The sequence below is a fragment of the Austwickia sp. TVS 96-490-7B genome, assembly GCF_019331795.1.
Lineage (GTDB): Bacteria > Actinomycetota > Actinomycetes > Actinomycetales > Dermatophilaceae > Austwickia.
Genome location: NZ_JAHPZL010000005.1, coordinates 1 through 56,769 on the forward strand (window position 1 = coordinate 1; position 56,769 = coordinate 56,769).

Annotated in this window: 50 protein-coding genes, 1 pseudogene and 3 riboswitches; of the genes and pseudogenes, 27 read left to right on the plus strand and 24 right to left on the minus strand. The window is 61.3% G+C overall.

From position 1 onward, the window contains the following. Positions 1-262: 262 nt before the first annotated feature. Complete coding sequence (locus KEM60_RS07595) at positions 263-1,111, minus strand: PAC2 family protein (RefSeq protein WP_219106939.1); 849 nt, start codon at positions 1,109-1,111, stop codon at positions 263-265. A gap of 198 nt (positions 1,112-1,309) precedes the next feature. On the opposite strand from KEM60_RS07595, the gene metH reads away from it, so the two are divergent. The 4 genes from metH (at position 1,310) to KEM60_RS07615 (ending at position 7,768) form a co-directional block, all read left to right on the plus strand. Beyond that, positions 1,310-4,864: a methionine synthase gene (metH, locus tag KEM60_RS07600; protein ID WP_219106940.1), complete on the plus strand. Its 3,555-nt coding sequence runs from the start codon at positions 1,310-1,312 to the stop codon at positions 4,862-4,864. Continuing rightward, the gene (locus tag KEM60_RS07605; RefSeq protein ID WP_219106941.1) at positions 4,861-5,568 is read left to right on the plus strand and encodes an HAD family phosphatase; all 708 of its coding nucleotides are present in this window, start codon (positions 4,861-4,863) and stop codon (positions 5,566-5,568) included. The genes metH and KEM60_RS07605 overlap by 4 nt, the downstream gene beginning before the upstream one ends. Positions 5,569-5,900: 332 nt before the next feature. Further along, positions 5,901-6,641, plus strand: coding sequence for a YiiX/YebB-like N1pC/P60 family cysteine hydrolase (locus KEM60_RS07610; protein WP_219106942.1), 741 nt, complete (start codon positions 5,901-5,903; stop codon positions 6,639-6,641). A 155-nt stretch (positions 6,642-6,796) separates the two neighbouring features. Next, positions 6,797-7,768, plus strand: coding sequence for a hypothetical protein (locus tag KEM60_RS07615; RefSeq protein WP_219106943.1), 972 nt, complete (start codon positions 6,797-6,799; stop codon positions 7,766-7,768). Positions 7,769-7,821: 53 nt separating this feature from the next. On the opposite strand, the gene KEM60_RS07620 is transcribed toward KEM60_RS07615, so the two are convergent. Together KEM60_RS07620 and KEM60_RS07625 are read right to left on the minus strand one after the other, a co-directional pair. Continuing rightward, positions 7,822-9,870 carry a 3'-5' exonuclease gene (locus KEM60_RS07620; RefSeq protein WP_219106944.1) on the minus strand — a complete coding sequence of 683 codons (2,049 nt, stop codon included), beginning with the start codon at positions 9,868-9,870 and terminating at the stop codon, positions 7,822-7,824. A gap of 167 nt (positions 9,871-10,037) precedes the next feature. Beyond that, positions 10,038-10,748, minus strand: coding sequence for a DUF4190 domain-containing protein (locus KEM60_RS07625; RefSeq protein ID WP_219106945.1), 711 nt, complete (start codon positions 10,746-10,748; stop codon positions 10,038-10,040). Positions 10,749-10,897: 149 nt separating this feature from the next. Here KEM60_RS07625 and KEM60_RS07630 point away from each other — a divergent pair, with 149 nt between their 5' ends. Then, complete coding sequence (locus tag KEM60_RS07630; RefSeq protein WP_219106946.1) at positions 10,898-11,044, plus strand: hypothetical protein; 147 nt, start codon at positions 10,898-10,900, stop codon at positions 11,042-11,044. Between the two features lie 46 nt (positions 11,045-11,090). Here KEM60_RS07630 and KEM60_RS07635 read toward each other — a convergent pair whose 3' ends face one another. Beyond that, positions 11,091-11,975, minus strand: coding sequence for a PD-(D/E)XK nuclease family protein (locus KEM60_RS07635; protein ID WP_219106980.1), 885 nt, complete (start codon positions 11,973-11,975; stop codon positions 11,091-11,093). Between the two features lie 95 nt (positions 11,976-12,070). Here KEM60_RS07635 and KEM60_RS07640 point away from each other — a divergent pair, with 95 nt between their 5' ends. The 4 genes from KEM60_RS07640 to KEM60_RS07655 are packed head-to-tail and all read left to right on the plus strand — an operon-like array spanning position 12,071 to position 16,867. Further along, the gene (locus KEM60_RS07640) at positions 12,071-13,270 is read left to right on the plus strand and encodes a site-2 protease family protein (RefSeq protein ID WP_219106947.1); all 1,200 of its coding nucleotides are present in this window, start codon (positions 12,071-12,073) and stop codon (positions 13,268-13,270) included. 11 nt (positions 13,271-13,281) lie between these two features. Beyond that, a complete protein-coding gene (locus tag KEM60_RS07645; RefSeq protein WP_219106948.1) occupies positions 13,282-14,328 on the plus strand; it encodes a tRNA (adenine-N1)-methyltransferase in 1,047 nt (348 codons plus the stop codon). Beyond that, a complete protein-coding gene (gene arc / locus KEM60_RS07650; protein WP_219106949.1) occupies positions 14,325-16,085 on the plus strand; it encodes a proteasome ATPase in 1,761 nt (586 codons plus the stop codon). Before KEM60_RS07645 ends, arc begins: the two co-directional genes overlap by 4 nt. After that, positions 16,082-16,867 carry a peptidyl-tRNA hydrolase gene (locus tag KEM60_RS07655; protein WP_255574374.1) on the plus strand — a complete coding sequence of 262 codons (786 nt, stop codon included), beginning with the start codon at positions 16,082-16,084 and terminating at the stop codon, positions 16,865-16,867. Before arc ends, KEM60_RS07655 begins: the two co-directional genes overlap by 4 nt. Here the strand turns inward: KEM60_RS07655 and KEM60_RS07660 are convergent. Next, positions 16,857-17,267, minus strand: a complete 411-nt coding sequence (locus KEM60_RS07660; RefSeq protein ID WP_219106950.1) for a DUF3054 domain-containing protein — start codon at positions 17,265-17,267, stop codon at positions 16,857-16,859. The two genes, KEM60_RS07655 and KEM60_RS07660, sit on opposite strands and share 11 nt — an antisense overlap. Then, positions 17,264-18,265 carry a ribose-phosphate pyrophosphokinase gene (locus KEM60_RS07665; RefSeq protein WP_219106951.1) on the minus strand — a complete coding sequence of 334 codons (1,002 nt, stop codon included), beginning with the start codon at positions 18,263-18,265 and terminating at the stop codon, positions 17,264-17,266. The genes KEM60_RS07660 and KEM60_RS07665 overlap by 4 nt, the downstream gene beginning before the upstream one ends. 190 nt (positions 18,266-18,455) lie before the next feature. Here KEM60_RS07665 and KEM60_RS07670 point away from each other — a divergent pair, with 190 nt between their 5' ends. Continuing rightward, on the plus strand, positions 18,456-19,010 hold the full coding sequence (locus KEM60_RS07670; RefSeq protein ID WP_219106952.1) for a TetR/AcrR family transcriptional regulator: 555 nt from the start codon (positions 18,456-18,458) through the stop codon (positions 19,008-19,010). Positions 19,011-19,058: 48 nt separating this feature from the next. Here the strand turns inward: KEM60_RS07670 and KEM60_RS07675 are convergent, their stop codons facing one another. After that, the gene (locus KEM60_RS07675; RefSeq protein ID WP_219106953.1) at positions 19,059-19,787 is read right to left on the minus strand and encodes a class I SAM-dependent methyltransferase; all 729 of its coding nucleotides are present in this window, start codon (positions 19,785-19,787) and stop codon (positions 19,059-19,061) included. Between the two features lie 43 nt (positions 19,788-19,830). Between KEM60_RS07675 and dop the strand changes: the two genes are divergently transcribed. The 12 genes from dop (at position 19,831) to KEM60_RS07735 (ending at position 32,859) form a co-directional block, all read left to right on the plus strand. After that, entirely contained in the window at positions 19,831-21,399 is a 1,569-nt protein-coding gene (gene dop / locus KEM60_RS07680) for a depupylase/deamidase Dop (RefSeq protein WP_304502109.1), read from the plus strand. Positions 21,400-21,551: 152 nt separating this feature from the next. After that, positions 21,552-21,758 (plus strand): ubiquitin-like protein Pup, encoded by a 207-nt coding sequence (locus tag KEM60_RS07685; protein ID WP_219106954.1) that lies wholly within the window; start codon positions 21,552-21,554, stop codon positions 21,756-21,758. A gap of 131 nt (positions 21,759-21,889) precedes the next feature. Then, positions 21,890-22,678, plus strand: coding sequence for a proteasome subunit beta (gene prcB / locus KEM60_RS07690; protein WP_219106983.1), 789 nt, complete (start codon positions 21,890-21,892; stop codon positions 22,676-22,678). Beyond that, positions 22,675-23,397, plus strand: coding sequence for a proteasome subunit alpha (gene prcA, locus KEM60_RS07695; RefSeq protein WP_219106955.1), 723 nt, complete (start codon positions 22,675-22,677; stop codon positions 23,395-23,397). The genes prcB and prcA overlap by 4 nt, the downstream gene beginning before the upstream one ends. A 30-nt stretch (positions 23,398-23,427) precedes the next feature. After that, positions 23,428-24,804 carry a Pup--protein ligase gene (pafA, locus tag KEM60_RS07700; protein WP_219106956.1) on the plus strand — a complete coding sequence of 459 codons (1,377 nt, stop codon included), beginning with the start codon at positions 23,428-23,430 and terminating at the stop codon, positions 24,802-24,804. A gap of 259 nt (positions 24,805-25,063) precedes the next feature. Further along, entirely contained in the window at positions 25,064-25,939 is an 876-nt protein-coding gene (locus KEM60_RS07705; RefSeq protein WP_219106957.1) for an FKBP-type peptidyl-prolyl cis-trans isomerase, read from the plus strand. 165 nt (positions 25,940-26,104) lie between these two features. Continuing rightward, entirely contained in the window at positions 26,105-26,488 is a 384-nt protein-coding gene (locus tag KEM60_RS07710; RefSeq protein WP_219106958.1) for an FKBP-type peptidyl-prolyl cis-trans isomerase, read from the plus strand. 70 nt (positions 26,489-26,558) lie between these two features. Then, complete coding sequence (locus KEM60_RS07715) at positions 26,559-27,590, plus strand: YafY family protein (RefSeq protein ID WP_219106959.1); 1,032 nt, start codon at positions 26,559-26,561, stop codon at positions 27,588-27,590. Beyond that, positions 27,587-28,621, plus strand: coding sequence for a YafY family protein (locus KEM60_RS07720; protein ID WP_219106960.1), 1,035 nt, complete (start codon positions 27,587-27,589; stop codon positions 28,619-28,621). Before KEM60_RS07715 ends, KEM60_RS07720 begins: the two co-directional genes overlap by 4 nt. A gap of 63 nt (positions 28,622-28,684) precedes the next feature. Continuing rightward, positions 28,685-29,143, plus strand: a complete 459-nt coding sequence (tatA, locus tag KEM60_RS07725) for a Sec-independent protein translocase subunit TatA (RefSeq protein WP_219106961.1) — start codon at positions 28,685-28,687, stop codon at positions 29,141-29,143. Positions 29,144-29,155: 12 nt separating this feature from the next. Further along, positions 29,156-29,959, plus strand: coding sequence for a twin-arginine translocase subunit TatC (gene tatC / locus KEM60_RS07730; protein ID WP_255574377.1), 804 nt, complete (start codon positions 29,156-29,158; stop codon positions 29,957-29,959). An 89-nt stretch (positions 29,960-30,048) separates the two neighbouring features. Further along, the gene (locus KEM60_RS07735; protein ID WP_219106962.1) at positions 30,049-32,859 is read left to right on the plus strand and encodes an RNA helicase; all 2,811 of its coding nucleotides are present in this window, start codon (positions 30,049-30,051) and stop codon (positions 32,857-32,859) included. 66 nt (positions 32,860-32,925) lie between these two features. Here KEM60_RS07735 and KEM60_RS16520 read toward each other — a convergent pair whose 3' ends face one another. From KEM60_RS16520 to KEM60_RS07760, 6 genes and pseudogenes are all read right to left on the minus strand, one after another. Next, positions 32,926-33,372, minus strand: a complete 447-nt coding sequence (locus KEM60_RS16520; protein WP_370626325.1) for a 5'-3' exonuclease H3TH domain-containing protein — start codon at positions 33,370-33,372, stop codon at positions 32,926-32,928. After that, positions 33,349-33,771 (minus strand): annotated as a pseudogene (locus KEM60_RS16525) (flap endonuclease); the annotation flags it as partial. The pseudogene KEM60_RS16525 and the gene KEM60_RS16520, both read right to left, overlap by 24 nt. 53 nt (positions 33,772-33,824) lie before the next feature. Continuing rightward, on the minus strand, positions 33,825-35,000 hold the full coding sequence (locus KEM60_RS07745; RefSeq protein ID WP_219106964.1) for a hypothetical protein: 1,176 nt from the start codon (positions 34,998-35,000) through the stop codon (positions 33,825-33,827). Positions 35,001-35,082: 82 nt separating this feature from the next. After that, positions 35,083-36,177 carry a hypothetical protein gene (locus KEM60_RS07750; protein ID WP_219106965.1) on the minus strand — a complete coding sequence of 365 codons (1,095 nt, stop codon included), beginning with the start codon at positions 36,175-36,177 and terminating at the stop codon, positions 35,083-35,085. A gap of 368 nt (positions 36,178-36,545) precedes the next feature. Next, positions 36,546-37,256 carry an HAD family hydrolase gene (locus tag KEM60_RS07755; RefSeq protein WP_219106966.1) on the minus strand — a complete coding sequence of 237 codons (711 nt, stop codon included), beginning with the start codon at positions 37,254-37,256 and terminating at the stop codon, positions 36,546-36,548. Further along, complete coding sequence (locus KEM60_RS07760) at positions 37,249-37,827, minus strand: TIGR03086 family metal-binding protein (protein WP_219106967.1); 579 nt, start codon at positions 37,825-37,827, stop codon at positions 37,249-37,251. The genes KEM60_RS07755 and KEM60_RS07760 overlap by 8 nt, the downstream gene beginning before the upstream one ends. A gap of 99 nt (positions 37,828-37,926) precedes the next feature. Then, positions 37,927-38,030, plus strand: a riboswitch (cobalamin riboswitch). Between the two features lie 78 nt (positions 38,031-38,108). Between KEM60_RS07760 and KEM60_RS07765 the strand changes: the two genes are divergently transcribed. Continuing rightward, a complete protein-coding gene (locus KEM60_RS07765; RefSeq protein WP_219106968.1) occupies positions 38,109-39,779 on the plus strand; it encodes a putative transporter in 1,671 nt (556 codons plus the stop codon). A 96-nt stretch (positions 39,780-39,875) separates the two neighbouring features. Here the strand turns inward: KEM60_RS07765 and KEM60_RS07770 are convergent, their stop codons facing one another. From KEM60_RS07770 to KEM60_RS07820, 11 genes are all read right to left on the minus strand, one after another. Further along, complete coding sequence (locus KEM60_RS07770) at positions 39,876-40,979, minus strand: ribonucleotide-diphosphate reductase subunit beta (RefSeq protein ID WP_255574378.1); 1,104 nt, start codon at positions 40,977-40,979, stop codon at positions 39,876-39,878. Continuing rightward, entirely contained in the window at positions 40,976-43,357 is a 2,382-nt protein-coding gene (locus tag KEM60_RS07775) for a ribonucleoside-diphosphate reductase subunit alpha (RefSeq protein ID WP_219106969.1), read from the minus strand. The genes KEM60_RS07770 and KEM60_RS07775 overlap by 4 nt, the downstream gene beginning before the upstream one ends. Before the next feature lie 159 nt (positions 43,358-43,516). Next, a riboswitch (cobalamin riboswitch) is annotated at positions 43,517-43,723 on the minus strand. Positions 43,724-43,795: 72 nt separating this feature from the next. After that, entirely contained in the window at positions 43,796-45,121 is a 1,326-nt protein-coding gene (locus KEM60_RS07780) for a threonine/serine exporter ThrE family protein (protein ID WP_219106970.1), read from the minus strand. Between the two features lie 131 nt (positions 45,122-45,252). Continuing rightward, positions 45,253-45,319, minus strand: a riboswitch (cobalamin riboswitch). Between the two features lie 199 nt (positions 45,320-45,518). Beyond that, positions 45,519-45,893 (minus strand): metal-sulfur cluster assembly factor, encoded by a 375-nt coding sequence (locus KEM60_RS07785; protein ID WP_255574379.1) that lies wholly within the window; start codon positions 45,891-45,893, stop codon positions 45,519-45,521. Then, positions 45,893-46,378 carry a Fe-S cluster assembly sulfur transfer protein SufU gene (sufU, locus tag KEM60_RS07790; RefSeq protein ID WP_219106971.1) on the minus strand — a complete coding sequence of 162 codons (486 nt, stop codon included), beginning with the start codon at positions 46,376-46,378 and terminating at the stop codon, positions 45,893-45,895. The genes KEM60_RS07785 and sufU overlap by 1 nt, the downstream gene beginning before the upstream one ends. 1 nt (position 46,379) lies before the next feature. Next, positions 46,380-47,684 carry a SufS family cysteine desulfurase gene (locus tag KEM60_RS07795; RefSeq protein WP_219106972.1) on the minus strand — a complete coding sequence of 435 codons (1,305 nt, stop codon included), beginning with the start codon at positions 47,682-47,684 and terminating at the stop codon, positions 46,380-46,382. Beyond that, positions 47,684-48,454 (minus strand): Fe-S cluster assembly ATPase SufC, encoded by a 771-nt coding sequence (sufC, locus tag KEM60_RS07800; protein WP_219106973.1) that lies wholly within the window; start codon positions 48,452-48,454, stop codon positions 47,684-47,686. Before sufC ends, KEM60_RS07795 begins: the two co-directional genes overlap by 1 nt. 42 nt (positions 48,455-48,496) lie before the next feature. After that, positions 48,497-48,829, minus strand: coding sequence for a non-heme iron oxygenase ferredoxin subunit (locus KEM60_RS07805; protein WP_219106974.1), 333 nt, complete (start codon positions 48,827-48,829; stop codon positions 48,497-48,499). Further along, a complete protein-coding gene (sufD, locus tag KEM60_RS07810) occupies positions 48,826-50,058 on the minus strand; it encodes a Fe-S cluster assembly protein SufD (protein WP_219106975.1) in 1,233 nt (410 codons plus the stop codon). The genes KEM60_RS07805 and sufD overlap by 4 nt, the downstream gene beginning before the upstream one ends. Beyond that, positions 50,058-51,473 carry a Fe-S cluster assembly protein SufB gene (sufB, locus tag KEM60_RS07815; protein WP_219106976.1) on the minus strand — a complete coding sequence of 472 codons (1,416 nt, stop codon included), beginning with the start codon at positions 51,471-51,473 and terminating at the stop codon, positions 50,058-50,060. Before sufB ends, sufD begins: the two co-directional genes overlap by 1 nt. Then, on the minus strand, positions 51,470-52,396 hold the full coding sequence (locus KEM60_RS07820) for a metalloregulator ArsR/SmtB family transcription factor (protein WP_255574380.1): 927 nt from the start codon (positions 52,394-52,396) through the stop codon (positions 51,470-51,472). The genes sufB and KEM60_RS07820 overlap by 4 nt, the downstream gene beginning before the upstream one ends. A gap of 137 nt (positions 52,397-52,533) precedes the next feature. Here KEM60_RS07820 and KEM60_RS07825 point away from each other — a divergent pair, with 137 nt between their 5' ends. The 4 genes from KEM60_RS07825 (at position 52,534) to KEM60_RS07840 (ending at position 56,713) form a co-directional block, all read left to right on the plus strand. Beyond that, positions 52,534-53,232 carry an ABC transporter ATP-binding protein gene (locus tag KEM60_RS07825; protein ID WP_370626326.1) on the plus strand — a complete coding sequence of 233 codons (699 nt, stop codon included), beginning with the start codon at positions 52,534-52,536 and terminating at the stop codon, positions 53,230-53,232. After that, positions 53,229-54,065: an ABC transporter permease gene (locus KEM60_RS07830; protein ID WP_219106977.1), complete on the plus strand. Its 837-nt coding sequence runs from the start codon at positions 53,229-53,231 to the stop codon at positions 54,063-54,065. The genes KEM60_RS07825 and KEM60_RS07830 overlap by 4 nt, the downstream gene beginning before the upstream one ends. Before the next feature lie 300 nt (positions 54,066-54,365). Next, on the plus strand, positions 54,366-55,103 hold the full coding sequence (locus KEM60_RS07835; RefSeq protein WP_219106978.1) for a vWA domain-containing protein: 738 nt from the start codon (positions 54,366-54,368) through the stop codon (positions 55,101-55,103). Then, positions 55,100-56,713, plus strand: coding sequence for a substrate-binding domain-containing protein (locus KEM60_RS07840; RefSeq protein WP_219106979.1), 1,614 nt, complete (start codon positions 55,100-55,102; stop codon positions 56,711-56,713). Before KEM60_RS07835 ends, KEM60_RS07840 begins: the two co-directional genes overlap by 4 nt. Positions 56,714-56,769: the final 56 nt, after the last annotated feature.

Genomic DNA, 56,769 nt, shown 5'->3' on the forward strand with positions numbered 1-56,769 from the left:
CGGTCCTGGCGTTGCGGATCACTGACGTTCCTGCACAGATCGTTCTGATCTTCAAAGCGGCCTTCGGTATGGAACCGGCGATCAAGCCGGACGCCGCATCTTTATTGCGATTGGTTCAAGGGTGTTGTTCACAAATGTTTCTGGACAATCCCAGGTTACCTGCTGAGTAGAAACAGCTTGAATTATGTGATGCTGAAGGAGGTATTGTTGTCCTGTTTTTGTGGTCGGTTTATTTTTGTCCGTTTTATGATGACGGGGAGTATCAGGGTCGGTCGTCGCCGTGTCCTCGCAGATACCGTTCGAACTCGCGAGCGATGGCGTCGCCCGACGCGTCAGGCGACTCTGCAGCGTCGGTCGTCTCCTCTAGCGCCCGGACATACTCTCCGATCTCCCGATCACTGTCTGCGAGTTCGTCTACGCCGCGTTCCCAAGTACGAGCGCGATCAGCGAGGTCGCCTCGGGGTATGGGGCATCCGATGAGTCGCTCCACAATGCCGATCATGGCGAGGGTGGCTTTGGGACTGAAGACGCCTGCGGCGTAATGCGGCACCGAGACCCACGCCGAGACGGCTGGTAGGTCGCGGCGGGTCGCGGACTCGGCGAGGACTCCGACGATGCCGGTTGGTCCTTCGTAGGTGCTGCGTTCGGCGTCGTATCGCTCTCGTATGGCGGCATTCTCGCTGGTCAACATGACCGGCAACGGCCTGGTGTGCGGTACTTCGGCGAGGAGTGCACCCATACAGACGAGTAATTCTGCGTCTGCTTCATCCGTGAGATCGAGAATTTCGGTGCAGAAGGAGCGCCAGCGCATGGATGGTTCGATGCCGTCGATCAAGAGGAGGTCACGAGGTAAGTCGGGATTTTGGACTAGCAGGATCGATGTGGTCGGCCAGGTGATGTCGCGTGATGATCCGCGCACTGCTACCCGGGGCCGGTTGACCTGCAGGTCGTAGTAATCCTCTGGGTCTGTAGAGGCGATGGGGCGGGCGCCCCAGGTCTCGGCTAGGTGTGAAAGTAGTCCAGACGCTGCTTGTCCGGCGTCGTTCCAGCCCTCGAAGGCGGCCACGACCACTGGTGCGCGCAGCGGGGGCAGGTCTTCAAGAGTGATCATCGCTCCAGCCTAAGGGCACTGACGGTGACGTGGGACGGTTCGGTGGCTCGCGCCCCGGACACGCCGCTGCTGTGCCTCGATCCGTCGTTAGCATAGAAAGATTCCTGTGAAACCGCAGGTGGACATGGTCGTGATGGCCGTCTTCGGGCGGCGAGACTGCCGTGGACCCGCCGTTCGACCCTGTGAGGTGTGTCGACCGTGAGCAGCCGCTCCTCTTCTTTCCGTGCGTTGTTGGGCCATCAGGTCATCGTCCTTGACGGTGGGATGGGCACCATGCTGCAGGCACAGGACCCTTCACTTGTCGATTTCCAGGACTATGAGGGTTGCAACGAGATCCTCAACGTGACCCGGCCTGACATGGTCCGGTCCGTGCATGATGCCTACTTTGCTGTGGGGTGTGACGCGGTCGAGACCAACACGTTTGGAGCGAACCTGGCAAACCTGGGGGAGTACGGCATCCCCGATCGCATCTTTGACCTTGCCCACGCTGGGGCGATAGTCGCCCGAGAAGCTGCCGACGCCTGGTCCACCGAGTCGCATCCGCGGTTTGTGGTCGGATCGATCGGGCCGGGCACCAAGCTGCCCAGTCTGGGGCATGCCCGTTACGCCGATCTGCGTGACGCGTATCAGCGGTGCGCTGACGGACTCATCACCGGTGGCGCTGACGCGCTGCTCGTCGAGACCTGCCAGGACTTGTTGCAGGCCAAAGCCGCGATTGTCGGTGCGCGACGGGCCCGCGAACATTACGGCGTCGACGTACCCATCATGGTGCAGGTCACTGTCGAGACCACTGGCACCATGCTGATGGGCAGCGAAATCGGTGCCGCCTTGACAGCTCTGGTCCCGCTGGGAATTGACGCGATCGGCCTGAACTGTGCCACTGGCCCTGCTGAGATGAGTGAGCATCTGCGTCACCTTGCCGCGAACTCACCGGTCCCGATCAGTGTGTTGCCGAACGCTGGCCTTCCGGAGCTCACCAAGGACGGCGCCTATTACCCGTTGACCCCAGCCGAATTGGCTTCTGCTCACGACCGGTTCGTCCAGGAGTACGGCGTCGCTGTCGTGGGGGGCTGCTGTGGCACCACCCCGGACCATCTGCGAGCCGTGGTCGACCAGGTCCGCGGTCGCCCCGTCCCTCCTCGAGCGGCCGTGGATGAACCGAGCGTCGCCAGCCTTTACACTGCCGTCCCGTTACGTCAGGACACGACGTACTTGTCGATCGGGGAACGTACTAACGCCAACGGTTCCAAGGCATTTCGTGAGGCACTGCTCGACGGCAGGCTCGATGACTGCCTCGACATCGCCCGCGACCAGACTCGTGACGGCGCCCACCTTCTTGACGTGTGCGTCGACTACGTCGGCCGGGACGGCACCGCCGACATGAGCGAACTGGCTTATCGACTGGCCACCACATCGACTCTGCCGCTGGTCCTGGACTCCACCGAACCCGCTGTGATCCGCGCTGGCCTCGAACGTCTGGGGGGCCGCGCCGTCATCAACTCAGTGAACTTCGAGGATGGCGACGGCCCGGACAGCCGGTTCACCCGGATGATGCAACTCGTCGAGGAACATGGCGCTGCCGTGGTTGCCCTCACCATCGACGAAACCGGCCAAGCCCGCACCGCGGACCACAAGGTTGCCGTCGCCACCCGACTCGTTGACACTCTCACTGGCAAGTGGGGCCTAAGCGTCGGTGACATTATCGTCGACTGTCTCACCTTCCCCATCGCCACCGGCCAGGAAGAAACCCGCCGCGACGCCATCGAGACAATGGACGCCATTAAGCAGATCACCAGTCAATATCCTGGGATCGGCACCACCCTGGGCGTATCCAATGTCAGTTTTGGCCTCAAACCTCCTGCTCGCGTCGTCCTCAACTCGGTCTTCCTCGACGAATGCGTCCAGGCCGGGCTGACCTCTGCGATCGTGAATTCGGCAAAAATCCTTCCGGTCGCCCGGATTCCTGAGGAACAACGCCGCGTCGCGCTCGACCTGATCCACGACCGACGTGAGTACGACGCCGACGGCGTCCTCACCTACGACCCGCTCGCCCGGATGCTTGAGCTTTTCGAAGGCGTCGACTCCACCACCATCAAACAGACCAGAGCCGCAGCCCTAGCTGCCTTACCACTCGATGAACGCCTCGCACGCCGTATCGTCGATGGCGAACGCCAAGGACTCGAAGCTGATCTCGACCAGGCCCTCGCTGAAGGGCAAGATCCGCTGGACATCATCAATGACCATCTTCTCGCCGGCATGAAAACTGTCGGCGAACTCTTCGGCAGCGGCCAAATGCAGCTCCCCTTCGTCCTCCAATCCGCCGAAACGATGAAGACCGCGGTCGCCCACCTCGAACCCGCTATCCACGCCGCCATCCCCGACGGCCAGACCCGACGTGCTAAAGCCAAAATCCTCCTGGCCACCGTCAAAGGAGACGTTCACGACATCGGCAAAAACCTCGTCGAGATCATCCTCTCCAACAACGGTTACGACGTCGTCAACCTCGGCATTAAACAACCCATCAATGACATCATCGCCGCCGCAGAACACCACGACGTCGATGCCATTGGCATGTCCGGACTTCTCGTGAAGTCGACCGTCATCATGAAAGACAACCTCGAAGAACTCAACACCCGCGGCCTCGCCACCCGCTGGCCAGTCCTCCTTGGCGGCGCCGCCCTCACCCGCGCGTACGTCGAAGGAGACCTCGCCGACATATACGCCGGAGAAGTGCGCTACGCCCGTGACGCCTTCGAAGGCTTGCGACTCATGGACGCCATCGCTGCCGCCCGCACCGGCCAAGCCTCTTCCCTCGCCGACGCCCTCCCAGCACGCCGCCCCCGCCGTACGACGGCCACCATCGCGCACACCACCAACACTGACTCCACCGACACCACCCGATCCGCCATCGCCCGAGACATCGACGTACCCACCCCACCTTTCTGGGGCACCCGCGTCAGCAAAGGCATCGCCCTCGCCGACTACGCCACCTACCTCGACGAACGCGCCACCTTCCTCGGTCAGTGGGGACTCAAACCTGGGCGAGGAGGAGGTGACGGCCACGCTTCTGCCAGTTACGACGAACTCGTCGCCACTGAAGGTCAACCCCGACTGCGCATGTGGTTTGACCGAATCGCCGCCGAAAAAATCATGGAACCCGCAGTGGTCCACGGATACTTTCCTTGTTACAGCGACGGCAACGATCTCGTCGTCCTCGACCCCACAGACACCGGACAATCCGCGACCCCCATCGCCCGATTCACCTTCCCGCGCCAACGACGAGACCGCCGCTGGTGCCTCGCGGATTTCTTCCGAGACCGGGAACAGATCGACATCCACGGCCCCGACGTCCTCGCTCTGCAACTCGTCACCATGGGGCCTCGTGTCTCCACGGTCACCACCGACCTCTACTCGCGTAACGCCTACCGGGACTACCTCGAACTCCACGGCCTATCAGTCCAACTCACCGAAGCGCTCGCTGAGATGTGGCATGCCAGGATCCGCACCGAACTCCGTCTCGAAACCCCAGGGCAGGTCACTCCCAGCGACGCCATCGCCGTGCGATTCCGCGGCTGCCGTTACAGCTTCGGCTACCCGGCCTGCCCGAACCTCGACGACCGTGCCACTCTGGTGCAGTTACTCGATCCCACGCGGATCGGCGTCACCCTGTCCGAAGAACTCCAACTGCACCCCGAACAGTCCACGGACGCACTCATCGTCCACCACCCGGAAGCGACGTACTTCAAGGTATGAACCACATCGAACCATTCACCGCTACCGCACCCCTCCCCACAGCGGTGCTCTGGGACCTCGACGGCACCCTGATGGACACCGAACCGCTGTGGTTCGCCCAGGAATGTCAACTCGTCGAAGAATACGGCGGCACCTGGACCCATGACGACGCACTCGCGTTGGTCGGCAACCAGCTGTTGGTGTCAGCGAGATACATCCGGGGGCACTCACCGGTGACCCTCGAAGAGGAACACATTGTCCAACGGATGCAGAAAGGTGTCGTCGATGCCTTACGGGAACATGTGCCATGGCGGCCAGGCGCGGTGGAACTCCTCACTGAATTATCTGCTGCCGGAGTGCCTCAAGCCTTAGTCACCATGTCGTGGAAACCAGTTCTAGAGATCGTGCTCACGGCACTTCCAGGCGATATATTCAGCGCGATGGTCACAGGCGATAGCGTGATCCATGGCAAGCCTCATCCGGAGCCTTACTTGACCGGTTTGTCTTTGCTGGGAATTGACCACGCCGACGCTGGGTCGTGTGTGGCTGTGGAAGACTCCGAATCCGGATCAGCCTCCGCAGTCGCTGCAGGCATCCCCACCCTGGTGACTCCCTGCGTCAAAGACGTCCCTGCAGGCCCTGGCCTGGTCCTGCTCTCAGATTTATCCGAGGTACGGGCAGCTGACCTGCACCGACTCGCCCTGCAAGCAGGTACGACCAGCTGACATAGCACCAGCTGACATTCCAGCAGCGGCATCATCACCAAAAAACAGCATAATGTTCACATCATTCCCCATGATGCGAGCCAACGCTGAGTCACTCCTCCATCATTCCTGAATTTTTGGGGTGAAATTACTAAAGCGGGGGTGCGCAACTGGGCATTTCGCCATTTCGGGACTAAAGGCATATCTGTCGGGTCGGACTATTCACCCGAACGGCGCAGAATCAGGTGTTACGGTGCAGCCCTCGAGGCAACGGCGTCTTTAGCGGCCCACCATGGGTGCGATATGGCTACGCCCTGCCCCGGGGTCGTCATGTCATCTACTAAGGACACCCAATGCGATTCAAGCAGACATCGTTCCTTGCAGTCACGATTGCTGTGTCATGTGTTTTTCCGGTCACTGCGCACGCTGTTCCAGCTACCACAATCCCTGAAGAACCTACGCCCCCAGCATGGGCGATGGAAATGACACCAGAAAAAGCCGAAACTTTCGAGCCGACTGCGGCACAAACCGCAGAAATGCAAGAGTATGACCGAAAGCTCGTGGCGCATGTCATGGCTACTATCGAGGAAGATTTCAAAAAAAGAGACCAAGGTCCTCAGCCTAGCGCCAACGAAAAACCCACAGTAGGGCAATTTTTTGTCAGCCTTCAGATCAACTCTGGGTCCTCGGCTATTGGAGTAGGGCATGCGGCGATCATCTCAACTAACCCAAGTCAGACAATGGAAGCATACCCGAAAAAATATAGTCCCATCGGAAAAGAAGGCGTGCAGAAGCTATCAACGGCAGAATGGAAAAAACGAAAAAAATCGATGCGGGCAAGGCCAAATGACGGCGCTACACCTTCGAACTACTTTAAAGCAGGGAAATACGCAGAAAGCAAAGAAGGGAAACCGTATAACTGGAAATTCCATAGCAAGTGGCGGAATGATGCTTTTTATTGCAGCCAGTTGGTTTGGCGATCTTGGAAAGAGCAAAAAGTAGAACTACTTGGTGCCGTGCAATCAAAGATGGGGGCTGTGTCTCCTGCCATGTTGCTTAATGGCAATAAAGCCAAGATTCTTCAGCGTTACTAAGCAGGGAACCTGACATGAGAAGAGGTGTGCGTTCCCTCATTCGGGGCTCTTTGGTGGTGCCCATAATCATATGTTTTCTGCCGGGCTGCTCTCGTCAAGAACACACAATCGGCGCAGAAGTTTCCCTTCCACGGCAGGGAGCGTACACCCTACTTATGGCTGATGGTTTTGAAGAGGATGGGACAGTTTTTGATATTTCAGAAAAGGGAGATGTGCTGTCTTACCGTTCTGTTCAGTTACAGGGACTTGGTATCAAGTCATTATCTGCTGGTAGATTTGATCTGACGGGAGATCGTGCTGAGGGACAGTGGACGGTCACTCGTGACGGCAGGTTAAGCGGAGTTCGCACTGAAGGAAATGCCAGCGCACTTCTTCGGAGTGGCGATGGCCTGATTTATCGGGCTCAGAATAGGGGCTTCGGTAAAAATGGATATATTTCACGGCTCCAACGAGTAAATGATCAAGCAAAGCCGATAGCTGAGGTTGATCTTAAGTCTCACATCACGGGGATGACCGAGTTTGGTGATCGCATCATTGCGTCAGGTGATAGCGATCATTATCAGGGTCAGCTTTTTGTGATAGATCGGCCAACGATGCGCATCGTATCACAATGGACTTATCCCCAGATGATGACAATGCAGAGGTGCTATCCGGACCCTAATCCCAACTTCGCATTATGTATTGAGCATCATGTCGAGGATAATGAAAAAGAGACCGGGAATAGGCACTTATCGAGAATTGATCTCACCACGGGTCAGCGGGATGAGTTGGGAGTCTCTGAGCATAAAATCGTTGAAGTTTTTCATGATGGCGGGAAGCGCAGGGTCGTCACTATTGAGGGCATCGGCGACATTCGTGACAGGAAATGGGAACCAGAGTTAAAAATAGGTAACCCTGACTTCCGGGTAGAATACATCATCCGAAATGGCGAAATTGCTGATATACATATAGGGCCCCCAATCAATGTGATGATTGGTGACAAGGCTGACCGAGGCGCGATCGTGCGGGTTAATCTGAGGACGATGAAAGAGATCCGCAGGACGCCTTTGCATCTTCCTGAGCGGCCTTGGTCGGGTGTTGTTGTGCTACCTCGCGAGTTTTTTGAAGGACATCATGTTATTGGATAACTCCTTGGCCAGCTTTGAAGATGTGTCGAGGGTCTCTGAGGAGGTAGCTCTCCTCAGAGCTTACGGTCGGGGAGTTCTGATGTGCGCCATGTGTGGCGCACATCAGCATCCCGATCTTGGCGCTGACGTTCCATCTGGCGAAGCTCTGCACGTAAAAGCTCTTCGTGATCAAGACGCTCTTGTTCATGTCTAGTAATGATGTCATTGAGCAGCACAGCTGCAGTGTTGACATCAATGATGCTGATGCCGTATTTGCGGGCGCTGAGATGTGATCTACTTTGACCATTGCAGTTATCTGCAGCCACCCATTGCACAGTTTTGGTGATCACCTTCACCGTGGGCGCGCCATAAGTTTCTGCAGTAGTGCGGAGTTTGATGATGGCATCGCTGCTGCCAAGAAATCCAAATCGCATGCCCTTCAGGGGGAGTCCTGTGAGATCAACGTTAGGATTTGGCTCTCCGAAGCGACGATTTAAATCTTCGACGATATCTGTCAATCCTAAATGCGAAGCCGTTCTGCGCATTTCATTAATCCGTGATGTGTGTATATCTTTTTCCTGGTAGTCAGGGAAAGTTGATTTCCAGGCGGTGAGGTGAACTGTCCGCAACTGAGTTCCAGTTAACCCGGTGCGTGACACAGCAGATGCCAAAAGTATCGTTTCGGTGCGCGTGAGCCGTTCGTCTTTTAAGCAATCAGAGAGGAGTTCGCTGTATGAGACAACGGCTTGAGGGTCGCCGACACGCGGAGTGGGACTGTGAGGGAGAGCTTTGATGATGCCAGCGAGTGAAGTTTCTCCAGGTTGGAAAGCGCGCGGAGTGATACGGCATCGCTGTTCGACACTTATCCCGGAAGAGGGTAGCGGTGTCGGGATGCTGATCCACAACGTGTCAGGGCAGCTAGTGATCAACCACATCAACACGTCTTTCGTGGCTCGGGCATCTCCGAGTGCATGATGGGAATCTCCTCGCCAGGTCCCAGTCGCGCTGCGATGCATTGCCGACAATGTGAAAGCGCTGCCCTCGAGGTGACGTCGTGCTTCAAGGAAGGTGCATAGCCCCACGAGCTGAGGCAACGGTATGTTGGCGCGTTGACATTCGCTAGCGATGAAGTCACCAACATGGTCAAAGTTGTGTGCGACAACGATGCTGCCCTGGAGGAAGCTGACGACTTCTCGCCAGACGTCGTCTGGAAGGGGCGCCTCCACCAGGTCCACATCTTGGATCTGGTGCATTTCTCTGGCTTCGGTTGTCGAGCCGGGACATCTGATCAAGGTCGAAAATTCATCTAAGACTGTCCCGTCACCAGAGAATTTAACAGCACCGACCTCGCAGACCCGGTGCTGGGATGGATCAGGACCAGTGGTTTCCACGTCAATGCAAGTGAAAACCTGACAGTCAGCCCGTTGGCCCGTTGCCTTACGAGTAAGAATCGCTTTTATAGAATTTTTGATATAGGGCAGCGAGGGCTCCTGTGCTGGCTCAGGATGAGGAAGGATGTCTTGGACCTGTGAAAATGTCGCCACTCCTGAAGCTGGAATCACCTCAGGAGTCAGCGACAGCAATGGAAGGTTCTCGGAATCATGCAGTGTTGAGTCGTGGGCAGGGGCGTGGGAGGCCAGTGAGGATCTCACCGTGTTGATATGAGGTGATCTCAGCAGAAGACGAGTTCCTTGCCACCATCCCAGGCCCCCTAGGGCCAGGCATGAAATTCCTGGAATATATGTGGAGTGAATGGTGAGAAATATTCCGACCAGAACTGCTACTGTCGCTACAGCCTCCATGCCGATCGCCGTGATCTGCTGGCGCCGTTGATGCTTATTAAACGAGGATATTTCAGGTGTGAAAATGCTATTGCCACTTTGGGAAGTGGTGGTGCTGCTGCGCTGGAGGCGCATCGCTTTTGCGGTTGCCTTTTGTTGGAGCTTACGCTGCTTGGCCAGCGTGACTTCATGTTGCCGATGTTGGTGGGACAGGATTTTGGCTGCTGTCTGTGCAGCTCGAGGTGATGATGGTCGATGTGGGCCGTAGGGGCATCCTTGCATAGCCTTGCGTGATCGATGCTTGATGTCACAACCGAGATGAGTAAATGTGGTGTCGCCCATACGGCCCTCAATTCAACTTTTTATATCACTGAATGGTGCGCTATTCCTGCCATTGCCAGGCGTGTAAAAGAATCTGCAAAATAATGGTGCTCCCAGCGAGGCTTATCCCGCTTCGCCTTTTAAGCATCACGTCGATTGAGCACTATGGTGGGTCGGCAATGTTCCTGTTAGTGGAGGCTCCAGGAAATCCCTGCTACTTCGATAGATTGTGCTTTTTGCTCCCGGGGGATCGAGAACATAACCCATCCGCTGACGCTCTCGCCGGGCGGGATATCGGTCTTAAGTGGCATCGCCTGCCCATCACGGTATGGATTATATGAAGGTGTATAACGCTTTCCGGAGTCACTGGTAAGATAAGCAATAAGCCAGGGTGCTCTTGTGTAATTTTTTTCGCCAATATTTTCTATATTCATTTTTATGGCTACATATTTCATCTCGGGCTGGATTGGCTGAATCTCAGATTCGGCATTTACGTCATCTGCTACTTCAAGGATGGTGAGCTGACCCTCAGAGTCCAGTAATTTATGCTTTTGCGATTCCCTGATTTTTGCAGAACTGGTAGGGGTTCCCCATGGTTGGTGAGTGGCTTGCGGTGGCGGTGGTATTGATTTCTGGGCCTGCCATATGAAGTTTCCGGTAATCGCCGTGATAGTGACGGCGAGTACCATGCTCAAAATGTTGAGGATGATCCCGGCCAAAGCGGATCCGCGGTTGGTGGCAACTCTCTGAGTGACTCGAGAAAGTCCTATAATTCCCAGGATCAAGCCAACCAGCGCAAATGGCAACACCAAGATTCCCAGTAGGGGAATGAGTGAGCCAATCAGGGACAAGATGCCCAAGACGAGGGCGGCCGTGCCCAGTCCGTTCTTCGGTGACACCCCCCACAGCGGGTATGACGGCCCTTGCGGTGGCTGCTGGTAATAGTAAGGAGATGACATTGCTTGTGCTTCTTTGCTTTTCGTGGGAACAAGGGGAGCTGGGTGGGCTCTGACTGGTGTATCCGTGTCATGGGACCCGAGGTGTCATCATGCCTGATACCGGGGAAGTGCGTGTCTTCGATCTTCACTTATTGCTGCCGCTGTTGAGTGAATACCCAGCTTTCGCAGGGCGCTACGTCGTACCAGGACGCTGCGGTGAGGGTTTCGTGTCGGACATCTGCCGGTCAGCGAACTGATGCCCGGAGTCCCGGGGTGCCGTCCCTGTCGCCGAGACGCGGCACGTCACGATCTCGCTGGTTGGGCTCCTCCGCCGATCAGCATCGCTGCTGCCTCTGGCAGCGGTGGGGGAGTGCCACCCCATGACGGGCACAGCGACCGATGGTCGCACCAGTGACACAGTTTGCTCGGTGATGATCGGAAATCTCCGGTGATCGCGGCTCGCTCGATGGCAGACCACAACGCTTTGATCTTGCGTTCCACCGCTAGCAGATCGGCTTCCTCTGGCTCATATCGCACGATTTCCCCGCTGCCCAGATAGACCAACTGCAGCAACGTGGGGATGCGTCCGCGCAACCGCCATAACACCAGGGCATAGAATTTCATCTGGAACAAGGCTTTGCCCTGGAACACTTCACTTGGCGCCCGACCGGTCTTGTAGTCCACCACGCGCATCCGCCCATCCGGGGCGACGTCGAGACGGTCAACATAGCCGCGCAAGGTCAACCCGTCTAGGTCAGATTCGACGTACAGTTCTCGCTCCGCAGGCTCCAAACGGGTGGGATCTTCCAAGGTGAACCACCGCTGCACCAGCCGCTCAGCTGCATCGAACCATGCTCGTAACGCCTCTGCCTCATCGGCTGTCTCTGACGACCCGCCATCGTTCGCTAGGACTGATCCCGCCGGTGTCTGCGCCGTGACCAACGCTGCCAGCTCCGGGCGCTCTGTTACCAACCGATCCCACTCGGCTGGCACCAACGACACTGCTTCCTCCAGAGTCCGACAAGGCGCCGGAAGGTCGAACAACCGCTCCAACACAGCATGAACCAACGTGCCACGAGCAGCTGCTGCTGACGCCGGCTCAGGGAGCTTGTCAACGACCCGGAACCGGTACAACAACGGGCACTGCATGAAGTCACTGGCACGACTGGGAGAAAGAGCAGGAGCCATGTCGTCAACTCTAGGACGACCCACCGACAACTCTTCCACCAGCACAGACACCCTGACATCCCTGACCGGACTCACGCTGCCGTAGCCTCAAGAGCATGCCCACCGGCCCCACAGCCCCACCCCAGCCGACGCCCGGTGACCCTGAAACGCCAGCACCAGGGATCAGGATCGGAACCCTCGCAGGTATTCCCCTCTACCTCACTACCAGCTGGTTCCTCATCGCTGCGCTCATTGTCCTGGCCTTCGGCCCTGACATCGCCCGCAGTGCCCCACAGGTCTCCACTGCAGTGGCCTACCTCGTCGCCCTGGGATACGCGATCCTCCTGGCGTTGAGCGTGCTCTGCCACGAAATCGCCCATGCTCTCGTGGCCAGAGCCAGCGGATACGCCGTCGATGCCGTCGTCATCAACCTCTGGGGCGGACACACCGCCTTCACCACCGGCGCACTCACACCAGGACGTAGCGCTCTGATCAGTGTCAGCGGCCCAGCCGCGAACGCCGCCCTCGCCGTACTCGGCTGGCTCCTGCAACCCGCCGCCCCCACCGGACTCACCGCGCTCCTTCTCTACGCCTGGACCGCATCCAATGCGTTCGTCGCAGTGTTCAACCTCCTCCCCGGCCTGCCCCTCGACGGCGGACACCTCCTCGAAGCGGCCGTATGGAAAATCACCGGACGCCGAAGCACCGCACTGACTATCGCGGGCTGGGGCGGACGGATCCTCACCATCGCCGCCGTTCTCTGGTTCATCGGACTGCCTCTCACCCAAGGCCAACGCGCCAACCTCTGGAACGTCGCCTGGCTCGCTTTCATTGGCGCCTTCCTCTGGGTCGGCGCAGGAGGCGCACTGAGCACCGCCCGCTCACTACGAATCCTCGAAGCGCTCCGCCTTCACCAACTCCGTCGCCCCATCGCTCCCATCCCACAACACAGCGCGATCAGCGACATCCCCGACCTCATCCGCGCCCACAGCATCGCACCAGCCAGCACAGCTATCCCCGTCGTCACTGACACTGATCACCACCCGATCGGACTGCTCGACCCCGTCGGATACGCACAGATCCCCACCGATCACGCCGCCCACCTCCCCGCCAGCACACTCCTCCTCACCCCACCCGCCTCCTGGACCGCCCCCGATAATCACCACCCCGACGCCGGAATCCTCCCCTACGTCGACGCCCTCATGGCCACCCCCTACGGCGTCATCGTCCTCACCGATCCGGAAGGCCACCCCACCGGCGCGCTGACCTCCACCGACGTCGCCAGAGCGGCAGGCGCCGAAGACACAGACACCTAGACTGGTGCCCCATGAGCGACCTTGCCCCAACCACCCCGCCAACCGACACCCCCACCGGTGCCACCCGGCGTCGTGGACCCTTCGCCGCCGGCGACCGCGTGCAACTCACCGACCCCAAAGGCCGAATGCACACGATCACCCTGCAACCAGGCGGCCAATTCTTCACCCACCGAGGCAGCCTCGCCCACGACGACATCATCGGCCACCCCGACGGATCAACCGCCACCAACACCACCGGCGTCGAATACCTCGTCCTGCGCCCCCTGCTCTCCGACTACGTCATGTCCATGCCGCGTGGCGCCGCCGTCGTCTACCCCAAAGACGCCGGCCAAATCATCACCATGGCCGACATTTTCCCCGGCGCCCGCGTCATCGAAGCTGGCGTCGGCTCCGGCGCACTCACCATGTCCCTGCTGCGCGCCGTCGGTGACGGCGGACACCTGCACAGCATCGAACGCCGCGCCGAATTCGCCGACATCGCCCGCAACAACATCGAAGCCTTCTTCGGCCAACCCCACCCCGCCTGGACCCTGACCGTCGGTGACCTCGTCGAAACCCTGCCCCACGTCGCCACACCAGGCACCATCGACCGCGTCGTCCTCGACATGCTCGCCCCCTGGGAATGCCTCGACGTCGTCGCCGACGCACTAGCCCCCGGCGGCGTCCTCATCTGCTACGTCGCCACCGCCACCCAACTATCCCGCGTCGCCGAAACCGCCCGAGCCCACGGCGGATACACCGAACCCGCCGCCTGGGAATCCATGGTCCGCGGCTGGCACCTCGAAGGCCTCGCCGTCCGCCCCGAACACCGCATGCACGGACACACCGGATTCCTCATCACCACCCGCCGCCTCGCCCCCGGAGTCACCCCACCCCTACGCAAACGACGCCCCGCCAAAGGTGCCTACGGCGAAGACAACACCCCCGACTGGACCCCCGAAGCCATCGGCGAACGCCCCATCTCCGACAAAAAACTCCGCAAACTCGCCCGCACCGCCCGCGACATCGCCGACAACAACACCACCCCACCACAGCCTCAGGAGGATGACCAGGCATGACCGAACCCGCCGGGATCGACCGGGGCCCCTTCCCCACCGAACACTCGGCACCGACGGGGCCACAAGCCACCATCGCCCGCCTCCAACAGACCGTGACCCGCCTCACCGCCACCAACACCCAACTCACCCACACCCTCACCACCACTCGCAACCACCTCGTCGAACTCAAAAACCAGGTCGCCGCACTCGCCACACCCCCCTCGACCTACGGCCACCTACTCCACCGATACGACGACGGCACCGTCGACATCATCCACAACAGCCGCAAAATGCGTGTCACCGTCAGCCCCGACGTCAACACCCACGACCTCCACCCCGGCACCGAAGTCCGCGTCAACGACGCACTAGCCGTCATCGGCGCCACCACAACCACCACCACCGGCACCGTCGTCACCATCCACGAAACCCTCCCCGACAACCGCATCGTCATCACCATCAACGACGCCGAACAACGCGTCGTCCACCGTGCCCACACCCTCGCCCACACTCCACTACGCCAGGGCGACACCGTGCTCTACGACACCCGCAGCGGATTCATCCACGAACTCATCCCCCGCGCCGACGTCGAAGACCTCCTCCTCGAAGAAGTCCCCGACATCACCTACACCGACATCGGCGGCCTCCACGACCAGATCGAACAGATCCGCGACGCCATCGAACTGCCCTACCTGCACCCAGAACTCTTCCGCGAACACCAACTCCGTCCCCCCAAAGGCGTCCTCCTCTACGGACCCCCCGGATGCGGCAAAACCCTCATCGCCAAAGCCGTCGCCGCCTCCCTGGCCAGACACAGCGCCGCCGCCCGCGGCGACACCACCCCCACCAGCTACTTCCTCAACGTCAAAGGACCAGAACTCCTCAACAAATACGTCGGAGAAAGTGAACGCCAGATCCGACTCGCCTTCACCCGAGCCCGCGAACACGCCACCAGCGGAGCCCCCGTCATCGTCTTCTTCGACGAAATGGACAGCCTCTTCCGCACCCGAGGCTCCGGACGCTCCAGCGACGTCGAAACCACCATCGTCCCTCAGCTCCTCGCCGAGATCGACGGCGTCGAAACCCTCGACAACGTCATCATCATCGGAGCCTCCAACCGCGAAGACATGATCGACCCCGCCATCCTGCGCCCCGGCCGACTCGACGCCAAGATCCACATCGCTCGTCCCGACGCCACCGCAGCCCGCGACATCTTCACCAAATACCTCACCGCCGACCTCCCCCTCAACGACACCGAACTCGCCGCCCACCACGGCGACCGCGACGCTACCACCGCCGCACTCATCGACCACACCGTCACCACGATGTACGCCGACCACCCCCGCAACCACTTCCTCCACGTCACCTACGCCTCCGGACGCACCGAAACCCTCCACCACGCAGATTTCGCCTCAGGCGCGATGATCCACAACATCGTCGACCGCGCCAAACGCGCCGCCATCAAACACATCATCGCCGGCGGCCCCCGCGGACTGTCCTCCCGACTCCTCACCGAAGCAGTCACCGCAGAATTCACCGAAAACGGATCACTACCCAACACCGCCGACCCCGACGAATGGATGCGCCTGTCCGGCCGCAAAGGCGAACGAGTCACACACCTCACCCCACTCCACGGACACCAACCCGGCCAACCCACACCACCACCCGCACTCGCGGATGTCGCGGATGTCGCGGAGAGATCATCGTCAACGACGGTCCCCACTGCCGCGAGAACGGCACGACCGGTGGTGTCGGTGCCAACGACAGGAGACTATCTGTGAGCCCCGAGTTGACGCCTGCTGGCGCCGACACTCCCTCCGACGTACTCGCAGGTGAGGAGCACGAATCCGCTGCTGCGATGCTCCCGGACGTGAACACACCTGGACCGTGGGCCATGCAGTTGGCCGTGCGATACGACAAACAAGCCCTGCCCTGCCAGGTCGCCGTGTGTGAAGCCGCAGCGCAAGCAGTGGTGACCCTCCTAGCTGATGCACGTTCCCGGCAGGACGGCGCCTGGGCGCCGGCGGTACGACGGTGGCGAGACGGACGAATCCGCAAACTGGTCCGCCGAGCTCGTGGGCAACGATGGGACCGGGTCCAAGAAGTCCCCGGGGTGACCGTCGAGCATCGAGGGGCGTCAGTGCGGGCTTGTGTGCCGATGCCAGCCCGACCACTGCCACCGCTATTGGACGCATTACAGGTTTCCGGGACGAGTTTTCCCGCCACCACTGACACCGATTCAATCGCACACCGTGATCACTCACCGGCAGTGGTGGTCATCGCCCTCACTCCGCTGGCGGAACTCACCACCGGTAAAGCTGCCGCCCAATGTGGCCATGCAGCTCAACTGGTCTGGGAACATCTTGTCCGCGCCGGTGCCTCCGCGACGTTACGGGCCTGGCACGACGACCAGTGGCGAGTCGAGGTCCGCGACGACCTCACCGCGACCCAATGGCGTGACCTAGCCACCGCCCCAATCCAGGTCGTTGACGCCGGCTACACCGAGGTAGACGGGCCCACCGAAACCACTCGAGCCTGGTGGACACCAGCAGTCACCGACTGAACCGGTGCACCAGGTAAGCGCCCAACGCCCGCCAACCCACCACGGTGACGCCAATAAAGCCCGCTGCAAAAAGGACAAACATCAGCTTGACGTCAAGACCCGCAGCGAGTCGCACCGCCATACCGGCACCCACGGTGACCAGCCACACCACGATCCCGCCAGGAACCCCACCGGGACGGGGACCACCGTGCCAGAGCAGATACGCCCATCCCAAACAGGTCGCCGCGACAAAAGGACTGGTTGTGAGCAGCATCCCGCCCGGATTCAACGACTCACCATGGGCAAGCCGAGCGGTCACCGCGAACACGGTGACCGCGAACACGTCCACGATCAGCGCCCCCCAGGGCACCACCGGCTCTCGCTCCGACAGGTCACGACCCGACTCGTCGGACACACTCACAGCGCGGACTCCTCAGCTTCGTACAACGGCAGTTGACGAGCAGGTGAGGCGTACGCCGGATCGACGCCGTCGAACAGGCTGCTGACCGATTCCCCGACGTGGATCCGGGCGATGGCCTCAGCGAACAACCGAGACACCGACCGCACCTGCAACTCCGGAAAACCTTCCGGCCTGGGCACCGTATCAGTGGTCACGACCTCACTGATCAGCGGATGGGCCCGTAGCCGAGACACCGCCGCCCCAGCAAACAACCCGTGAGTACACGCCACCGAAGCGTGCGGACAGCCAGCCTCGACCAACCGATCCATCAGCTCAATGATCGAACCACCCGTAGCGATTTCGTCATCCAACACGATCGCCCGCCGACCAGTCACATCCCCCACGATCGCGTCAATGACCACTGTCTCGTCATCAACACGACGCTTACTCCCCGCCGCCACCGGCAGACCCAACAGCCTGGCCAGCAACGTCGCCTGCTTCGCATTACCCAGATCCGGTGAGACCACGACATGCCCCGCAAGGTCACGGTCACGAAAATGATCAGCCAACACCCCAATAGCAGTCAGATGATCCACCGGACACGAAAAGAACCCATGGACCTGAGGGGCATGCAACGCCATGGTCAACACCCGGTTCACCCCCGCCGTCACAAGCATGTCCGCCACCAGACGCCCGCCCAACGAGATCCGAGAAGCATCCTTCTTATCCGAACGGGCATATGCGTAATGGGGGATCACCGCCGTGATCTGAGCAGCTGACGCCCCCCGCGCCGCATCGATCATCAGCAGCAACTCCACCAGATGCTCCTGCGTAGGCGGCACCAACGGCTGCACGATGTACACATCCCGTTGCCGACAGTTCTCCAACAACTGCGCTTGCAAACAGTCATTGCTGAACCTGGTGATGTCCACCCCTGACAACGGGACACCCAGATGTTCACAGATATGCTGCGCCAGCGGCTCATGCGCCGAACCTGAGAAGACGATCACGTCACGCACGGAAAGGTCCTTCAGCGAGGCGGGAAAGACATACGGCCAGCATATCGACCAGCGCCGCCACCCCACCGCCATGACGCGCAACACATCACCAGGATCTGACGCCCCGTCCACCTCAACCTCAGACGAACCATCACCCCTGTTCCAGCAGTTCGGCCCGACACGCGGTACGGTCGAACCGAGAGGAGGCACCATGCCCACCACCACCCACGAGCGGATCCGAGACAGCGCCGGTCGGCTTTTCCATGAACTCGGCTACACCGGAGTGACCATCCGAGGAGTTGCCGACGACGCCGGAGTCTCACCTGCCCTGGTGATGAAGCTATTCGGCTCCAAAGCCGCCCTGTACGCCACCTGCGCACCCCAGGTCGGTCAACCCTCGACCGAAAACGTCCCCTTTGAGGAACTCGGGGTCTATCTCGTCAACCGGATCGTCGCGCGCATCCGCACCGGCGAGCAAGACCCCTGGGCCCAAGGAGTGTTCCTCACCTGGCAATCCCCGGACCCCGACGTCGAACGACGACTCTTCGCCGATCAGGTCCTCAGCCACGTACGAGCACACCTCCCCGACACCGACGAAGCCCGCCTTCGCGCAGACATCGTCGGCTGTCACCTGGTGGGACTATCCCTCGGACTACGCACCCTCAACCTGCGCGGCGACGTCGACACCGCCGCCCAGGAACAATTCATCGACCGCTACTCCGCCCTCATCCAAGCAGTCCTCGACGGACGAGACCCAGGCAACTAACCAGCACAACAACACCCCTCCCGGGCAGCTCGGCCCCACCCCACAGGATCACCCCTGACGGTGCCACCCGAGCTGCCCGGACCAATTCCGCCACCGAGACCACAACCCCGGCTCCACCACCGACTCCTCACTACGCCGATGCACCGACACGACGTACGTCGACGACGCAGCGAACTCCTCGCCAGACCACCCACCACACCGCTGCTCCTCCACCAACCCAGCCGCAGCACACGCCGCCCGATACTCCTCCCACGACGTCACCGGCAGCCCCTCAGGCAAATCCGAAGGATCAATCCCAAAACCCGCCACCACCCACCCACCACGCTTCGTCACCGCACTCACCTGAGACATCACCGCAGACAACGTCCCCTCCGCCAGATACGGCACCACATTCCCCGCCAACACCACCACATCAAAACCCCCACCAACCAACGCCTGCGGCATATCCAGACACGCCAGATCCGAGAGCCAAAACGGCACCGAAGGCACCGCCTCCGCCGCCACCCGCAACATCGACAGATCCGCATCCACCCCCACCACCGGATGACCCCAACCAGCTAAAACAGCCGCCACCCGCCCCGTCCCACACCCGGCATCCAACACCCGACCCACCGGCGCCAACTCATGCACCCACCGCGCCTCAGCATCCGGATCACGCCCCGCACGCCGAGCCTGCTCAGCAGCCACCGCAATACGCTCCGCATAAGCAGGACCAGCCTCACCACCCATCGCCGCAGACCACCGGGTCAAGATAGGTTCAGGCGTCGCACCAATCATGGCCGCCACTCTAAACGCCCCCCACATGCGTAGGCTGCCCGACATGAGCGTGCAGCGAATCATGGGCACCGAGACCGAATACGGCATCAGCGTCCCCGGACAACCCCACGCCAACCCCATCACCACATCCGGCCAAGTCATCCAGGCCTACGCCCTCGCACACGGCCACCACCACCTCACCCACCACTGGGACTACACCGACGAAACACCCCTCGCCGACGCCCGCGGATGGCACCACGACCGCACCACCGCCCACCCCAGCCAACTCACCCACGAATGGGCCGACGACCCCACCGTCACCAACATCGTCCTCACCAACGGCGCTCGCTTGTACGTCGATCACGCTCACCCTGAATACAGCGCACCCGAAGTGACGACCCCCCGTGATGCGCTGATCTGGGATCGTGCCGGTGAGCTCATCATGGCGGAAGCATGCCGGTATCTTGACGAATCGTCTGCCGACCATATCGATGACGGCTCCCGCCGCACGCCACCTGTCACTTTGTACAAGAACAACACCGACGGCAAAGGTGCCTCATACGGCTATCACGAAAACTATCTCGTCAGCCGGGCTACTCCTTTTGACCGGATCGTCACCGATCTCACGCCTTTCCTCGTCGCTCGCCCCCTGATCTGTGGTGCGGGCCGGGTCGGTATCGGGCAGCGATCGGAAACCCCGGGCTATCAAATCTCTGCACGGGCCGATTTCTTCGAAACCAGGGTCGGACTTGAAACCACGTTTCGGCGGCCTCTGATCAACACTCGCGATGAACCGCACGCCACCCCGGGGCGCTACCGCCGACTGCATCTCATCAACGGTGATGCCACCTTTGCCGATGTTGCTGGTCTCCTCAAGACCGGCACCACCAGCCTCGTTCTGGGACTGATTGAGGCTGGCGGGCTTCCGGCGTACGGACTCGACCCCGATGACATCACCCCTGCCGATCCGGTGGCCGCTCATCACGCTCTGTCTCACGACCCCACGCTGCAGACGAGTTTCACCACCATGACCGGCCGCACGCTCACCGGTCTTCACCTGCAGTGGACCTATCTGCACCTAGTTCACAGTCACCTAGCTCGCACTGGCGGCACGGACATTGACGCTGATACGGCTGAGGTTCTGCTCCATTGGGAGGATCTCCTCACGCGCCTCGAACGCGACCCCCTGAGCGCTGCAGCCCAACTCGATTGGGTCGCCAAGTGGGCGCTCCTCCAGGGGTACCGTGACCGTGACGGTGTGAGTTGGTCTGATCCTCAACTGGCCGCTATCGACCTTCAATGGTCCGATATCCGCCCTGGCAAAGGCATCGCTCGTCGCCTCGAAAGCCGCGGTCATCTTGAACGCCTCACCACCGCGGACGACGTACAAGCAGCGGTGACGTCACCGCCCACTGACACTCGGGCCTGGTTCCGTGGGGAGTGCCTCCGTCGTTACGGTCCGCACATTATGGCCGCGTCGTGGGACAGCATCGTGGTGGATCTGCCCGGTCGGGAGGCCTTGCATCGCATCCCGATGCTTGAACCTCGCCGGGGGACCCGCGCGCAGACCGAAGCCCTGCTCGATCGCTGCCCCGATGTTGCCACTCTGCTTGACGAGCTGACCCGCAGCTGATCGACCTGCCGACCTGGAGTGCACCGTCTTTGGAATGACGCAGCAAGCAATCAGGATTCGGTGATTGTGACAGCTGGTACCACGATTAGGCTGGTGAGCAGCCCCGGTGCGCCGGTGGTGCGTGGCGCGGTGTCGACGAGGAGGACGATGTGATGGCTGGGCAGGAGCAGATACGCCCGTCGCAGGGCCAGCTGACGGCGGAGGGGCCAGGTGGTCCGGAGGGTACGTCGGCGCAGATCGCGGCTCGTAAAGCGTCATTAGATGCGGACATCGATGCGGTGTTGGCTGATATTGATGAGGTGCTAGAGGCGAACGCGGAGGAGTTTGTCCGTGGGTTCGTGCAGAAGGGCGGTCAGTGACAGTGTGGGAACTGGGCGCAGCGTCCGGTGGAGCTGCTGATCGGGCTGGTGGGTCAGGTAGGCGTGCTGGCTCCGGGTGGGGGAGCGCGGGATTCGACCCCAGGGTCTTGTCGGCGTCGACATCGTCGTTCATGGAGTTGGTCGGGCAGTGCGCGCCGGAGTTGTTGCCATCCTGGGGTGGCGGGTCGATCCCGGCTGGTCCAGGGGGTCTTTCGGTGTCGGTGCCGCACGGTACGACGATCGTGGCGGTGCGGCACGCCGATGGGGTGGTGATGGCCGGTGACCGTCGGGCGACGGCAGGAAATTTGATTGCCAACCGGACCATCGACAAGGTCTTCGTCGCGGATGCGACGTCGCTGGTGGGGATCGCCGGGGTGGCGGGGATGGCTACGGAGCTGGTCGCCCTGTTCCAGGTGGAGTTGGAGCATTACGAGAAGATCGAAGGTGCGCCGCTGTCGTTGGAGGGGCGGGCGAATCGGTTACGCACGATGATTCGGGGCAATTTGAGCTTGGCGTTGCAGGGGTTGCCGGTGGTGCCCTTGTTTGCCGGTTTCGATGGGCATCAGGGGCGGATCTTCTCCTACGACGTGGCGGGTGGGTGTTATGAGGAGCATGATCACGCCGGGGTGGGATCTGGGTCGTTGTTTGCGCGGGGGGCGTTGAAAAAATTGTGGCGCCCAGATCTGGGGGCGCGGGAGGCGTTACGGATCGCGGTGGAAGCGTTGTATGACGCGGCCGATGACGACACGGGTACGGGTGGACCGGACCTCGCGCGCCGGATTTGGCCGACGTGCGGGGTGGCGGATGCCTCCGGGGCTCGGATGGTCGGTGATGAGGAGATCGCCGAATTGGTGACGGAGTTGGTCGATGACCGACGTGGCGATCCTGGCGGTTCTCGTCGTGGAGGTGAGTGGCGGTGAATATGGGTTTTTATGTGTCGCCGGAGCAGTTAACGAAGGACCGGGCCGAGTTTGCTCGGAAGGGTATTGCGCGAGGGCGGTCTGTGGTGGTGGCCAGCTGTGCGGAGGGAGTGCTTTTCATCGCCGAGAATCCGAGTCCGAGTTTGCATAAAGTCGCGGAAATCCACGACCGGATCGGTTTCGCGGGGGTGGGCAAGTATCACGAATTCGAGACTTTGCGGGTCGCGGGAATCCGGTACGCCGATATGCGAGGTTATGCCTATGACCGGGCTGATGTGACGGCGCGGGCATTGGCGGGAGCATATGCTCAGACGCTGGGGGCGACGTTCACTCAGGATTCGAAGCCATTCGAGGTGGAGATCCTGGTGGCTCAGGTGGGTTCGTCGCCGTCATCCGATGAGATCTACCGGGTGTCCTATGACGGGTCGGTCTCTGACGAGCCGGGTTGTGCGGTGGCTGGGGGAGCGGCGGAGCATGTTGCGGCCCGGCTGCGCAGTGACCTGGTGTCAGGTGCTCCGTTAACAGAGGTCGTGGCGGCGGCTGCAGCGGCATTACGCCGGGAGGATGTCCCACCGGCGCGCTTGGAGGCCGCCTTATTGGATCGGTCTCGGCCTCGACGGACCTTTCGACGGTTGGGGGAGGCGGACCTGCCTGATCTGCGACCTCGAAGTACGAATCCCCAAACTCAGCACCCGGATCACACCCGCCGGGATGGGTGAGGTTCGGCTGAGTCGGCAGGAGGAGGCGGGATGGACCGGCGGATCATGGGGATCGAGACGGAATACGGGGTGACCTGCGCCTTAGCGTCCGGGAAGGCGCTGACACCGGACGAGGTGGCCCGCTACTTGTTTGCCGATGTTGTGGCTCAGAACCGGTCAAGCAATGTCTTCCTGCCCAATGGTGGGCGGTTGTATCTGGATGTGGGGAATCATCCGGAGTATGCGACAGCGGAGTGTGACTCCTTGCCTGATCTGTTGGCGCAAGAACGCGCGGGCACCGCGGTCATGCAGGATCTGGTCGATCAAGCGCAGCGACGGATGTCTGAGGACGGCGTATCTGGTCAGGTGTTCTTGTTGAAAAATAACGTCGACTCGGTGGGAAACGCTTTTGGGTGTCACGAGAATTATTTAGTGTCGCGCGCGACAGACCTGACGGTGTTGACGAACGTGTTGGTGCCGTTCTTAGTGACTCGACAGATCATCTGTGGAGCGGGTCGGATTGTGCCGCGTCGGGATGGGTCGGCATTTTTTGCGGTGTCGCAGCGGGCGGAGTTGACCTGGGAGGGCGCGTCGAGTGCGACCACTCGAAGCCGTCCGATGATCAACACTCGGGACGAGCCACACGCGGAGGCGGCGCGATTCCGCCGGTTGCATGTCATCGTGGGTGATTCGTCCATGGCTGAATCAAGCACGATGGTGAAGGTCGCCGCGATGGATCTGGTGCTGCGGGCGTTGGAAGCGGGGGCGTCGGTGCCATCGTTGATGCCTGCTCAGATCTCTGGGGCGATTCGGGCGGTGTCGACAGATCTGTCTGGGCGGGGGATGTACCGCACGGTGGAAGGCCGTTCGGTCACGGCGCTAGAGGTGCAACGGATCTACCACGCGATGGTGGCGGATCATCTGGCCGCGTGTGGTCCGGCCCGACCCTGGGACCACGAAGCGGTGACCTTATGGGGAGACATTGTGTCTGCCTTGGAGCAAGACGAGCCGTTGCGGGTCGCGGCCCATGTCGACTGGATCGCTAAATGGGCATTGTTGTCGCGGCAGGCGGAGCGCTATGACCTGACATGGGAAGACGCCCGGTTGCGACAGCTTGATGTGCTTTATCACGACATCAACCCGGCACGGGGTCTCGCGGCGAAGTTGGAAGCGTCGGGGGTGTTGCAGCGGTGGACGTCCGCGGAGCAGGTCACAGATGCCGTACGCCGTCCGCCGCAGACAACTCGAGCTGCGTTGCGAGGGGCATTTTTGTCTGCAGCGCACCATTTCCGACGTGAGGTGACGGCTGACTGGACGCATCTTCGGTGGGAGGGCGGATCAGAACGCAGTGTGGTCTGTCAGGACCCATTTGCGTCGTCAGATTCGCGCGTGGATGAGCTGATTCAGCTGATGGAGCGAGTCCGGTGATCTGATCTACCCGGGCTGTGACAGCCCTTGGCGGCTGAAAATGGGCGTGCTGCAGCTGGAGTGGTGATGGTGCCGAGGACTATGAGGGGTCCTGGGCGGGGTTAGTCTGGACCGACATCCGCTCCGCGAAGAAAGTCGGCCTCTCGTGCGTTCTCTGTCGCTGCGCCTTGCCAGCCTCGTCGTCCTGCCTGCTGTGTTGCTCACGGGGTGCGCAGATAACCCATCGGACACGTTGCCCGCGGCGTCATCGTCCTCCGGTGTGTCTGACAACGTTGACTCGCTGTCCCTCACTCCCGGGAAGGACGACAAGACTCCACCGACGTTGAACATCGCGCAGAAGCCGTTCAAGGTCGCCAAGCCAGTGTCGAAGGAAATCAAGAACGGCACGGGCGAGGCGATCGGCGACCACGCGGTGCTGGAGGCGAAACATGTCATCTTCTCCGGCAAGGACGGCGCGGTGATCAACTCGTCGTACGGAGACACCCCGTCCACGTTGCGGGTGGGGGATGCGGACACGCCGCCATTCTTCACTGACGCGGTCAAGGGCAAAAAAATCGGCTGCCAGGTGATGGTCGCGGTCCCGGCGAAAGATACCTTGAGCGAGCAGCAGCTCCCCAAGGGGTTGACGTTGGATGACACGGTGGTCTTTGTGATTGACGTGGTGGGGAGCCGTCCGTACCTAGAGAAAGCCGAAGGTACGCCGGTGCCGCCGAAGGCTGGGTTGCCGACGGCCGAGGTGCCAGACGACATGAAACAGCCTGCCAAGATTTCGGTGCCTTCGCCGACACCGATCAAGGAGACGGTGACCCAGCCGCTGATCGCGGGTAAGGGCAAGAAAATTGAGAAGGGTCAGCACATCCGGATCCGCTACACCGGGGTGACCTGGCGGGAGCCGGGCAAGCCGTTCGACTACTCAGGTAAGGCTGGTCCGGGCTATGCGGAATTCCCGATCGGTGCCGGTCAGCTGATCAAGGCGTGGGACGAAGGCATTGTCGGTCAGACCGTGGGGTCACGGCTGCTGCTGGTGGTGCAGCCTGCTGACGGGTATGGCGCGAAGGGCGGAGCCAACGGCGCCATCAAGGGCGACGACGTGTTGATCTTCGTGGTGGATGTCTTGGACGCAGGGAAAAACTGATCCTTACGCTAGGTCGGGGCTGGCTTTCTTCGGTGGGAGGAGCCAGCCCCGTCGTTCTGTGAGCGCCCAGCGGGCAGCTGCGGTTCTGGCGGTGTCGTCGCCAGGCTGAGGTGCTGGGTAGGCTCTGGGTGTTGACCGTTGAATTGACGAAGGATGTTGCGCGACATGACCGAGTTCAACCGTGTGAAGCCCGAGATCGACTTCCCGGGGGACACCCCGCCGGCGGAGCTGGTCATTGAGGACCTGGTGGTCGGTGAGGGTGCGGTCGCCGAAACGGGCCACGAGGTTGAGGCCCACTACGTGGGGGTGGCCTGGAGCACCGGGGAGGAGTTTGACGCGTCGTGGAATCGTGGGCAGACGTTGTCCTTCCCGCTGGGGACGGGCATGGTCATCCGGGGCTGGGACCAGGGAATCGCCGGGATGCGGGTAGGCGGACGCCGCAAGCTCATCATCCCGCCGCACTTGGCATACGGCGATCGTGGCGCGGGTGCGGTGATCCAACCGGGGGAGACCTTGATCTTCGTGGTGGATCTGGTCGACGTGCACTGACGGTGTCGGTGGGGGGCTGGTCGAACTGGGGGCGGTGCGTGGACGCTGCGGTGTGTGGGGCGCCGCGATCATGAGGACTTCACCTCAGGTCGCGGCGAAGACCGAACGCCTGTTAAACCTGGTCATCTGCTTATTGTCGACGCGTCGGCCGTTGACGCGGGGGCAGATCCGGGCTGCTGTGGCGGCGTATGCGCAGACGCCTTCGGAAGAGTCGTTCGAGCGGATGTTCGAGCGAGACAAGGAGGAACTGCGCGAGTTGGGAGTGCCGTTGGTGACGGTGCAGCTCGATCAGTTCTTCGATGACGAACCGGCGTACCGCATTGACCGTGGTCAGTATGCGTTGCCCGAATTGCATCTAGCGCCGGACGAATGGGCAGTGTTGTCGTTGGCGAGCCGGGCCTGGTCGGAGGCCTCTTTGGGTGGTGCGGCTGCGGCGGCACTGCGAAAACTCGCCGCGGACGGTGTCGAGGTGGATGAGTCCGTCCTGTCGGGGGTGGAGACTCAGGTGCGCACCGTGGAGCCAGCATTCGAGGCGGTGACGGCAGCGGTGGTGGACTGTTGCCCGATCCGGTTTGCGTATCGCACTCGGGGCGCGGGCGAGCCGCAGGTCCGCCGCATCCAGCCGTGGTCGTTGACCAGTAGGTTCGGTCATTGGTATGTCGCTGGTTTTGACGTGGACCGGCAGGCGCCGCGGGTGTTTCGGCTGAGTCGGGTTGTCGGGGCTGTACGCCGGGATGGCAAGCCGGGGAGTTATGTCATCCCTGCCGATCATGATGCGCCGTCCATGATTCGCCGGCATGATCAGGACGCTCGGGTAGTGGCCACAGCGTGGGTGCGTCCAGGAGCAGGTCATGCATGGCGTCGGCGGGCAGTCTCTGGCGCGAGCTGCGAGGCTGCGCCTGACGGGTGGGATGTGTTGCGAGTGTCGGGCCCCTCGGTGAATCAGCTTGCTGACGAAGCGGCGTCATATGGGCCAGTGGTGCGAGTCGTTGACCCACCTGAGTTGGTGGAAGCGACAGTACGTCGACTGTCGGCGGTGGTGGCAGCGCACCGATCAGCGTCACCTGCGGGCCCACAGCCGTCACCGGAGGCACAGCCATGACCATCGGAGAAGGACCAGCAGGACGAAGCACCTCAGCTCGATCGCGGCAAGAATCAGCGTCAGATCGGCTAGCACGTTTGTTGACGATGGTGCCGTGGCTGCTCAACCGTCCGGGCATCGCGATCGAGGATGCCGCTGCTCAGTTGCAGGTGTCGCCGGAGCAGGTGGAATCGGATCTGGAATTGCTCTTCCTCTGCGGGATGCCCGGAGGAATGCCTGACGATCTCATCGAGGCGGATTGGCACGACGGACGGATCTACCTGGGAAACGCCGACACTATTGCCCGCCCGTTGCGTCTGGGCCGGGAGGAAGCGTTGGCGTTGATCGTGGCGCTGCGGACGTTGGCGCAGATCCCCGGCCTGGCTGAGCGGGATGCATTGGATCGCACGCTGGCGAAGTTGGAGGAGGCGGCATCGATGGATGCTGCGGCCAGTGTGGACGCGGCGCGGCATCGGATCCGGGTGCAGATCGGTGCGGAAGAGCAACAGGACACGATGGACCGGCTCCGTGAGGCCTTGGCCCGTCGACGCCGGGTGCATGTGCGCTATCTGGTGGCGGCCAGGGACGAGTCCACGGAGCGGGATGTCGATCCGATGCGTCTGACCAGTGTTGACGGCCGATGGTATCTGGAGGGGTGGTGTCACCGCTCGGAGGCAGTGCGGTTGTTTCGGGTCGACAGGGTCGAGTCGGTGGAGATCCTCGACGTCGATGGGACGCCGCCGGTGCAGGCCCAGGGGCGGGACTTGGGTAGTGGGGCGTTCCAGGCAGGTGCGAATGACGTGGTGGTGACGATGGAGTTGTCACCGTCTGCGGCGTGGGTGGCGGAATGGTGTCCCCATGTGGGGCATGTGGTCCACGATCAGGGTTCGACGTTGCTGGTGCCGACCTCCGATATGGGGTGGTTACGTCGGTTGGTGTGGCAGTTAGGCGGTCAGGCGCAGGTCACGGCGCCGCAGTGGGTCGCTGATCAGGTGCTCGCTGGGGCTGAGGAAGCCCTCGCGGGTTACCGGGAGCAGATCGACATACACTGAGCCGACAGTTCCGTCGAGGCACGTGAGATTCTGACAACATTCCGGTCGAAAGGACCAGTATCGATGTGGCGCAACGCTCTCGAACCGTGGCACATCATCATTGTTGCCCTGGTGATCGTGATCGTGTTCGGCTGGAACAAGCTGCCGGACATGGCGCGCAGTTTGGGCCGCTCGTTGCGAATCCTCAAGGCTGAGGTTGACGAGATGCGACGCGACGACGCCCCGAGTGCGGCTAGCCAGGACACCGTGTCGGGTGCGACGGTGCCACCGTCAGCGGCTACCACACCTGCTGCCGGGGCGACTGCGACGTCCGCCGCAGGTCAGCCAGCGAAGGACACGGGGTCTTCGGCCCCCGCGGCGCCGGAGACCCCGGAGCAGCGCACCGCGCGACTTCGTGCTGAGGTTGCGGCTTCCTTGGATGCTGAGGAGGAGCGGGCCAGGATCGAGGCGGAGATGCGAGCGCAGCGAGCGGCGAAGGCTGCCGGGGCAGAGTCGAAGCCCCGCACCGACCCCACCCTCTGATCCTGATCACCGGTGGCTTTCTTACGCCGACCCCGGCAGGCTCGACGCGACCCTGAGGGACGGATGTCCCTGATTGAGCATCTGATCGAATTGCGCAACCGAGTGGTAGTCGCAGCTGTCGCTATCGCCGTGGGCGTGATTCCGGGCTGGATGCTCTACGAGCCGATGTTCGCGCTGCTCGTACGGCCGTTGAAGGACCGTGGTGGTCATGTTAACTATGCGGGATTGACCGACCCGTTTGCGGTGCATCTGCAGATGGCGTTGTCACTGGCCATCATCTTGACTGCCCCGGTGTGGGTGTGGCAGATATGGGCCTTCATCGTTCCTGGATTAACCCGTCGGGAAAAACGCACCGCGATGGCGTTCATCGGTGTCGCGGTGCCGTTGTTTCTGGGTGGTTGTGCACTGGCGTTGTGGACGTTGCCGATGGCCGTGGATGTCTTGGTGTCGTTTACTCCAGCTGCGGGTGACAACATCATTGGCGCACCAGAGTATTTCACCTTCTTGACGAGGTATATTCTGGCGTTTGGTTTTGCATTCCTAATGCCAGTTTTTTTGGTCGCTTTGAATGTGATTGGGATTTTACCGGCTCGAGTGATGCTGTCTGGGTGGCGGTGGGCCGTGATCGGCAACTTTGTTTTTGCCGCGATGATGACGCCAACTCCGGACCCCTGGACGATGTTCATCCTGGCGTTGCCGATGTGCGCCCTGTTTTACGGGGCTTACGGGGTGGCCTGGCTGTTGGATCGTAGACGTGATCGACGTCGTCCGTCGTGGACTCGTGACGTTCCGGACGATCAAGCAAGCTCGTTGTGATGTCTGGGGTGTTGCGGCAGGAGCGGTAATCTGGCCTGTCCGTCGGTCGGCGTGTGGGGGAGGAGCTGTGCCTGCCGTAACCTGGGCGCATGTCTAGCCCTGCAGAACGTTATGCCCGGTCACGGCGCCGCTCACGTCATCCTCAGGTGACTGAGTTTGCTGCGGGACTGGATTTTCAGCTGGATGAGTTCCAGGAGCGGGCGTGTCAGGCGGTGGAAGACGGTCGGGGTGTCTTGGTGGCTGCGCCTACCGGGTCGGGCAAAACGGTGGTGGGGGAGTTCGCTGTCCATCTGGGGTTATCAACGGGACGTCGAGCTTTCTACACGACTCCGATCAAGGCCTTGTCTAATCAGAAATATCACGATTTATGCCGCCGGCATGGCAACGCTCAGGTGGGCCTGTTAACCGGCGACAGCGTGATCAACGGTTCCGCGCCGGTGGTGGTGATGACCACCGAGGTGCTGCGCAACATGATGTACGACGAAAGCCCAACCCTGGATGACTTGGGGTTTGTGGTGATGGATGAAGTTCATTATCTGGCCGATCGATTCCGCGGAGCGGTGTGGGAGGAAGTCATCATCCATCTGCCCCAGCAGGTGCAAGTGGTGTCCTTGTCAGCAACAGTGAGCAATGCCGAGGAGTTCGGTGCCTGGTTGGGGCAGGTCCGTGGAGACACCGAAGTGGTGGTCGAGGAGTTTCGGCCAGTGCCCTTGTGGCAGCACATGATGGTGGGGCGAGAGATCTGTGACTTGTTCGTTGAGGGGGAGGATTCCTTAGCTCCGGGGCATCGAGCGATGTCCGTATCATCGCGGATCAATCCGGAATTGTTGGAGAGCATTGAGCGTCGTCGTCGAGGTAGCCGGGACCGATTGCCGCGTCGACGAGGGGAGGCACGCGGACGGCGTACGGCGGAAACCGCAGGTCGGGAACGTCCGATGGAGCGGCGGGTGTCTCGTGCGGAGGTCGTAACCCGCCTAGAACGAGACGGCTTATTACCAGCGATCACGTTTATTTTTAGCCGGGCAGGTTGTGACGCCGCGGTGCAGCAGCTGTTGGCGTGGGGCACGACCTTAATCGATGAGAAGGAGGCCCGCGCTATCTCCGATTTGGTCCATGAGCGGGTGTCCTCGTTATCCGCAGCCGATTTGGGAGTGTTGGGTTTTGCCGATTTTTTGGAGGGGCTGACTCGAGGATTTGCCGCTCACCACGCCGGGATGCTGCCGACATTTCGAGAGTTGGTAGAAGAGCTCTTCACGCAAGGTCGGATCAAAATGATTTTTGCGACCGAAACCTTGGCGTTGGGGATTAATATGCCCGCTCGAACCGTCGTACTGGAAAAGTTGGTCAAATTCAACGGTGAAGGTCACGCGGACATCACTCCTGCTGAATATACGCAGCTCACTGGCAGGGCTGGCCGTCGAGGAGTGGACGTCGAGGGGCATGCCGTCGTCCTCTGGAACCCGCAGGTCGATCCAGTGTCTGTGGGAGGGCTAGCGTCGACCCGCACGTATCCGCTGCGCAGCAGCTTCCGTCCCAATCCCAACATGGCGGCAAATTTAGTGGCGACATTTGGGCGAGAGCGCGCCCGCGCTGTATTGGAGACCAGTTTTGCCCAGTTCCAGGCGGATCGTTCTGTGGTGGGAATCATGCAGACCATTCGTCGGCATGAGGAGGCATTAGCGGGATATGCGGAGTCGATGACTTGCCATCTGGGGGACTTTGCTGAATATGCAGCGTTGCGCCGGGACCTGTCTCAGGCCGAAAAGGAAGCGGCGCGAGTGCGGGCATCGGGTCGTCGGGCGCGGGTGGCCGCGTGGCTGGGCAAACGCACTCCTGGGGAGGTGCTGTTGCTGCCCACGCGATCCCACGGTCGACAGGTGGGTCGGGCTGTGGTGCTGACTCCGGCGACCTCCGGCTCGCAACCGGTGCTTTCGGTGCTGACCGAGGAAGCTCGGGTGCGGCGGATCGCTCCGAATGATCTGGAGGATGTGGCAGCGATAGCGGGAAAAGTGCGCATTCCACAGCAATTCCATGTCCGGGTGGTCAAGGACCGACGTGATCTGGCAGCAACGATGCGAGCCACAGTGCCGATCGACGCGCCCGCTTCGGAGCCGGCGGCAGCGGGGCTGGATTCTGAGGAATGTTGCGGTGGCTCAGCCGTGGACGTGGAGCAACGGATCACCGAGCTACGACGTCGGATGCGTGCACACCCTTGTCATGGATGTCCTGACCGTGAACATCACGCCCGATGGGGGGAGCGGTGGACGTCTTTGCAGAAGGAGACCGCAACGTTACGGCGGCGGGTGGAAGGTCGCACCAGTTCGGTGGCGCGGGTTTTTGATCGGCACTGTGATGTGCTCGCTGAGTTGGGTTATCTCGATGCTGATGGGATGGCGGTGACTGCAGCGGGAGAGCAGTTACGTCGGATCTTCTGTGAGCGTGATGTGCTCGTCGCGCAGTGTTTACGCCATCCGGGCTGGGCAAGGCTGACCCCTGCTGAACTCGCGGCGACGGTGTCTGCGTTGGTGCACGAGCCCAGGCGAGATGATTCCGAGCCGTTCCCGCAGCTGCCGACAGCAGCGGTGGAAGCTGCAATCACGGCGATGGATCGGGCGTGGTCGGACCTGGAGGATCGGGCAGTGGCCCACGGGGTGACGCCGGTGGCTCGCCCCGATGCAGGGATTGCGATGATGATCTATCGCTGGGCCAGTGGCGGGTCCTTGGAGTCTGTGCTGCGAGACAGTGATCTTGCGGCGGGTGACTTTGTCCGCCGGTGCAAGCAGCTGGTGGATCTGTTGGGGCAGATCGTGGATGTTGCGTCACCGACAGTGGCGGTGACGGCGCGGTCCGCGGTGACCGCGGTGATGCGTGGTGTCGTGGCGGCAGACAGGTTGGACTGAGCTGGCTGCGGGCGTCACCTAGCTGCCGTTGAGCGGATCAACACTGGCCAGGTGGATCAGCACTGGTCAAGTGATGTGCAGTGCGTCGAGAAGGCGGGTGAACTGACGGGTGAGTTGATATTGCACTGCGAGCTGCGAGATCAGACGTGCATCGGCGACCGTGCGGGGGAGAGATCCGTGCGGCGGGTCGCCGTCAGGGTCAGGAACTGGACAGTCACGGACCACATCGACCACTGTCGGGGCGACGGCCAGATAGTCGCGGGCTTTGCTGAGTCGAGCGAGCCGGGCGCCTTTGAGGCGGATGTCGACATCATCGATGGCTTGGATCACGCCGTCGAGATCACCGAAGGTGCGTAACAGGCTCGCCGCGCTCTTAGCGCCGATCCCCACCACCCCGGGCAGCCCGTCGGAGGGGTCTCCGCGCAGGACGGCGAGGTCAGCGTATCGGGCGCCGTCAGGGACGTCGTACTGGTCAAGCAGGTAGGCCTGGTCTACGTGGTCAGGATCACGGATTCCCCCGCGGGCGGTGTATATCACCCGGACGGGCACCTGGTCATCGACGAGCTGAAACAGGTCGCGGTCGCCTGTGACGACGTCGATGGAGGTGCCAGGGCAGCGGTGGACGGTAGTGGCGACGAGGGTGCCGATGACGTCGTCTGCTTCGTACCCCGAACTTCCGATACGGCAGATCCCTACTGCGTCGAGAGCTGCAGCAATGAGAGGGACCTGGACTGCCAGAGCAGCGGGGGTGTCTTCATCGGTGTCGCTGCCGGGGGCGAGTCGGTGGCTTTTGTAGCTGGGGACGGCGGCGACGCGGAAGGCGGGTCTCCAGTCGTTGTCCCAGCAGGTGACGAGGTGGGTGGGCTGGTAGGTGGTGAGAAGGGTGGCAAGCATGTCCAGGAATCCGCGGAGGGCGTTGGTGGGGGGATCAAGCCGGACGCCGCACTACTGCCCAGTTGACTAGGTCAGCTTGAGGGAGACAATAACACTGCCTGAGTCAAGCCGCTAGGTAAGAGCAGGGTCGCGGCGATCTCTTGTGAGGTATTGATCCCAGCGACAGTCTGAAGTTTCGCCCCCGGCGGCATATCCGCCACTACAAGGGGACGAATCTCACCACCCCGCAGTATTCCAGGCCCCCAGATCGAGTTGACCAGTGCCTTGTTGCCATTAAGGAGTTTCACTGGGGTGATAGCACTAGTACTACTGAGGATGGTCGGCCTGCGCTGTGCATCCCAGGCAATGGTGTGTGTGCCGATAGCCCCAATGATCCGTCGACCGTCCGGAGACACCTTGATCGTCGCCGGGGTTTTACGAGCTGAAGGAGCGGTCACTCCTGCAGGAAGAGGTAACATTTCTGGTAATGAACTTCCTCCAGAGGCAACAAAAGGTTTTTGGAGGATATCAGTGGTCGCCAGTTGGCCAGCATCTGCATGCGGAAGAATCACACCGGCCACAGTGCCTTGTTCTGCTAAATCTGTGCCATAAACTTCACTGCTGGGATCTGAGGGACTGATCCTACGGGAGGCGCCGTCCAGTGAGGTGACATAGGTGGAGTAGACATGCTTCTTCGTGTCAAGATCTACATGAAGAAGGTGGCCATCTTCAGTGCCATGAAAAAGTGAATATTGAACCTCTTGAGGTGATGCTGACAGGATCGTTCGAGGCAGCACTTTCTCCGATTCCCAGTGCACCACCATGTTCTTATTTTTACTGGAATCTGTTTTATGAATACAGTTCACGACCCCTAGCACAGACCCATCTCGACCAGCGGAGATGGGCCGCCATCGTGTAGCCCAAAAATATGGATAGCAGTCCTCGGAGATCCACGGGAATGCCACAGCTCCACTGCCCTGATCAATCAGGTTGATTGCAGACTTATCATACTCTGGGAACTCAGCATCTTCTTTTTTCTCTATAATTCCGACAAGTAGGCGACTATATTCTGTGATACCACTTCCAATAGTCGACTGATGTAAAATTTGTCCATTTCTATATGCAGGAGCTAGCTGGACGATCTCGTATGAGACATCCTGTCCGCGCGCTACCTGCTGGTGTGCGCCACGCTCTGCTGGTGTCGCTTCATCCGGCTGGGCGTGGGTAGCCCCCATAGGGAGAACGCTGATCAGCATGACAACCATCACCGACAGAGGCCAGCGTGACCGAGAATATGACATGGCAACCTCCTAGATCGACAGAACTTCCGTGACACTGGGACATGATTTCTTAGTGAGATGGCGCCAACAAGACGGCTCGACGTCGGCCTTCCCCAGTGCGGATTGTGGCTGCTATCTGCAAAGAACTATTGACATGGGAGACACTGACAAGCTGTGACCCTTGCGGCAAATCTTTGACTGATAGCGGATGCGCAATATTTCGGTCAAGTATGGCTGGACCCCACGCGGACGTAACGAGCGCTTGGTGTGCACTGAGAATCTTAACCGGGACAATGTGGGCATCGTCACTGAGAATCACCGGGTGTCGTTGGGAGTCCCAGGCGACAGTGCGCGGACCGTAGGAGCCAATGATCCATCTTCCATCCGGAGAAACCTGTAGAATATTTGGAGATTCAATGTCATTTGAGGTGGCCGTTCCTGGCGGTAGGGAGAGGGGGGTTGCAATAGCACTCCCTTTTTCTGCCACGAAAGGAAGTTGGGTCATGCCCGGCTCAGGGAATCGATGAAACCTTGCTGGTTCCTGCCGGATAAAATTACCCACTACTGTGCCATCATCGCCAATATCAATCCCATATACTTCTTGGTCAGAATTGACTGCATGAATCTCTTGCTGATGATGACCATCCTTCACCACTATTGTTTTAAAATGAGGCTCTTCGTAAGCAGAATTCATAATCTGACCGTCGTTGTTAATATCTAAGGTTGCAAATGACGTCTCCAGGGATGAAGCCAGGGGGACATTCCTGGGCATTTCTTTTGGCGTACCCCATCTCATGACTGTGTTACTCGAAAAAAGAGCACTTCCACCATCCCGACACACTGTGGAAGCACGTATCGACCCATCGCGCAAAATCCCCAATGCTTTCCAGGAGAAGAATGCAACCTCAGGGTTGCAATCGATAGACATGATGGGAAGCATCGTGACCCCGGTAGACTGATTGGCAAGATAGACCTTACTGTCATCCGGAAGGGGTGGCGTCACTGTGTCGTCGCCAGAATAAGGACCACGACTATCAGCCATCAACGTGCCATTGTCTGCGACAAAACGTCCGAAAGAGTCACTCCGGGATGGCAGCGTGGGTTCGGTGAGCGGAACCAACCGGTAAGTAGCCTCCTCGCCACGGGTCACATTGGTGTTGGTCACCCGTTGTGGCGGGCGTATCCCAGGATCAACCGGCTGGGCAAGAACTGACCCAGCTGGTAATACCCCGACAAAGAGGACAGTGAGAACAGACGAGTGACGACAGGCACGGTGTCGAAACATGAGGCGCTCCGTGGTCAGGGTGGGTCCGCCTCCCCGACAGCGTCGTCAGATGCTTGGGCGTCCACCGGTGCTCGCACCCTACCGGTGGTGTAAACCATCGACCACGGTCACTGAGACGAACGGTCATCACCTCAGATACAACACAGAAAATTGCAGGTCAGAGGCCCATAGTGGATGTCACCTGATATCGGACATGTCGCCAAAACTTCCCAGATTCTGCTGGTGAAACCGCTCATGCCAGATCATCACTAACCAGCGTGACCTGAGTCCATATCACCGTCCAATACGCCGGAGATCTCGCGAAGGTCAGTCAGTACGGGGACGCCAAGCTTGTCGGCAACCTCGGCGTGCAGGTGCCCCTCAGCGACCACAGCTACCCTGGCCCCGACTGTGGTTGCTACGTCGACGTCATGAGCGGTATCACCGACGAAAAGCACCTGTTGAGGGGCAAGACCCTGCTTGGAAAGCGTCGTCATCCAGCGGCGAGCCACGTCTTCTTTACTGTGTGCGTAAATATCACTGATCCCCAAAATAGCGGTGCAATATTGCGCTACAGCAAAAGGGGCGACTTGAGCGACGAGCAAATCCTGCCTGCTGGCTGACAGGATTGTCTGAGACAAACCTCGTCGGCGTATCTCCATGAGCGCTTCGATAGCGCCTGCACGAAGCGGCACTCCCGCCACCCGAGAATGATATTCCTCGATGAATCGATGTGCCGCTACCTCAAATAAACCCGTCTCCTCTCCCAGCCCGATCCGTTCGTAATACGTGCGGATCGGAAAAGTGAAGGTACGGCGGTAGGTGGGCAAATCAGGAATCACTGGCAGCCCGAATTCAGTAAGCACGACATTGATGGTCAACCATGAGATTTCGACATCAGCGAAGAGCGTGCCATTCCAGTCCCAGACAACATGTTGGATCGACGTGGCCGAGTCGCCTGGCCGGTTGTGGTCAGCCACGTCGGAACGGGCGACGACCCGTGAGAGAAAGCAACATGCCGAGGCGGTGATCGCCGGCGTAGGGCACGGGTGGCGCGAATAGTGAGCTCGTCTGGCCAGCAGCGACACGCGGTCGCTCGTAGGCGATCCCCGCCTCGACCGCGTCAGCGACTGGCTCATAGTTCACACCAGCACCGGCAGCTAAATCCCAGCCGTGCACAGTTAAGTCAAGCAGCATCTGGTGGGCGTAGTCGCGTACTGGCAGCAATCCCCCACGAGTATGGACTTGCCCGTCCGGATCTGCCTGCGCCCACGCCATCAACGAGAACGTCATCGCCCGCTTCCACGCACCAGGCAGGTCCGTACCAAGAACATCACCGTCGTACTGCTGCCCCACCTGCTCCAGGGTCTCCCCTCGGAGCAGGTGGGGTGCCCACAGATGCTCAGCGACGAGATGGTTCAGGACATCGCCGACCCGCCAGCCCTGACAAGGCGACGGCGCATACCAGTCATGATCGGTGACAGACTCCACGACAGCCGTGACAGCGCGCGCCGCTTCAGGTAGCAGCGTCAGGACGTGCGGAAGAGACATGCGGGCGCCTCCCAGGCAGGGATGGATCACATCGGTGACCACCAGATATTGGTGATGCCCGACGATAACAACTATTCAGTGCGTCGTAACAACTGTGACATAATGACCGGCGGCAAGAGCCTCCAGGAATCTGGTGAAAATCCAGAACGGTCCCGCCACTGTGAAACCAAGTCAGGAACTGTGCTCTTGTAACCCTGCTATATCGGGCGTGGATACCCGTGAGGAGATAACGCATTGGCTTCATCATGCCCCGCGACTGTACCGACCCCAGGTGGTACGGCGTGACTTGGTTGACAGATCTGATCACCGGACAAGGTACGGCGCATGCCATATTTGTCCTCGCCTTGGTCATCACTATCGGATTAGCACTCAGCAGCTGGAAAATCGCTGGACTGACGTTCGGTAGCGCTTGGATCTTATTTGTCGGGATCTTCCTAGCGCACTGCGGACTAGTCATCGACGGGCACACCTTGTATTTCGTGCGCGAACTAGGCTTAGCACTGTTCGTCTTTTCGATCGGACTGCAAGTCGGACCCAGTTTTCTGTCCGCGCTACGCAAGGGTGGCCTGATCCTGAACCTCCTGGCCACCGGAATGGTGGCACTTGGCGTTGCTGTCACTGTTGCTGTGTATTACGCCACAGATATCAGTGGCCCCACTCTGGTCGGAATTATGTCCGGAGCCGTCACCAACACCCCCGGCCTGGGAGCTGCGCAAGAAACCTACCGTGACATGACCGGTCGAGGCGACCCGACGATTGCCTCAGGGTATGCCGTTGCTTATCCCCTGGCAGTGGTCGGGATCATTCTGTCGATGATCGTGCTTCGGGCCGTCCTGAACGTGGACCTCCGCAGCGCTGAAAGAGAACTGAACGAACTCATTGGCGGAAGCGATAACGACGCGCGCAAATTCACCATTAAAGTGACTAACGCCGAAATCATTGGAAAATCAGTCACCGCAGTTACTAAGATGCTGCCGACCCACTTTGTCATTTCTCGGGTTAAGCGCGCTGGCAGCGACCTCATCGAACTTGTGGAACCCAGCACCACTTTTGCTGACGGTGATGAACTCCTCGTCATCGCGCAGCGTGCTGATCGTGATCTGCTCACTGCTGTTTTAGGACACCGGGTCGATGTCCCGGCAGAGCAGTGGCTCGAAGGTCCAGCCATCTACGAAGCACGCCAGATGGTCTTGTCCACACCCAAACTCAACGGCGTTGCGGTCAGTAAACTCAACCTGCGCTCAGTGCATGGTGTCACCATCACTAGGGTGCACCGCGGCGGCACTGACCTCGTCGCGTCTCCCCGCCTTCAACTGGTCCTCGGTGACCGACTAACTGTGGTAGGGACGGCCGAAAACCTCTCACGGGTAGAGAAACTCTGTGGCAACTCCGCGAGAAGTCTGGACGCACCCAACCTCTTTGTCCTGTTTAGCGGTTTAGTGCTGGGGGTGCTTCTCGGGAGTATCCCGTTGACGATCCCCGGCGTGCCGGTGCCAGTGAAACTTGGCCTCGCAGGGGGCCCTCTTGTCGTAGCTTTGCTCTTGGGTCGCTTCGGCCCACAGCTCCGGCTGGTCACTTACAGCACGGTCAGCGCCAACTTGATGCTCCGTGAGCTTGGAATGGCCTTGTTCCTGGCAGGGGTTGGCCTCAGCGCTGGACCGACATTTGTCGCGACGGTGATGCAAGGCGGCTATCTGTGGGTGCTGTGGGGACTCTTGATTACGGTGGTGCCAGTGTTGATTATCGGTGCCATCGGAGCCACTCTGACCGGGGTCAATTTCCTCGTCATGATTGGCGTTCTTGCCGGGGCAAGCACCGACCCGCCTGCGTTGGCTTATGCCCAGTCGTTGTCCACCTCGGACGGCCCCGCCATCGGTTATGCCAGTGTGTACCCGTTGACGATGTTTCTCCGGGTTGTTGCGGCGCAGGTTTTAGTGATTCTTCTGGTGTGAATCCTTACCAGCCGTCGGGGCGGGTGTGGCGGACATGTTTCGCAGCACCCGCCCCGCCTGGTAGACAGGCTGACCGGTCAGGTTGTTGTGTGTGGTTTAGAAATCCTCATCGAAGGATACTGACCCAGTCACGCCAACCTGGTACGCCGATACCCGACGTTCAAAGAAGTTCGACAGCTCCTGCACATCTTGAAGTTCCATGAATGCTAGCGGATTACGGCTTCCGTATTTCGGCTGTTGCCCTAACTGGGTGAGGCGACGATCGGCAACGCTCTCCAGGTAGAGCCGCATGTCTTGGAGCGATAAACCCGCCACTCCCCCGCTGAGCAAGTCTTCGGCAAATTGCACTTCACATTCAACAGCTTCGGAGATCATCTCCCGAACTTGCGCATTGAATTCGTCATCAAAAAGGTCAGGTTCTTCCAGTCGGATCGTATCGATCACGTCAAATGCAAACGCCATATGGCAGGACTCGTCTCGGAACACCCAGTTTGTTCCGGACGCCAACCCGTTGAGTAGTCCTTTAGATCGCAAGAAATACACATAGGCGAACGCGCCGTAAAAAAAGAGACCTTCGATGCAGGCAGCGAAACAGACGAGGTTGAGGAGAAATGCCCGGCGATCCTCCCTGGTGCGTAAGGCATCCAGGGTAAACACTGAGTCGATCCACCGAAAACAGAATTCAGCCTTACGACGGATCGAGGGAATCTTCTCGACTGCAGCGAACGCTTCTAAGCGTTCATCCTCATCAGGGACGTAGGTATCCAGCAGGGTCAAATAAAACTGGACATGCACAGCCTCTTCGAACAATTGTCGACTCAGATATAACCGCCCCTCAGGACAGTTCACGTGTTGATAAAGATTCAGCACGAGGTTGTTGGCGACAATAGTATCTCCAGTGGCAAAGAACGCGACTAGTCGATTCACCAGATGTCGTTCTGCGGAACTCAGGCGCGCCAGATCTGCCAGGTCGGAATGGAGGTCGACTTCCTCAACTGTCCAGGTGTTCTTGATCGCATCCCGGTAAGAGTCATAGAAGTGCGGATAACGCATCGGTCTCAGGGTGAGGTTCATACCAGGGTCGAGCAGTGCGCTGGTGGCATGGTGATCAGTGGCCGTGCTGAGCGGCCGATGATCACCATGGCCAAGCCGGTCGTCGTTGTCGGTGCGGATCTCAATATCGCGGTCAAGGGTTGTCACTGGCAGGCCTCACAGACGGTCGGGTTTTCCAGGGAACAAGCGACAGCTTCGGTGATCGGTACCGTCGCTTGCTGAATGCGGGTCGCGGGTCGCGAGCGCAGGTAGTAGGTGGTTTTGAGGCCGGCTTTCCAGGCGTATCGGTACATGGAGGAGAGTTTGCCGATGGTGGGGGCGGCCATGAAGAGGTTCAGTGATTGGGATTGGTCGATGTATGGTCCGCGGGCGGCGGCGAGGTCGATGAGGTCTTTTTGGGCGAGTTCCCAGGCGGTGCGGTAGAGCTGTCGGATGTCTTCGGGGATTTCGGTGATGGCTTGGATGGATCCTTCGTGGCGTTTGAGGGTTTCTCTGATGGCGTCGGTCCAGAGGCCTCGTTGTTTGAGTTCGCGGACGAGGTAGGTGTTGATTTGGAGGAATTCTCCAGAGAGGGTTTCTCTTTTGAAGAGGTTGGAGACTTGGGGTTCGATGCATTCGTAGCAGCCGGCGATGGCGGCGATGGTGGCGGTGGGGGCGACGGCGATGAGGAGGGAGTTGCGTAGACCGTGGGTGGCGATGGCGGTGCGGACGGTGTTCCAACGGTCGTGTTGGGTGGGGGTGGTGTTCCACAGGTCGGGTTGGAGGATGCCGTGGGCGGCGCGGGTGTGGGGGTAGGCGGGGTGGGGTCCGTGGGTGGCGGCGAGTTCGGTGGAGCGTTCGAGTGCGGAGAGGTAGATCTCTTCGAAGAGGCGGGTGGAGATCTCGCGGGCTTGGGGTGAGTCGAAGGGCAGCTTGAGGTGGAAGAAGACGTCTTGGAGTCCCATGACTCCTAGGCCGATGGGTCGCCAGGGTGGGTTGCTGGCGGCGGCTTGGGGTGTGGGGTAGAAATTGCGGTCGATGACGCGGTCGAGGAAGGTGACGGCGGTGCGAACGGTTTGGCGGAGTTTGGTCCAGTCGATGGTGCCGGAGAGGGGGTCGACGTGGTGGGCCAGGTTGATGGAGCCGAGGTTGCAGACGGCGGTTTCGGTGTCGTTGTTGACTTCGATGATTTCGGTGCAGAGGTTGGAGAGGTGGACGACGTTGCCTGGTTGGAGGGTTTGGTTGCAGGTGCGGTTGGCGGCGTCTTTGAAGGTGATCCAGCCGTTGCCGGTTTGGGCGAGGGTGCGCATCATCGTGCCGTAGAGTTCGCGGGCTTTGATTTGGCGGACGTATCGTCCTTGGGCTTCGAGGTCGCGGTAGGCCCGGTCGAAGTCTTCGCCCCAGAGGTCGGGGAGTTCGGCGCCGTCGGTGGGGTCGATGAGGGACCACATGTCGTCGGTTTCGACGCGTCGCATGAATTCGTCGGGGACCCAGTTGGCGATGTTGAGGTTGTGGGTGCGTCGGGCGTCTTCGCCGGTGTTGTGGCGGAGTTCGAGGAATTCTTCGATGTCGGGGTGCCAGGTTTCGAGGTAGACGCAGGCGGCTCCTTTGCGGCGTCCGCCTTGGTTGACGGCGGCGACGGAGGCGTCGAGGGTGCGTAGCCAGGGGACGATGCCGTTGGATCGGCCGTTGGTGCCGCGGATGAGGGCACCGCGGGAGCGGATTCTGCTCCAGGAGACGCCTATTCCACCGGCGAATTTGGAGAGTTTTGCGATTTGGGCGTAGCGGTCGTAGATGGATTCGAGGTCGTCGCGGGGGGAGTCGACGAGGTAGCAGGAGGACATTTGGGTGTGGGCGGTGCCGGAGTTGAAGAGGGTAGGTGAGCTGGGGAGGTAGTCCAGGGCGGTCATCAGGGTGGCTAGCTCGATGGCTTCGTCGAGGGTGTGCGCTAGTCCGGTGGCGACACGCATGAGCCAGTACTGGGGAGTTTCGAGGGGGAGGCGGGTGTGAGGGTGTCGTAGGAGGTAGCGGTCGTAGACCGTTTGCATGCCGACGTATTCGAAGCGGAGGGTGGCGTCGGGGTCAATGGCCGAGTCGAGAGCGGTGGCGTGGGCGGCGACGAAGGCGGCGGTGTCGTCGCCGATGAGTCCGTGGTGGTGTCCGATGCGGATGGACTCGGAGAAGGTGGTGATGTGTTGTCCGGTCACTTCTTCGTCGATGACGTGGCCGAGGAGGCGGGCGGCGAGACGGGAGTAGCCGGGGTCGAGGGCGGTGAGTTGTGCGGCGTTGGCGATGGCGAGGCGGTCGAGTTCGTCGGTGGTGGCGCCGTCGTAGAGGCCGCTGATGGTGCTGGTGGCGACGCGCATCGGGTCGACGTCGGGGAGGTCGGTGCACCAGCGTTCGATGGCGGTGACGATTTTGGTGACGTCGACGGGTTCGAGGGTTCCGGCTCTGGTGCGTACCCGCATGCGGGGTGGGTGGGTGAGTGCGGGTGGGCAGGCTTCGGGGGTGGTGTTGGGGTGGACCCGTGGTGTGGTGGCGGTCATGGGCTCTCTCCTCGCGAGCTGTGACGGGACGCGGTGTGTCCGAGGGAGGAGAGGTGGTCAGGCACGCATGACGAGGCGTCGGCCGGGCGGATTGGCACGGTCGTGGTCCGTTCTGTGTGTCTGCCGACCCCTCCCTCGGGGGCCGCGACGTGACCACACGCGTCGCGTGTGGTTGCTGGCAGGTCTTCGGACTCTGGGGCTCTCCGGTGGTGCCGGAATCTACTGGCCGTCGCTTCCCGGACTGCGTGTCCAGTGCGTGTGACGGTGGTCGTTCCCCATGACCGCTGCGGGGCAGTTCTGGATTCGCACCAGATTCCCTCTTTCCCCGGCTCCTTTCGGATCCGGACCAGCTCGAGCACTATATCTGTACGGCGAGCCGATGTGTGAAACCAGATGTTGTGTCGGGGAGTCGTTGTGGTGACTGGTCGGGTTGGCCGCTCAGGCGTAGGCCCAGTCGTGGTCGGTGAGGAACCGGGCTACAGCCAGTCCTGCGGCGACGGCGATCAGCAAGAGTGTCGCGGTGGTCGCTTCGGTGAGGAAGCTGTCGATGGTTCCTGCGTTGAGGTGGTACATCCCTCGGTACATGGTGGTCCCGGGGATCATGATGATCGCTGCGGGGACAGACACGGTGATGCGGGGTATATGGGCGCGGACCGAGATCAGCGCGGCGAGTAACCCGATGGCTAGTCCTGCGACAAAACATGCAGTTTGTGCGGGGACATGAAGGGTCAGGCAACCCAGTCGGATCAGGTTGGCTACGGCTCCGATCAGCGCGGACAGTAAGACCATCCGCAGGGCTGCGTCAAAGAGCATCGCAAATGCTGCGACGGCCACGAAGGACGCGACAGTCCAGATGAGGATCCCTAACCAGGGGGTCATCTCCCGGGGACGTGGTGGCAGAGGCGCGGCACCGGCGAGGGAGGACAGCATCCAGACGGTGCCGGTGGAGGTGCCAATCACCGCTATGGCATACACCAGTCGGATGGAACCAGCGACGACGTCGAGATGCGCGATGTCCAATAGTGCGGTGAACAGTGGAAATCCAGGAATGAGATAGAGCACCGCAGCGACGTATCCCGCGTCGTGGGCGGTGTGACTCATTCCGACGAGTGGAGCTGCTCCAGTCACCAATAGCAGGTAGAGCAGGCATGATGTCGCTGAGCAGAGTGCCACCACGGCCAGCGGGGCGACCCGGTGGTGACCTAGCAGGCTACGCAGGTATTGCCCCAGCCCGGCAGCGACGATCACTGCCATCGCGTCCCAGGGTCCAAAACCGTTGAGTACGGCGAATGCTGCGCATCCCACTCCGGCGGCAGCGGCGCGGGAGGAAAAACTCCATCGCCGTGGACTGCTGGTGATAGCCGTCAACGCGGCATGGATGTCATCGGGGTTCGCGCCGGACGGTAACCGGTGGGTCAGACGTTCTAGCGCGGCGATCCGTCCGGCGTCGACGCCGAGACTGGTGATTTCTCGGACGACGGTTCGAAACTCTCCGCCGCGGCGGGCGGTCACTGTGATGGTTGTCATGGTGACCGCGGCATCGAGGGCGTCAATATCAAGGAGACTAGCGACCTGATGCATGGCTCTGGTGACCCGGTAGGATCCGGTTCCGGCGGCGGCCAGCATCGTTCCGAGGCGAAGGACAGCCTGAAGGTCAGCGCCTAAGTTTCGCTGCTGGGGTGCGAGTCCAGCTGGCGGGGCGTTGTCGAGATGCTGGGGCGGATGGTCGTGGTGCGCGGCGTACTGCAGTGGTGTTCCCGTCATGGCCTCATCTCCCGTGAGGATGCCGCAAGCCGGGACGTCGAGCGCCGATCACACGGCGATGTGCTCGATCGGGTGGGGAAGCGCCGACGCCCTCGTCCGGGGCTGGGTGTCCTGTCATGTCACGCAGTCGACCGGGCTCGTCCCCTCTAGCCTTGTGGGGGCATCACCGTTGCGGGACAGCGCCGGGATCTCACCGGCTTCGCTGGCGTCACAAGGTCGAGCTGTCAGCTCGGCGCCGTCATTCTGCCACTGGGGCTGCCCGGGCGAGACACCAGCCCTGGGCTGGGTAGCTCAACGGGGTGCGTTCTCCTGGCCTGCGCTGCGCAGGCTGGGGCCATTCCCCTCATCGGTGTCGTCGGGGCCATCACCACGGCCTCGACGACACCGGCCGTCAAGCTCAGATGTTGAAGCCGAGAGCGCGCAGCTGCTCCCGACCGTCCGGGGTGATCTTGTCTGGACCCCATGGCGGCATCCACACCCAGTTAATGCGATGGCTCGCCACCAGCCCCTCCAGAGCCTGTGCGGTTTGGTCTTCGATGACATCGGTCAACGGGCAAGCCGCTGACGTCAACGTCATATCGATCACCGCGTGGGTCCCACCGTCAAGGTGCACCCCATAAATCAGCCCCAGGTCGACGACGTTGATCCCCAATTCCGGGTCGACAACATCTCGCAATGCCTCTTCGACATCGGCCACGTTAGCCGGGATCGGGACGGCTCCGGTGGGTGCCGCCGAGCCCGGCAGCTGTTCGTCCTGGACAGACTCGCTCATCAGTGGGTCTCCTTCGTCACATCATCGGTCAAGAGGGTCAGGTCTGCCCCAGAACGAGCCAGGGCATCAGTCAACGCGGTCCATCCGAGCAGTGCGCATTTGACTCGCGCCGGATATTGGGCGACCCCAGCCAATGCCACTCCGTCCCCGATGACCTCTTCATCTCCAGCGTCCTGACCGCGGGAGGTAAGCATCGCGCGCATCGCGGCGTACGTCTGCATTGTTTCGGCGAGGGAGTGTCCGATGCATTCCTGCGCAAGGATTGACGTGGACGCCATCGAAATGGAGCACCCCAGCGCGTCATAACTGATGTCAGTGACGATCGCATCGGGTCCTTTCGCGGCGTCATCAAGGTGCACCCGCAAGGTGATTTCATCGCCACATGTCGTGTTGACGTGATGCACCTCAGCGCCGTAAGGCTCCCGCAGCCCTGCATGCTGGGGATGTTTGCTGTGGTCGAGGATAAGTTCCTGGTAGAGGTCCATGTCATGTCTCCAGGCGGAAAATGGTCGGGATCGTGTCGAGAGCAGAGACCAGAGCATCGATTTCCGCTGGGGTGGTGTAGGGCCCAAAACTCGCCCGAGTAGAAGCCACCACCCTCAAGGCCCGGTGCAGCGGTGCCGCACAGTGATGCCCTACTCGCACCTCCACTCCCGCGTCGTCAAGCACCTGCCCCACGTCATGGGGGTGGACACCATCGACGGTCCAGGCGACCGCCCCAGAGCGATGATGACCTTGGCTCGGTCCGAGAACCCGCAACCACGAACGCTCGGCGAGCGCGTCGAGCAGTTGGGCGGCGAGGGCCTGCATGTGTGCGTCGAGGCGGTCCATCCCGAGGGCGTCGAGATAGTCGCAGGCCGCAGCGAGGCCAATGGCTTGCGCAGCGGCGGGCACTCCTGGTTCGAAGCGTTCCGGCGGGGGAAGGTAGGTGGAGCCTTCCATCCGGACGACTTCGATCATTGATCCGCCAGTGAGATACGGCGGCATCGCTCGCAGGAGGTTATAGCGTCCCCAGAGCACGCCTAGTCCGAGGGGTCCGAGCATTTTGTGTCCGGAAAACGCGAGGAAGTCAACGCCGAGGTCGGTGACGTCCAGGGCTCGGTGTGGGGCGGATTGGCAGGCATCAAGCACCGTGAGTGCCCCGACCTGTCGGGCCCGAGCCACCAGGGTGGCGATCGGGTTGAGGGTACCCAGCACGTTGGAGACGTGAGTGAACGCGAAGACCTTAGTGCGTTCGTCGACGATGGTGTCCAGGTGGGTGAGGTCGAGGCGCCCGTCAGGGGTTAGTGGAAGCCAGCGCAGGGTTGCGCCGGTACGGCGGGCTAGTTCTTGCCAAGGGACCAGATTGGCGTGGTGCTCCATTTCGGTGACGCAAATGTTGTCGCCGGGGCCGATGCGTAGTCGGTCCGCGACGGTGGGGTCCACGTCGTCGAGAGCGCCGGGTGTGGTGGCATTGCTCAGGGCGTATGCCACCAGGTTCAGGGATTCGGTGGCGCTTTTGGTGAAGACCACTTCCTGGCTTGGTGCGCCGATGAACGCGCCGATCCTGGATCTGGCGTGCTCGTAGGCTTCAGTGCCTTCTTCGGAGAGTTGGTGTGCGCCGCGGTGGACGGCGGAGTTTAGCTGTTCGTAGAAGGCTCGTTCGGCGTCCATGACCTGGCGAGGTTTGTGCGAGGTGGCCCCGGAGTCGAGATACACCAGGGGACGGTCACCTCGCAGGCGCCGCGACAGGATGGGGAAGTCGGCGCGGATCCGGGCCAGCTCGGCGTCGGTGAACGGCCCGCCGGACATCAGGCTTTGGCCGCGTTCTGCAGGGCGACGTACCGGTCGTAGCCGTGTTCTTCGAGGTGTTCGGCCAGTTCGGGGCCGCCTTCTTCGACGATGCGGCCGGCTGCGAAGACGTGGACGAAGTCAGGTTTGATGTAGCGCAGGATGCGGGTGTAGTGGGTGATGAGCAGGATGCCTAGATCATTGGCTTCTTTAGCGCGAACTACTCCTTCGGAGACGACGCGCAGTGCGTCGACGTCAAGGCCGGAGTCGGTTTCGTCGAGGATCGCCATCTTCGGTGCGAGCAGTTCGAGCTGGAGGACTTCGTGGCGTTTCTTTTCGCCGCCGGAGAAGCCAGCGTTAACGTCGCGTTCGGCGAAGGCGGGGTCCATTTTCAAGGCGTCCATGGCGGACCGTACTTCTTTGACCCAGGTGCGCAGTTTGGGTGCTTGGCCATCGACGGCGGTTTTGGCGGTGCGCAGGAAGTTCGACACTGATACCCCGGGGACTTCCACGGGGTATTGCATCGCCAAGAAGAGACCGGCGCGGGCGCGTTCGTCGACGCTCATCGCGAGGACGTCGTCACCGTCCAGGGTGACGGTGCCGCTGGTGATGGTGTATTTGGGGTGGCCGGCGATCGAGTAGGCCAGGGTGGATTTTCCAGAGCCGTTGGGTCCCATGATGGCGTGAGTTTCACCGGAACGAATGGTCAGGTCGACCCCGCGCAGGATTTCTTTCGCGCCGGATTCGGTGTCCACGCTGACGTGCAGGTCGCGGATCTCCAGGGTGGCCATGGTGTTTCTCCTCGGAACGTGGGGCGTGCGCGGTGGCGACGCTTAGGCGTGGGGGGTGGCGGGGATGTCGACGAGGACGTCGTCACCGTCGATGTGGACGGGGTAGACCAGGATCGCCGCAGTGGCCGGTGGGGTCAGTGGGGCGCCGGTGCGCAGGTCGAACCGGGCTCCGTGAAGCCAACATTCGATGCAGTTGCCGTCGACTTCTCCTTCAGAGAGGGCGACGCTGCCGTGGCTGCATTCGTCTTCAATGGCGTGGACGGTGCCCTCATCGTCCCGGACCACTGCCAGGGGGGCGTCCATGTCATCAAGGACAACCCTGATGGCACCGACTGTGGGGAGTTCAGACAGGGCACAGACCCGCTGGAAGGTCACTGGTCACTCTCCTGCGGTGCCGGGACTGGCCCCATGGAGGCGGCAAGTTCGTCGTCGACGACAGCCATCAGGTGTTCGCTGATCTCCTGGATGCCGATTTTGTTGACAATGTCGGCGAAGAAAGCGCGTACGACGAGACGACGAGCCTCGTCCTGAGGGATCCCGCGAGCCATCAGATAGAACAGTTGTTCGTCGTCGAAGCGCCCAGTGGCGCTGGCGTGACCGGCTCCGACGATGTCACCGGTTTCGATTTCCAGGTTGGGGACGGAGTCGGCGCGGGCACCGTCGGTCAGGACGAGGTTGCGGTTCAGCTCGTAGGTGTCGGTGCCATGGGCGGTGGCGCGGATGAGGACGTCACCGACCCAGACGGTGTGTGCGGATGCGCCTTGCAGCGCTCCCTTATAGACGACATTGCTGCGGCAGTTCGGGGTGTCATGGTCTACGAACAGTCGGTGTTCGAGGTGTTGACCTGCGTCAGCGAAGTACACGCCGAGACCTTCGAAGGACCCTCCTGGCGCGGCATATCGGGTGTTGGTGCTTTGCCGAACGAGGTGACCGCCAAGGGTGGCAGTGATGTGTCGCACGTCAGCATCCCGCCCGACGTACACGTCATGCTCGCTGAGGTGGATGGCGTCGTCCTGCCACTCGTGGACGGTGACCACTGTCAGATGGGCACCGTCCTCGGCGACGATCTCGACGCGATCCGCGAGGGTCGCAGCTCCACTGAAGCGCAACACCACGGCTGCCTGGCTGTGCCGCTCTGCCAGCACCACGAGATGGGCGGCAACGGGAGCGTCCTGTCCGAGACCGACCTGGTCAATAACGATCGGTTCAGTCAGGTGGGCGTCAGCGGTGATGCGCACCACGGTGACCTGTGCTGCAGAGGCATCAGCCAGCACCGCGCCACGATCGCCGGGACGTCCAGCAGAGGCGAGCGCGCGGGCTTCATCTCTGGTGACGGTGCTGACGTGCACGTTTTGGTCGGTGCGGCTGGTCAGCGTCAGTCCGGCGGCATCGAAGTCAGGGGCATTGAGGAGCCCCTGCAAGCGGTCCAGTGGGGTGTAGCGCCATTCTTCTTCGCGGCCGTGCGGCACGGGGAAATCCGCCGGGTCGAAGGAGGTGCGCCGTTCTCCGCGGGATTGTTCCGGGACAGTGCTTGGCGGGGTGTCGGGTGTGGACACCTGCGCAGCGTTCGGCGTGGCGGGTGCGGGGGCGGTCTCGATCGACATCAGCCGACGGCTCCTTCCATCTGCAGTTCGATGAGCCGGTTCAGCTCGAGGGCGTATTCCATGGGGAGTTCACGGGCGATCGGTTCGACGAAGCCGCGCACAATCATGGCCATGGCTTCCTCCTCGCTCATGCCGCGAGACATCAGGTAGAAGAGTTGGTCGTCGCTGACCTTGGAGACGGTGGCTTCGTGTCCCATCTGTACGTCGTCTTCTCGGACGTCGACGTACGGGTAGGTGTCGGAGCGGGAGATGTTGTCGACGAGAAGAGCGTCGCAGCGCACGGTGCTTTTCGCGCCGTGGGCCCCGTCCATGATGTGGATGAGGCCGCGGTAGCTGGTCCGTCCCCCACCACGCGCCACGGATTTGGAGACGATGGAGGAGGACGTGTGTGGCGCAGCGTGCACCATCTTCGCGCCGGCGTCTTGGTGCTGCCCCTCCCCCGCGAACGCGATGGACAGGGTTTCGCCGCGGGCGTGCTCACCCATGAGGAACACGGCTGGGTATTTCATCGTGACTTTGGAGCCGATGTTGCCGTCGACCCATTCCATGGTGGCTCCGGCTTCGCACATCGCCCGTTTGGTGACGAGGTTGAAAACGTTGTTCGACCAGTTTTGGATGGTCGTGTAGCGCACTCGGGCGCCTTTTTTGACGATAATCTCCACGACGGCGGAGTGCAGCGAGTCGGATTTGTAGATCGGGGCAGTGCACCCTTCGACGTAGTGCACGTAGGAGTCTTCGTCAGCGATGATCAGGGTCCGCTCAAATTGGCCCATGTTCTCGGTGTTGATCCGGAAGTAGGCCTGCAAAGGGATGTCTACGTGGACCCCCTTGGGCACGTAAATGAAGGATCCACCTGACCAGACGGCGGTGTTCAGCGCGGCGAACTTATTGTCGCCGGGGGGGATCACCGAGCCGAAGTACTCCTTGAAGATATCTTCGTGTTCGCGGAGACCGGTGTCGGTGTCGACAAAGATCACGCCCTTCGCTTCCAGGTCTTCCCGGATCTGGTGGTAGACCACCTCAGATTCGTACTGGGCTGCGACGCCAGCGACGAGCCGTTGTTTTTCGGCTTCCGGGATGCCCAGCTTGTCGTACGTCGCTTTGATGTCCTCGGGTAGCTCTTCCCATGTGGTGGCCTGTTTTTCCGTGGACTTCACGAAGTACTTGATGTTTTGAAAGTCGATGCCGGACAGATCGCTGCCCCAGTGTGGCATCGGTTTCTTATCGAACAAACGCAGCGACTTCAGCCGCAGCTTGGTCATCCACTCAGGTTCGTTCTTGCGGGTGGAAATGTCGGTGACGACGTCGACGTTGAGGCCACGTCGCGCCGAGGCTCCCGCCACGTCTGAGTCGGCCCACCCGTACTCATAGCGGCCGATGTCCTTTAGTCCCGGGTTGAGCGCGTCGATGCTCATCGGGGGCTCCTCTCGGTGGGGTGGTGCTCAGTGGTCGGGGTGGTGTGTGGGTGTGGGTCGTCCGGCGGCCCAGCTGGCAGGTCGGCCTGGGGACCGTCCCGGCCGTTCAGATCGTCTTGGCAGGTCGTGCCGACCCGTCCGGGGATGTATGTCGTACAGGCGTGGGCGCCGGAAGCCAACGTCGATAACCGCTGGACATGGACGCCTAGCAGGCGCGCAAAGGCCTGCGTTTCGGCCTCGCAGAATTCGGGAAACTCTTCGGCGATCTCTTGCACCGGGCAGTGTCCCTGACAGATTTGCAAGCCGATGCTGGACAGGTGACTGTGCATGCCGTCGGCGGTGGTCTTGCCGACTGGGAGGACTGGGATCATCGGACCGACCGGGCGCGCTGTCGCAGCGAAACCGTCGGCGTCCAAAGCGTGGGCGAGCGCTCGAGCGCGAGCGAGGACATCCGGACCTGCGGCGGCAACGACATGGCCGTAGCGGGATTCGAGCTGCGAGATACGTTGCCGGGCAAACGCAGTCACCGCGTGGGGACCAGCCTGTTCAGCAAGGTAACGCAATGCGGCAGTGGCGACTTGACCGTACTCAGTGGCGAGTCCAGTACGCACAGTCCCAGCGACATAGGCTCGAGCCGGTCGCCCTCGGCTCTTTTTGCGACCAAGCTGCCGACTTCCCGTAGCGTCAACTCCTGCGGGAGCGAGCCGGATCTGGCCATCGATCTCCAAGGCATCGAGGTGTCGACGTACTGCAGTGGGGGTGAGTCCGAACTCTTCAGCGAGTGTCGCTGCGGTGATCGGCCCACGTTCGACGACGGCGCGAAGGACCAGGTCCCGGGTGCGGGAGTCGTGGCCCTTGAGCCGGATGCGGGTTGCTCTCCCGTCCGCGACGGGAGTCCCGTCGTGAGCGTCGGCGGAAAACACAACACAAACCTTACCTAATTCGTGGGAGTGGTCGCGCCGCCCCCACCAGGTCCGCCGCGCCGCCACATCGAACAGGTCTGGGGCTCCAGGAAACCCGATACACCTCAAACCAGGCCTAGACTGCGCTAGTGCCTGCCGTGATCGTCGATGACGTGCGCCGTTCCTACGGGGCCGTGACAGCCCTGGACGGCATGACCTGGTCCGCTCGCGCCGGTGAGGTGACTGTCGTCCTCGGCCCCAACGGCGCGGGGAAGACCACCGTGATGGAATGCCTCGAAGGCCTGCAACGGCCTGACTCTGGCATGGTCCGTGTGCTCGACACCGACCCTTGGCAAGCCAGCGCAGACCACCGCGCTCGAGTAGGGGTGATGCTGCAAGACGGTGGGCTACCCAACGGGGCCCGGCCGATGGCAGTCCTGCACCACCTTGCACTGTTCCACGCCGATCCCATCGACGTCGTCGCGATCGCCCGAAAACTCGGTATCGACGGCTTCGCCGGCCGGACAGTCCGACGCCTCTCCGGAGGCCAACGGCAGCGAGTTGCCTTCGCCGCAGCCCTCGTTGGCCGACCCGAGGTGCTTTTCCTTGACGAGCCCACTGCGGGCCTGGACCCGCATGCCCGCCTAGACGTCTACGAGATCATTCGCGCCGAACGCGACCGTGGCGCAGGGATTGTCGTCACTACGCATTCCTTCGAGGAAGCCGAGGAGCTGGCCGATCATGTGGTGATCGTTCGTGACGGCACCGTCGCGATGGCGGGACGACTCGACCAGATCCGTGGCACGGGCCGACTCGCGGATGCCTATTTCACCCTGACCGGAAGTACCCCTCGATGAGCAAACCTTCATCCGCGTCGGCAGACACTGCCGACGTATCCACCGCCTCGCGTCCGCCACGCGACAGTCACCATGACAGCAATGGCACCGCACGTGCTGCCCGCCCATGGGTACGGGTGGCAGCAGCTGCTCGCTTTGATGCATTAATCATCCTGCGTAACGGCGAACAACTTCTGGTCTCGCTGCTGCTCCCAGCGCTGGCGCTGATTGGCCTCACCCTCTCCCCCTTCCCCAGCCTCGGCCCAGGGCCCCGGGTGGATGTCGCCGTCCCGGGGGCATTGGCGCTCGCATTGTTGTCCTCGGCGTTTACTGGGCAGGCGATCGGGCTCGGGTTCGACCGCCGGTACGGCGTTTTGCGGTTGTGGGGCACCACCCCGCTCGGCCGGGATGGATTCTTATATGCCCGGGTCCTGGCAGTGTTGTTAGTGCAGGGCGCGCAAGTGTGCGTGGTCGGCGTGGTGGGCGTCGTCATGGGGTGGCGCCCGTCATGGGAGGCGATTCCCGGGGTGCTGCTCTTCTGGATCGCCGGTACGGCGGCATTTGTGGCGTTGGCATTCGTGTTTGCTGGAACACTGCGCGCCGAGGCGGTGCTGGCTACGGCCAACCTGTTGTGGGTGGTGATGGCCGGAGCTGGTGGGGTACTCTCCCCGACGCATCGGTATCCGGCTCCATGGGGTGATCTCTTGGGATGGCTGCCGCCAGGGGCCCTCGGCGAAGGGATGCGATCAGCGATGGTGTCGCATACCGTCGCGTGGGGATCTCTGGGAGTGCTCCTGTGTTGGGCCACATTGTTAGCTGCGGTAGCCACTCGCACCTTCAGGTGGTCCGATTAACGAATCTGCTCTGAGGGCAAAGGCGTTCAGCACTGACGACTGGATGGTGTCAGGCACTCCCGATCGCCAGAGATTCCGGAGACCGCCTCTGCCGTCCTGGTCGGTACTAATCCGTTGAAGTCTTGAAATGTGAGATGACATGTCTCGCCCCAAAGATCTTCCCAGGTTTTTGCGCACAAGTTGGCCGAAACTTCAGAGTCAACTGTTCAAGACGATTGTCAGAATGACGCCGGTTTCCCCTACCGTAATGCTGTGAAGCACCGTCGACCGCCGGGACCCTTTTCGCGTCTCCGGCTTCCCATGATCGCCGCCTCCGCGATCACGCTCGTGATCGTCCTGGCCATCGCCAGCATCGCGCTGTGGCGGCAGAACAATGACAACCCCGCGGCGACGTCCAACGCCACTGCTTCAGGCAGCACGCCGGACGGCGCTCGTGGTACGACCGACGCTGAGAGGACAGTGGCGCTCAAACACGCAGGCCGCATTGTCTTCGTCGTGGACACCTCCAACGGTATGGGCCCCTGGCTCGATGCCGCCAAGGATGGTGTGTCGTCCCTGGTGGCGACCCTGCCTGACGAGGTCAGCGCTGGACTGATCACGTACTCGTCCAGCGGAGCAAATGTGGGCACTCCCATTGCCCCCGCGAATGCAGGACAACGTGGTCAGCTCTCCGACGCGATGCGCAGCCTGAAAGCCGGAGGAGGCCCCGGACCGCTGCCAGACGCTCTTCTCCTGGGTTACCAGAACGCCGTCAACAATGCTGCTCCCAATACCGCACCGCTGGTGGTGGTGATCACCGCGAGTGGGATGGCCTCCGGGACCGACATCTCCACCCTCACCTCGTTCATCCAAGCTGACGCCTCTAACCGCGTCACCGCAGCTCGCGTTGTTGCTCTCGCTGGCACCGGCGCCGACCGAGCACCACTCGACAAGGCCGCCTCGACCACTCACGGTCGTGTCGACGCAGTCAAGGACGCTGATGAGCTCCGCACCGCCATTCGTGACGTCGCTGTCTCTAAGGGCGGGAGTGGCTCATGACCCGTTCGATGCGACGGACGCAGCAGAGCACGCTGGCAGCCGCGACGACACTCTCTGTCGTCAGCGTGCTGTCTGCGTGTAGCCTGCCCAGCGTCCTGGGGGGTAACGCATCATGTTCCGATCCGGTCAAGGTCAACGTCGCGGTGTCCCCCGAAATGAGGGACATCGTCCACGCCCAGGCCGAACGGATCGCCGGACAAGTCTGTGCCGCCTTCACGGTCAATGCCGAGGAAAGCGCGGCCACAGCCAACCGGACCCCGGGCAAAGACGCGCCCGACCTGTGGATCCCCGACTCACCGCTGTGGTCACTGACCGCTAACCAAAAGACCACCGACGCCTACGAGGTGGAGGACAAGCCGGTCGCCACGAGCCCGCTAGTCCTGGGCGTCCCTAAATCCTTGGTGGACAGCAAAAAAATCCCGACCGGGTCTGTTCCCTCCGCGGAGATCCTCTCCAAGGCAGCACCCGCCTTCATGATGGCCAAACGGGACATCTCCTCCCCGACCATGATGACCTTGCTCAACACCTGGCAAAACGCGGGGGGCCGCCGACCTGACGAATTGCGGGCAGCCAAGGTGATGCTGCCGGTCGCCGCCAGCACCGCCACCGATGACGCTCTCTACTCTCGGGCCATGCCCGGTGGCAGCGGCGCCCCGGTGGTGTTCCCAGCCAGCGAAGTGGGGATCGCCGCCTTTAACAAGGCACATACCGACACGCCGATCTCCGCGCTGGCCGCGAAAGAGGGCGTCAGCTCCCTCAGTTACCTTCCCGCCCGAGCGTCCGCTAGCGACGAACGGGCCAAGAAGGCGTCCGAGGAACTGATCAAAGCGCTGCACTCAGAAGACAGCGTCAAGGCGCTCAAGGATGGCGGATTCCGGGTAGACGGGCAGACTTCGGTCACCGTCCCGGAGATGCCTGCTGAGGTCAAAGTCACCATGGACGCGCCGACTGCCAATCAGCTCCGTCAGTTCGGTGCGCTGATGCAAAAACTCAGCCAACGAGTGCGAATGCTGGTAGCCATCGATTCTTCAGGGTCGATGATGTCGCCCTCCGGATACGGCAACAGCCGCATCGAGCTGACGATCAATGCTCTCAAGGATGCCCTCACCTACATCCCTCCGAACACCGACGTCACGCTCTGGCAATTCGCCAACAACGCCAAGTTTGGTGCACACGACTGGCGCCAGCTGATGCCATCAACTCAGGTCACCGCAGCTGACGGGTCATTGCTCCCCGGAGCGTTGAAGATGAAGCAGTCCTTCAACTCCCTCATCGACAGTGTGGGGGGCGGCACCGGTCTGTACGACACCATCTGGGATGCGTACACCACTGCCCGGGGAACGGCCTCTCTGGACACCAACACCATCGTGGTCTTGTTGACGGACGGCCGCAATGAAGACGACCCGAACAGCATCGGTTTGGACAATCTGTTGTCCAAACTGAAATCGAGCCGTTCGGAGCTGCAACCCGTGAAACTGGTGCTGGCAGGTCTCGGGCCGCAGTCTGACATGGACGCGCTGCGCAAGATCGCTCAGGCCGCCAACGGCAGCGCCACCCTGGTGGACGACAAGACCACCTTCCTGGATGTCATCGTCGGTTCACTCGTCTAAGCCACTGCTGTCCGGGCTGACCAGCCCGGACAGCAGGACTCCATAGATCATTCCCG

Excerpts from the sequence above, each read along its gene's own strand:
- KEM60_RS07795 (WP_219106972.1), bottom strand. The coding sequence starts at position 47,684 with ATGTCCGGCGGGCCGTTCACCGACGCCGAGCTGGCCCGGATCCGCGCC.
- KEM60_RS07640 (WP_219106947.1), top strand. The coding sequence starts at position 12,071 with ATGCCCACCGGCCCCACAGCCCCACCCCAGCCGACGCCCGGTGACCCT.
- arc (WP_219106949.1), top strand. The coding sequence starts at position 14,325 with ATGACCGAACCCGCCGGGATCGACCGGGGCCCCTTCCCCACCGAACAC.
- KEM60_RS07785 (WP_255574379.1), bottom strand. The coding sequence starts at position 45,893 with ATGAGCGAGTCTGTCCAGGACGAACAGCTGCCGGGCTCGGCGGCACCC.
- KEM60_RS07835 (WP_219106978.1), top strand. The coding sequence starts at position 54,366 with ATGATCGCCGCCTCCGCGATCACGCTCGTGATCGTCCTGGCCATCGCC.
- KEM60_RS07720 (WP_219106960.1), top strand. The coding sequence starts at position 27,587 with ATGACCATCGGAGAAGGACCAGCAGGACGAAGCACCTCAGCTCGATCG.
- KEM60_RS07675 (WP_219106953.1), bottom strand. The coding sequence starts at position 19,787 with ATGATTGGTGCGACGCCTGAACCTATCTTGACCCGGTGGTCTGCGGCG.
- KEM60_RS07645 (WP_219106948.1), top strand. The coding sequence starts at position 13,282 with ATGAGCGACCTTGCCCCAACCACCCCGCCAACCGACACCCCCACCGGT.
- sufD (WP_219106975.1), bottom strand. The coding sequence starts at position 50,058 with ATGTCGATCGAGACCGCCCCCGCACCCGCCACGCCGAACGCTGCGCAG.
- sufC (WP_219106973.1), bottom strand. The coding sequence starts at position 48,454 with ATGGCCACCCTGGAGATCCGCGACCTGCACGTCAGCGTGGACACCGAA.
- sufB (WP_219106976.1), bottom strand. The coding sequence starts at position 51,473 with ATGAGCATCGACGCGCTCAACCCGGGACTAAAGGACATCGGCCGCTAT.
- KEM60_RS07620 (WP_219106944.1), bottom strand. The coding sequence starts at position 9,870 with ATGGGCGACACCACATTTACTCATCTCGGTTGTGACATCAAGCATCGA.
- KEM60_RS07635 (WP_219106980.1), bottom strand. The coding sequence starts at position 11,975 with ATGGCTCCTGCTCTTTCTCCCAGTCGTGCCAGTGACTTCATGCAGTGC.
- KEM60_RS07780 (WP_219106970.1), bottom strand. The coding sequence starts at position 45,121 with ATGACGGGAACACCACTGCAGTACGCCGCGCACCACGACCATCCGCCC.
- KEM60_RS07595 (WP_219106939.1), bottom strand. The coding sequence starts at position 1,111 with ATGATCACTCTTGAAGACCTGCCCCCGCTGCGCGCACCAGTGGTCGTG.
- KEM60_RS07840 (WP_219106979.1), top strand. The coding sequence starts at position 55,100 with ATGACCCGTTCGATGCGACGGACGCAGCAGAGCACGCTGGCAGCCGCG.
- KEM60_RS07830 (WP_219106977.1), top strand. The coding sequence starts at position 53,229 with ATGAGCAAACCTTCATCCGCGTCGGCAGACACTGCCGACGTATCCACC.
- KEM60_RS07670 (WP_219106952.1), top strand. The coding sequence starts at position 18,456 with ATGCCCACCACCACCCACGAGCGGATCCGAGACAGCGCCGGTCGGCTT.
- KEM60_RS07610 (WP_219106942.1), top strand. The coding sequence starts at position 5,901 with ATGCGATTCAAGCAGACATCGTTCCTTGCAGTCACGATTGCTGTGTCA.
- KEM60_RS07735 (WP_219106962.1), top strand. The coding sequence starts at position 30,049 with ATGTCTAGCCCTGCAGAACGTTATGCCCGGTCACGGCGCCGCTCACGT.
- KEM60_RS07760 (WP_219106967.1), bottom strand. The coding sequence starts at position 37,827 with ATGTCTCTTCCGCACGTCCTGACGCTGCTACCTGAAGCGGCGCGCGCT.
- KEM60_RS07615 (WP_219106943.1), top strand. The coding sequence starts at position 6,797 with ATGGCTGATGGTTTTGAAGAGGATGGGACAGTTTTTGATATTTCAGAA.
- sufU (WP_219106971.1), bottom strand. The coding sequence starts at position 46,378 with ATGGACCTCTACCAGGAACTTATCCTCGACCACAGCAAACATCCCCAG.
- KEM60_RS07630 (WP_219106946.1), top strand. The coding sequence starts at position 10,898 with ATGCCTGATACCGGGGAAGTGCGTGTCTTCGATCTTCACTTATTGCTG.
- prcB (WP_219106983.1), top strand. The coding sequence starts at position 21,890 with ATGGAGTTGGTCGGGCAGTGCGCGCCGGAGTTGTTGCCATCCTGGGGT.
- KEM60_RS07605 (WP_219106941.1), top strand. The coding sequence starts at position 4,861 with ATGAACCACATCGAACCATTCACCGCTACCGCACCCCTCCCCACAGCG.
- KEM60_RS07715 (WP_219106959.1), top strand. The coding sequence starts at position 26,559 with ATGAGGACTTCACCTCAGGTCGCGGCGAAGACCGAACGCCTGTTAAAC.
- KEM60_RS07685 (WP_219106954.1), top strand. The coding sequence starts at position 21,552 with ATGGCTGGGCAGGAGCAGATACGCCCGTCGCAGGGCCAGCTGACGGCG.
- dop (WP_304502109.1), top strand. The coding sequence starts at position 19,831 with ATGAGCGTGCAGCGAATCATGGGCACCGAGACCGAATACGGCATCAGC.
- tatA (WP_219106961.1), top strand. The coding sequence starts at position 28,685 with ATGTGGCGCAACGCTCTCGAACCGTGGCACATCATCATTGTTGCCCTG.
- pafA (WP_219106956.1), top strand. The coding sequence starts at position 23,428 with ATGGACCGGCGGATCATGGGGATCGAGACGGAATACGGGGTGACCTGC.
- KEM60_RS07775 (WP_219106969.1), bottom strand. The coding sequence starts at position 43,357 with ATGACCGCCACCACACCACGGGTCCACCCCAACACCACCCCCGAAGCC.
- KEM60_RS07710 (WP_219106958.1), top strand. The coding sequence starts at position 26,105 with ATGACCGAGTTCAACCGTGTGAAGCCCGAGATCGACTTCCCGGGGGAC.